Consider the following 57,671-nt stretch of genomic DNA (forward strand, 5'->3'; position numbering starts at 1 on the left):
CTAACAGGCTGCTGAAATACTGCCCGAGGACTCGAAAAATGACAACTTTGAAGGAACCCCACCCCTTGTCAGACCAAAAAAATTGCTTGTAGCCCGTTCTGAGCGGTCGATGATCTTGGCCGCATGCGGACAAGCCAGTATTTCAGCACCCTGCTAAGGCCCTATCAGCAGTACCTTTTCGAGACAGGAAATTCTTTTCTCGCTTTGGGTCGGTTGGCATTTGGCGGCTTGCTTCAGCCCGACATGCAAAACCGCTTCCCTCTCACCTGGTCGGATCGAGCGGCCAAAGTTGATCGCATTAAGCCTTGGACGGCTAACCTACCAACGCCGCTCAGTGAAGGAGGCGTGGGCACATCGAACTTCGACGCTGCGAAAGGCAGGTTTGCAGTTGAGCAGGAAGGTGCCCGCTGTCCAGCGTGCACTTGGCGGGACATCGAATTGACGGCTGCGCTCGGTCTTATGAACGGCAGGACTGCGGTCACGGCCTGGATCGTTGATACCTCGATCGAATGGGATCACCAACTGTTCCGAGGTTTCCTGCGTATTTCGGTCAACGTGACCGACCATTTCGATCCATCGTGACCGACGTGCCGAGGGCTGAAGTCGGCGTCATTTCGGCAACGTGACCACGCGTTTCGGTGATCGTGACCGCCATGCTGATGGCGGTGCTGCGCAGAGGTCAGAGTTTAGGGGTATCGAGGTGGTTGATCAGGTCATCGGCTGCGCCTCCTCCTGGGCTGTCTTTGTTGGCTTGGCGGCGGCCCGTGCGGTCTTGCCCGTGCGACGAGATTCACCCTCCAGGTTGAAGCGCCGGCAGCTTTGCATCAACCGGTCAAGGATGGCGTCGGCGATGGTGGCGTCGCCCAGCCAGGCGTGCCAGTGCTCGATTGGAAGTTGGTGCGTGATGATCGTCGCGCGGTGGCCCACCCGGTCATCAATGACCTCCAGCAGGTCACCCCGGGTGACGCTGTCCATCGGACCCGTTCCCCAATCGTCCAGGATCAACACATCGACCTTGGCAAGCTGTTCGAGCCAACGTCGGAAGGTGCCAGCGCCGTGCAGGATGCGAAGCTCCTCGGCCAGACGCGGCACCCGCAGATACAGCGCCGAGTGCCCCTGGCGACATGCGAACTGGGCCAACGCGCAGGCCAGCCACGTCTTGCCCAGCCCCGTGGCACCGGAGAAGGTGAGCGTCTCGCCCCGCTCGATCCAGGTCGACAGAGCGACACCCATCAGGGCGGATCTATCGATGCCGCGCACGCCCTGGAAGCTGGCGTCCTCCAGCGTGGCAGTGGCGTACTTCAACTGGGCACGCTGCAGCAGCCGAGCCCGCTTGCGGTCGCCTCGGGCATAGTGCGCCCTGCGCTAAACTGGACTCTATAAATCGTGGGGGGTTCGGTGCGGGTTTGTTCAAGATTTCTGCGTCGGCATCAAGAAAGCGTGTCTGGAAGGAGGGCACCTTGGAGGATGAATGCAATTCTTCATCCCCCCGCGTGAGCATTTCTTTCGTCCGCTGACGCATGACAATCGCGAGTTGTGCGCATTGGTGCTTCGGAAACTCCACGAGCGAGTGCATGGCGCCAACGCCGACTACGCCGAAGTACTTAACCGCGAGTTGGTACTCGAAGTAATTCTTCATGTGTTAGCAGACCCTGCGCTGCGGACCATGGTTTTTGAGAATGAGCGGGTGATTGGCGCCGAGGAAGAGCGTAGTTATGCCAGTGATCTTTTGCGCAAGCTTAAAGAGCATGGATGGCTTGAAGACTACCGTGACCCTATCGACCTACGGCCCACCCTCAAGCTCAGTCGCGCAGGCAAGGCCTTCAGCGAAACCTTCGCCGACCTAGACGACTCGCGCGCCAAGACCCGCCAGCGCAACATGCGCTCGGCCCGCAAGGCATTGGCTGCCTTCATCGCCACCCGGGACGCTGACGAACTGCTGGACGCCCACGAGTTCGCCAGCCGCGTGGTGCAGGACCTGCAGGACGATATTGAGTACTTCCGCCACTTGATCCAGAGCCTGACGCGCGAGGCCCTGGCGCAGAAGGTCGCCTGGAACGAGTTCAATGATTTCATCGAGAAGCGCTTCGCGCGCGAGTACGCCGTGCGCCTGGTGGCCGACTCGGCCGAACGCCATCGCGGCCAGATCAACGAAGCATTGGAAGATGTGCGCGCGCTCGACGGCGAGCAACGCGCCGGCTTAGATGCCCACCTGCTGCAGCGTGCACCTTGGCTGGAACAGATGGCGCAGGGCCGCAGCCCGATGCTGTGGCTCGCTGACCGCATCGAGAGTATGGTCGATGCTGCCTGCGGCCTGAAGCTGCCCATGCTGCGCTCGGAGATGAACAACTACGTGCGCCGATTCACCAGCCTGCTGCGGCAAGCGCTGTCCCTGGACTACGGTGCCGAGTCCCCGCTGGGCCGCACCATGGCCTGGCTGAAGGAGCAGCCAGGGCCCGCCCGTGAAGGGCTGCTCGACGTTTTGGCCCGGCGCCTGGCCACTGCCGAGATCCGTCTTCCCGGCGGCGTGCTGCGTTGGACAGTGCGTGATCGTGAATCAGAGGCCGTAGCGCAGGCACCGCTGGTCGTGGACGAAGCCAGCCGCCTGAATGCGCTGCTGCGCAGAGCTGAAGCCGAGGCTTTCGCCTTCAGCGATCAGCAGGTGCTGCAAGGCCTCTTGCCTCACCTACAGGGTGGCCCCATCACGCTGGCGGCATTGCCAGTCGACACCGCCGAGGACGCAGTGCGCGTGTTGCATGCCGTGGGCGCGGCGCGTTCCGCAGAAGGGCGTCGCCTGATACAGGCCCGCAAGATGGCAGGACAGGTGAGCACGACTTACTTCCAAGCCGACGACTACGAGTTGCGCGTCGAACCGCAAGATGAGATGGACGTGACATCCAGCAGGAGGCACTGAACACACCATGCTGCAATCTCTGGCTCAGTACATCGAACAGAGGCTGGCGACCGAAGGCGCTGCCAACGTCAAGCCCGCACGCTTCGCCGAATTGGCCGGGCGGCTGCTGGCCAGCGGTGTGGTGTGGCGCGAGCATTCCCGCCCCGAGGCCGCACTGTACGACGACGCCATCCAATGCGAACAGTTGCTGCGTGAATGGTTCGCCTGCATCGGCTTCGTGCTGGTCCACGACAGCGATGCCCGCCTGCTGCGGCTGTACCCACCCGGCGAAGGCGGGGGTGACGACGAGGAAGACGGGGTGCGCCGCCTGCGCGCCCGACTTTCGCGTGATTTCGTGGCTGCCGTAATCGCCCTGCGTTTTCTCTACACCGAGGCGCTCACCGGACGTCGCTCACTGGTGGACGAACGCCTGGCTATCAGCTTAGAGGAGCTTTCACAAGCGGTGGTGTCGCTGTTGGCGCACAAGCTACCCAATGCGGCCAGCGAGCGCATGGTTCTGTTGCGCGAACTGCGTAAACACCGTGTGCTGCATTTCGTCGAGGGCGACGATGCCGGCGACATGCAGATGGGCCTGGCCGTGCTGCGGCCGGTGATGAGCTTCGTCAGCGACGAGGCACTGGAAGAGGCATTGCGGATTATGGGCCGCCAGACTCCCCCTGCGCCCGCCGTCAGATCAGCCACCGAGGACCGCGCATGAAGATCGCCAAGCTGCTTACCTGGCATTGGGGTTCGCTGGAAGACCGTGAATGGCCCTTCGCTGACGCCGTTCTGTTGACGGGCGAATCGGGTTCGGGCAAGTCCACGCTGCTCGATGCCATCCAGACCGTGCTGACGGCCGCGCACCAGCACGTGGTGCAGTTCAACATTGGCCAGGACGAATCCACGCAGAGTCGGCGTGGCGGCAAGGAGCCACGCACATTGGCCGCCTACGCCCTCGGGCAGCAGGCCGACGGTGTGTTCCTTCGCACCCGCTCGACCAGCTACGCCGGTATCGTTTTCGAAGCTTCCGAACAGGCAGGCGAGCAGGCCGAGCCTTTCACCGCATTGGTGGGCGTGGAAGCTTTCGTGGACGGCCGGCGCGCCGTCCTCCAGGGCACACCCCAATTCTTCATCGTGCGCCGGGCACTGTCGCTGGACTATCTGGCACGCCGGGCGGGCGAGGTGCTCACCGCCTCGCCACTGCCGTTGAAGGAACTGTACGTGCAACTCCAGCACCGCCTGCAGGCCCATGCCGGCAAAGCTGCCGCGGTGGTGCAACGTTTTCCCGACAAGGGCGGCTACCTGCAGCATCTCTATGGCGCGTTGATGGGCAAGACGGCGGTAGGCGAACACGATGCCACGCGCGCAGCCAAGTCACTTGTCAAGGCCATGGCCTACAAGGAACTGGGCAATGTCAACGACTTGGTGCGCGACGAGATCCTGGAACCGCATGATTTCAGCAAAGACCTCGACAAAATGCGTGAGCTGATGCGTTCCATCGCCAGCCTCAAGCTTGAGGCTGAGCGCCTGGCGTTGAATCTGGAGAGGCTCGACACTGCGCAGTCCAGTGCGGACCAGGTCATTGATGAGGCAAGGCGATTCGTCACCACCACCATCGCCCATGCACTGCGCACGCGCAGCGAGGCACGGGATGAACTGACCTCGGTGCAGCGCCAGATCGCCACGCAGGACAGGAAGCAGGCACAGCTGCAAGAGAAACTGGATTCCCTGGAGGCGCAGGAAAAGCAGTTGCGCGGGCAGTTGAGCTTGGTCGAGCAGAAGCTGGCCGGCAGCGATGTGGCGCAAAGAAAGGCCGCACTCGATGACGAAGTACGCCAGCAAGCTGATCAATTCCGCCTGCACTGGGGCCGCGTGCAAGAAGCCGCGCGCGGCATCGGCGCGATGGCCGCGCAACTCAAGCAACTGTTGGCGTTGGATCTGTCGGCCGTCCCGGATCTGGCTTCTGCGGTCGCTGCCCTGCAGCCCGCCGCGTGGCGGGTACTTCAGCCCTGGCCAGCGATGGCTGACACCTACGCGCGCCATGCGGCGCTGGATGTGGTGCTGCCCGCCTTCGAACTGGAAGCCTTCGACGCACAACTGGCCTCCCTACGCCAGGGTATCCACGATGGCGACGCCTCGGTGCAAGGCGCGGTGCTCCAGGCGCTTACCGATGTGGGCGTGCAGTTGAAAGAACTGGGGGAAGAATCCGAGCAACGCGACGCCGAACTGCGCCGTCTGCAGGCCGGCCGAGCGCAGGGGCCGAAGGATGCACATGACGCAGTGGCACTGATCGAGCGTGAGCTTCCCTCGGCCCATCCTCACCTGCTGGCGCAATTGGTGGAGCCACGCCCTGGCACCCGCTGGCAGAACGCCATCGAAGGCTATATGGGAGGTGACCGCTTTGCCATCATCGTGGAAGCTGGGATGGAGGCGCGCTGCACCCGGCTGGTCAAGCAGCATTACCGCGTTCGCTCACCCAAAGTCGTGCAGGGTCGCAAGGCGATGGAGGACACCGAGGGTCGCCAACTGGAGGCCCGGGCTGTGCTGCACGAACTGGTCTGTCAGCACCCTGTGGCCCATGCCTTCCTGCTGGCGCAGTATGGCCGCGTGCGCAAGGTCGAGAGCGAGGAGGAACTGGCGCGGACCTCGCAGGGACTGATGGAGCAGGGCCTGGGCAGCCGGGGCTATGGCATGTTCGCCTGCTATGAGCCGGACGAGAAACTTAGCTTTGGTGAAGCTGCCCGCCAGCGACGCCGACAGTGGTGTGAACAGGAGCTGGTGCGGCTGGTGAAGGAAACGCGCGCCATGGAGGCGCTGCGCCGTTCATTGCAAACCATCACCCGCCTGTTCAACGGCCCTGTGTTCACGCCATTGACGCCGTTAGTGCTCGCCGTACTGGAAAGCCAAGCCCAGCACGCTCATGCCGAGCAGGCGCTCAAGGCGCTGGACTTGTCTGCCATCGATACGCTACTGGCCGAGCAGAAAGACCTCATCGGGCGCATCGATGGAGTGCGGGCGCAGCACAGCGATGAAAAAGAGCAGATGGGCGCCATGAAACTGGCCTTGGGAGGATTGCACAGGCGTGAGGCCGATTTGGAAGTCCGCCTGCCTGATCTCGACATCGCCTGCACCAACGCCACGGTCTGGGCCTCGCGCTTCGCGGGTGCCGTGCCCACCCTGGCTACCGAGCCTCAATTGCTGGGCGAGGCCCAGGCACTAGCGGCCGAGCCAGAAACCAGCTTAGACGCGCTGCGCCACCGTGTACAGAGCCTGCGCGAAGGTCTGCCCCGCACACTGCGCGAACTGGCCCAGGCCGTGGGCACCTACTTGTCCGGCGCGCGAGATGACAGCGAGCGCTTCGCCTGGATCGACCCGCCCCGCAATGTCGATCGCCTGGAAGAACTGCTTCCTCTGGTCGAACGCACCCGCGCCGCTATTGCCGGACAGGCCCAGCGCCAGCGCGCCATCGGCCTTGCGGACAACGCACGCGCCCTGCGCGAGGCAGAAGGTCAGTTCAACCACGTTTTCACCAGCAGCTTCTGCTTCAAGGTGCGCGACGATGTCAAGCAAGGTGCGTTGACACTACAGCGCCTCAATCGCCATCTGCAAGACATCCGCTTCGGCAGCGATACCTTCAGGCTGGAATGGGACTGGGTGCCGCGCTTGCAGAAAGTGCAGGACTTCTTCGAGGCGGTGGAAAGCGCGGTCGAAGGGCTGGAGCATGACCGCGGCTCCATCTTCACCTCCCCGCGACTCACCGATGAGCAGCGTGCTACAGCGGAAGAGATTCGTCGCCTGCTGCTGGCCAATGACCAGGGTGCCAGCGAACGCGCGTTGCGCGAACTGGCCGACTACCGCAACTACCGGCGCTACGACATCCTGCGCACCAGCCTGGTGGGTACCACGCGGTTGTCCACCTGGGGCACAGGCTCGGGCGGCGAACTGGAAACGCCGTTCTACGTGGTGCGCTCGGCCGTGCTGGCCCATGCGCTCGGGCACTTCGGCCGCGACCGCCGCGAGGCACCCGCCTTGCGGCTGATGCTCAGCGACGAGGCATTCTCCAAGATGGACGAAACGCGTTCGCGCAACGTGCTGCAGTTCCTGTCGCAGACACTGGGGCTGCAACTCATCGTGGCCATGCCCACGTCCAAATCGGGCGCGGTTAAACCCGAGTTCGACAAGGAGTTCACTTTCTCCAAGGTGATGGCACGACGCGATGGTCAAGAACTGTTTATCAGCGAAGCGCAGGAAAAAACGCTCAACCGCCCGGCCCTGGCCCGGCTGTGGGGTGCCCACGCCGAGCGGGCCCGCGAGGCCGCACGTGCTCAATGGATTGAGCAACAGGGCCAAGAACAGATCCCAGCTCCGACGGCCGAAGATGCCCGCGCGAGCCTGGATGAATGCAGGCCCTCGCCCTGATCATGGTCACGCCCGAATCATCCTCGCTGCCCGATCCGCCTTCGCCGCATCCCTTCCTGCTGCGCTTGGCCCGGTTGCTGCTCGCCAAGGCTGAGCGCAGCACGGCCCAGGGGCCGGTGCGCCTGCCGCTGGACCGCAAAGCTGCGCCAGATTTGCACGATGCGATGGATGCCGACCAGATCCAGTTGCTGCGGATGCAACTCGATGACCTGTGTGCCACGGGCTGGGTCGCCTTGCTGCTGGAAGCGCCTCGCGCATTCGCCAGCTTCAGCGACCGCAAGCCCCGGCTGGAGCTGTGCGATTTCGACGCCCTGGCGGCGTGGGCCGGATATACCCCACAGGCCCAACGCTGGCGCCAGCAATGGCGCGCGCACTTGGCCGCACACTGGGCGGCGAATCCGCTGGAGGCACCTGCCGATCCGGCCGCCGTGCTCGACCACCTTGCCCGTAGCCCATTGGTCCCTGTGGAAGGATTACCTGTAGAAGAGGCCACCCGGAGCCTCGCCACCTTGACCAACTTGTGCCGGTCAGGCCGAACTATGGCCCTCCGTGAGGCCTCAGCGCGCGTCTTTCAAGGACGCTCCAAGGTGTTGGACCATCGAGAGGAACTACTGAAACTATTGGGTGCGACTTCAGGCCAATTCTTCGAGGCGCCAATCCAGTTGCTGCTGGCGCCGCCCAGTCCAGGGCTTGCGTGCGGCGATGGACGGTTCCCTGCTTTCAAGGATGTGCTGTTTATTGAGAACTTGGTCACTTTTGAGAACATGGCCGACGCACGCGCTTCCGCCTGGGCGAGTAGCCTGTTGGTTTACGCGGCAGGTTTTAGGGGTAGCGCGCGAAGGCTACGTTCACGCATTGGCTGCCGTCTGTATTTGCGAGATCCTGCATGTACGGAGATGCTGCCAGCAATCTGCTCTTGGTTGTTTGACCTCCCGGGGGACTGTCGAGAGAACTCGCAGACAGTGCCTGTGTATTTTTTTGGCGACCTAGATCATTCCGGTATGCAGATACTTGCCAGCCTTCGAGGGGTATTTCCCCAGGCTGGTGCTTGGCGCCCCGGATATGCCCAATTGGCTGGATTGCTGGCCAGCGGCCAGGGGCACTCGCCTGAAATGGCGGCTAAGGCTCAGCAAGCGGACCCCGAACGCACTGGATGCTCGTATGCGGACGGAGACCTACTTCCGTTATTGCGAAGACTAGGGCGCTTTGTCGACCAAGAAGCTTTCGATTGCGCTGAAGACCTTGACAGCTGAACGATAAATTTGAAGCCCACAGTGAGTCTTAAGTGAGGTGAGCCGGGTGGTCGGGCATGACACTCTTGGCTAGGTATTTCACTAAAGTAAAGCGGCGCTAAATCCTCACCGACGAAAGTAGAGTGACGCAGCTGCCTAAGCAGCAATGGCGCATTTTTCTGGAAATCCTTATAAATCAAAGACTTATTGCTGACGAGTTTCTAAGGTTCGTTGGCGTTCCGCAACTGCGGAATGCTGCGCGGCAGCCGCTTGTTGTGGGCGTGGCGCAGGGTGGCGATCAGCTCCTTGCGCAACTCGCCCACGGGCATGGCATAGATGCAGTTGTAGATGGTCTCGTGTGACACGCGGTATTCATGGCCGGAGTGATACAAGCGTGCCAGTGTCAGGGCAATCTGCTCGGGCGACCAGCGCAGCCGCAGCAGATGAACAACCAGAGCCCACAGGATCGAATCGGGGTGCAGCTTGATCGCTGGCCTGCCGCAACGCCTGCGCTGCAGGGACTGGCTCTGGGCATGTGCGTTGCCATAGCCAGAGGAGCAGTCATTGCGTTGCAGTTCCCGGCTGATTGTCGCCGGTGAGCGGTGCAGTTGCCGGGCGATTGCTCGGTTGCTGTGGTTCTGCTGTTTCAGGCTGGCAATGGTGACGCGGTCTTCAGGCTGGAGTTGGTGATAGTGCGAGGAGGCGGTTGGCATCTGCGGACCTTACAGGTTGGCAGATGTTGCACTTCACTTTTGAATCCGCCCAGCATTCCGACGCAGCAGGCCTTGGCAAAGCTCAACGAGTTCGAAGGAAAGACTCAGAACGCACAGCAGAAACTTGATTTCGAGCTGGCGCAGAAGCGTGTTGAACAAAACAAAGCAGCAGAAGAGCAGTTTATAGCACGAAAAACTGCGCCTGTTGGAGCAAAGGATTGGTGTGAGCAAAACGTCAAGTATTTCGATATGGGGATGCAGATTGATGCAACTTACACGTGCAATACCTATGGCGTAGTCGATGAGGTTATCTTGCGCAATGAAGGGTGGGCGATTATAAGCAAGCAATCACGCAAGGTGGGTTACTCACCACAATTACTCACCATGTACGACATTGCAATTGAGAAAGTCCCACATTGATTCTGGCGGGGGACCAGCGCTCTCACTGGCACAATTTTTTGAACCGGTTCTCATTGAGTATCACGAACTGGTTTATCGCTGCTTTCCTGTTGTTGGCTGCCCGATGTGCGAGTTTCGCAAGCGTTAATCAGGCCCGAAACGATTTCTCCCGCCTTAAGAGGGGCGGCTCTTCCCGTCAGTTGCTCTGCAGGATCGCGCGGACGGGGAGGCTCCCCTGGCTTTCCCCAAAGTCGCCAAAGCTCCCGGATTGCTCGCCAATAATCCATTTGAGTCGCCCAAGAAAGTCGTTTTTTCCCCCTCTGGTGCTTCCAAAAACTGATGACTGTAACGAGCCCTACTTGACCTGCGGTGCGGGCTCCACAGGATTCTGCGTGGGCTGCAAATACCTGCATCATTCTGCGCTGTCGCGCTCTATATTTTTTGCACCCCTTGCTAGCCCAGGCGTGTGTGGCCTGCTCTACTTTCTTACGCAACGTCATCGCCGCCCTCCAATATATTCCGCTACGACCTCGACGCGGTTGTGGCCCAGTTCCTTGGAGATCTCTTTTCGGGCGTCCAAATCTTTGCTCTTATCAGCGATTACGCCGCTCGCCGCGGGCGCCGCGTGCCCCGTCTTCTCTTGGTAGCGCTGGCACGCGTATGCCGAGCGCAGGTCGTGCAGGCCACCTGTGGTGTGTTGCCGCACCAAGTCCCGCGCTTCGCGCAACTCTTTGGAGCGCCACTTCTGCCATGATTGGTCAATAGGAATCATCGATCTGTCCCTGCCCTGAGCTTGGGCGGCGCGCTGCAGCGCCTGCACTTGCTCCTGCGAGGCGATGGGCACCTCACGTCTGCGCCCGCCCTTTGTCCCGCTGGTGATGGTTACGCTCTCTTTTTCTCGGGCTTGTGTCAGTGCTGCGCGTGCGTCGAGTAGGGATGCTTCCTTACTGCGCAACCCCAATTCGCGCGCCAACTCCACCACAGCAGCCACACGGTCCCCCAACTTAACGCGCACGGCCTCGACGGCGCTGGCACAAGCCGCGCGGTCAAGCGCCCCGGGCGCGTCTTGGCGGACGGCGCAGCGTTGAGGGATATTGCAGTCCTTCGTCGGAGAAACTGATTGCCATTTTCTCTGAGTGGCAATTGACATTACTGAATTCACGGCCGAAATATAAACTTGTGCGGTGGCGGCCGATAAATCTCTTGTATTTACCTTCTGGGCTAGCTCGCGGCCATATTTTTTAACTAACTCGCGGGTGACGTCTTCCATTTTTTTAACGCCATTAGCTTTGGCCCAAATTGTGAAAGAATGCCATCTGTGGTGATTGGTTCCCGCGGTAGAAAAGGAAACGCTGCGATTTTTGACGGCGTCGTTGAGTGCAAATTTGCCGGCAATACCCATGTCGCGAGAGCCTAATCCAAAGTTTCGAGTCATATTTCCTCCTTTTTTGGTTGCATTCTTAAAAGCAATGAGAGATTGATTTTAAGAATGCACACTGGGAAGTGTGCAGATTGGTTTAGGCTCTATTTCATATGGGCCTAAGTTGCCATATTCTGGCTCAGAAAATAAGTTTGGTACAGTTTTCTGCGCCTCTCCCGGACCTTGAGATGGTAAATGTTATGCACAGGTCGTTTACCCGGCGGAAAATGGGAGACACCAGTTTTGCGCGGTGGTGTAGCGCTTTGACGCTAATAATTAAATAGCTAATTGCAATGCAGGGTGCTTTCTCGTGCTGGGGGTCAATCCATATAGCAAAACGGCCTCGCGCCGCCTGCAAGCAGTCCTAAAAAGCGTGCATTGATGTCATCTGCAGCCCGATTGGCCGCTATGTACTTTTTTGCGATCGCAGATGTCAAGCAACTCATGCAAATGCTGATGCAAGAGCTCTTGTTGCGTTGAGTAAGAAAGATCCTTGAGCAGTGCCCATGTGATTAAAATTGCTGACGCAATTCGCCTCGAGCTCAATCACGAGTCAATTTGTAATATTCATTACGGCAACTAAGCCGTGGCACTTGGCAAGCAAGTGCGCTATTCAGATGCGTGCAGCAAACGCGAAATGCTGCAGCTATTTCAAGATGCTGGTTTTATAAGCTAGCATCTAATTTTAAAAAGCGTCCTAATATAGGAATGCTTTAAGTGGCTAAAAGCCACTATTACTTTAATGTTGACGGGTTCAAATAGAACACGGCGAAGCACTGGGCCCGCTACTAATTATTTATTAATCGCATCAGCGTCTGCGATGGAACCGTCAGCATTACGCACAACGTGTTTTGCACATCTTACTACAAAAATGCAACAGGAAGCAAATCAGAAGTGATGTTGCGCGGAGGCGACAAGTAGATGACTCCCATCCAGAAGGGGCCAGGGTCAGGTTCTCTAGGGAAACCCGCAAAACATACATCCTTCTTTGGTAGATCTCGGCAGGAGCCGCACATGGCATGACGCAAAGCAGCCATGGCTGGGAGCATCGAGAGAACCGCGCAAGCGGGAGTTGGTGGGAGCTTGTGGTTCCCGGGGCGGCACTGATCGAACTCATTGCCCCGTACTGCCCTGGAGGCAAGAATGGCCGCCCACCCGCGAATGCCGTCAGGGTCCGCCGGACCCACATCCTGCACCGACAGGCCGCATGTAAGACAGCAAACTCTTCAGACCTTCGCCCCGATGAGTCTTCTTCTCCTGGAGACGCCCAAGCAAGGCCGTCCCTGAAGTTCGCTGGCGATCAGCAGTCTTGGTAAGTCCGGGTTATACAATCGCAGCCAATTCAGACGCCCAGGGTGCTATTTAAGACCCCCCAGGGCACTTTCTGCGCACCAGCGCACCAGCGCATCAGCGACCGCGTGGTTTGCTATCCGGGCGTACCGAAGGCCGGTGGCGGCCCCCTTGCTCGCCATACCAACACAGAAAGAGTGGAGTGCCCGATGGCATCGTTGCAAATCACTACCGCGCTTTTGGGGATTGGCCTTGCCGCACTGATCCTATATCTAATACGCCGGGATCACCTGTATCTGATGCATGGCTTGTTCTGGGTGGTGGTGGCTGCCGCAGCAGCCATATTGGGTGCATGGCCTGGCTTGATTGACCGACTGGCCTCATGGACTGGGTTCAGCTACCCGCCGGCCCTACTGCTGCTGCTGGCCTGCATGGTCCTGATCATCAAGGCCCTGCACACCGACATGGTCAACACCCGTATCGAGCGCGACGTGCGCCGCATGAATCAACGCTTGGCCTTGCTGGAAGCAGACCTCGACACCGTTCGCTTGGCCCATCCTTCTGATTCCGACATCTCGTGACTGCCCCTTTGCTCCCCGTCATTTTGTGTGGCGGCTCAGGTACGCGCCTGTGGCCGCTCTCACGAGAAAGCTACCCAAAGCAGTTTTTGGCGTTGACGGGGGGGCAAACCATGCTGCAGCAAACGGCCACGCGCTTGCATGGTCTGCACTCTACTATCCCGCAGGCACCCGCTCCGCTTTTGGTGTGCAACGAAGAACATCGTTTTCTGGTGGCCAGCCAGTTGATGGATGCGGGAGTGTCCGGTGCGACTATTCTTTTAGAACCCGCCGCGCGCAACACCGCGCCCGCGCTTACCATTGCGGCGCTGCACGCATGCGCGGGTAGGGAAGACCCTGTCATGCTTGCCATGCCGGCCGACCATGTGATTGCTGATCTAGCAGCTTTCCAATACGCGGTGCAAACCGCCTATGAGGTCGCGCGTCAAGGGAATGTGGTCACCTTTGGAGTGGTAGGCAGCTATCCCGAAACCGGCTATGGCTACATCCGTTATTGTCCAGCGCAGGCGCAGAGCGTGCATTTGGTGGAGGGCTTTACCGAGAAACCCGATGCTGAGCGCGCCCGACAGTATCTGGCGGATGGCAACTACCTATGGAACAGCGGCCTTTTCATGCTGCGCGCCAGTACGTGGCTGCAAGCCATGACCCATTGTCGTCCCGACATGCTGCACGCCTGCGAGGCTGCGATGCAGGCCGCCCGCCATGACCTTGACTTCATACGCCCCGATGCGGCGGCTTTTAACTCAAGCCCTTCGGACTCCATCGATTACGCGGTGATAGAGAAGCTGCCCGCCCACCCCGAATGGGGTTTGAAGCTCTGTGTGGTACCCATGCAGGCAGGCTGGTCTGATGTAGGCGCGTGGGACGCCGTTTGGAAAGTGAGCGAACAGGACGCCTGCGGTAATGCGGTGGTGGGTGATTTGGTGCTGCATCAAAGCTGTACCGACTCTCTGCTCGTGTCCAGCAGTCGCTTGGTTGCTGGCGTGGGGTTACAGAACCTCATTGTGGTCGAAACGCCCGACGCTGTCCTGGTAGTTGACAAGCGCTGTACCCAAGACATCAAACAAATGGTGGCAAGCCTTGCACGTACTAGCCATTCGTTGGCCCACACGCACCGCAAGGTTTGCCGCCCCTGGGGATGGTACGACTGCGTTGATAGAGGTGACCGATTTCAGGTCAAGCGCATTGTGGTCAATCCTGGCGCCAGCTTGAGCTTGCAGATGCACCAACACCGCGCAGAGCACTGGGTGGTGGTCAAGGGGGTGGCTGAAGTCACTCACGGTGATCGCTGCTTTTTGCTTCACGAGAACGAATCGACCTATATACCCGTAGGACACGCTCACCGGCTGCGCAACTCAGGTGGCGAGCCGTTGGAGATCATCGAAATCCAATCAGGTGCCTATTTAGGGGAGGACGATATTGTGCGCCTGGATGATGTGTACGGCCGGACCGAGAAGGTGCAATGACATGAGCGGTGCGCAACTGGTGGCCGAAGCTGCCGATCCCGTTCTGGCGCTGCGGTTTGATGCGCCGCATGTGCCAGGGCGGGGGATTGGCGTGCTTGTCATCAACTACAACACCGCACGTCAAACCTTGCGCTGCCTGGAGTCCATTCAGCAGTCCACCGTGCTACCTGACTGGGTTTTGGTTTTGGACAACGCCTCGTCCGAAGATGATTTTCAGCATTTGCTTCACGGGTGTCGGCCGCCTGAGGGTGGAACCCTGCAGATCTATCGTTCAGATGAGAATCTGGGCTTTGCTAAGGGCAGCAATGTGCTCATTGATCTCCTACTTGAGCAGCCCGCATGCCGGTACATCATGCTGCTCAACAACGACGCTGTGGCGCAGAGAGACATGCTCGCCTCGCTGCGCACTGCATTGGGCGACGCTGGCGAAGAAGTTGGCCTTGCAGGGGGACGCATGCACAAACTGGCGGATCCCACACAGGTGGACACGCTGGGTATTGCTCTCTATGCCAGCCTGATGCCCGCTGACCGTAAAACATTGGAAGACATTTACGTGGGCCCCACAGGTGGCTGCTGCATGCTCACCAGGGCATTGGTCAACCGGTTGAAGTCCGTTTCAGGCTATTGCTTCGATCCCCGTTTTTTTGTTATTGCGAAGACACCGACATGGTTGTACGCGCGGTGCTGCTCGGCTACCGCCCTCTCTATCTAGATCAATTGTTGGCATTGCACGAGGGACAGGCCAGCAGCGGTGGTGGCTACAACTCTTTCATCGCATACCACGGCCTGCGCAATACCCTGTGGATGCACATAAAGCTTATGCCCGCAGGCATGCTGTGGCGCTACGGCCTTGTTTTACTGCTGGCTCATGTGTTGATGGTGGGGCGCCACATCCTGGCGGGGCGGTTTTCGCTCATGTGGCGTGTTTACCGAGATGCATTTGGCCAATTTCCAGAATTCATGGCGGAACGTAAACGCTTTCACCCACACGTTCAATCCCATTCCGGTGCGTTGTCGCGCTACATAACGCCGCGCTTTTACCGCAAAGGCTACGCAGGCTCAGTTGCGCAAGAGCATCCTATTTTTAAATACTTCTTTTCCAGCTCAAAACAATGACTATCTTGGTTACTGGCGGTGCCGGTTTTATCGGTGCCAACTTCGTTCTGGACTGGCTTGCCACCTGCGACGAGCCGGTGGTCAACCTCGACAAACTCACTTACGCTGGCAACCTGCACAACCTGGAAAGCCTGCAGGGCGATGCGCGCCACATCTTCGTGCAGGGCGACATCGGCGACAGCGCACTCGTGCAGCGCCTGCTGGCCGAGCACCGGCCCCGCGCCATCGTCAACTTCGCCGCGGAATCGCACGTGGACCGCTCCATCCACGGCCCCGAAGACTTCATCCAGACCAACGTCGTCGGCACCTTCAGGCTGTTGGAAGCCGCACGGCACTACTGGCAAGCGCTGCCTGCTATCAAAAAAGAAGCGTTCCGCTTCCTGCACGTCTCCACCGACGAGGTCTACGGCACTCTCTCGGCCACCGACCCGGCCTTCACCGAAGACAACACCTACGAGCCCAACAGCCCGTACTCGGCCAGCAAGGCCGCCAGCGACCACCTTGTACGCGCCTGGCACCACACCTACGGCCTGCCGGTGCTCACCACCAACTGCAGCAACAACTACGGCCCCTACCACTTCCCCGAGAAGCTCATTCCGCTGATGATCGTGAACGCCCTGGCGGGCAAGAACCTGCCCGTGTACGGCGACGGCATGCAGATCCGCGACTGGCTCTACGTCAAAGACCACTGCAGCGCCATCCGCCGCGTGCTCCAGGCCGGCCAGCTGGGCGAGACCTACAACGTGGGCGGCTGGAACGAAAAGCCCAACATCGACATAGTGAACACCGTCTGCGCCCTGCTGGACGAGCTGCGCCCCCGCTCTGACGGGCAAAGCTACCGCGCGCAGATCACCTACGTCCAGGACCGCCCTGGCCACGACCGGCGCTATGCCATCGACGCCCGCAAGATTGAGCGCGAGCTGGGCTGGAAACCGGCAGAAACCTTCGACAGCGGCATCCGCAAGACCGTTCAGTGGTACCTGGACCACCCCGAATGGGTGGCCCAGGTGCAATCGGGCGCCTACCGTGAATGGGTGCAGAAGCAATATGACAACGCAACAATGAAGCAAATCGCATGAATAAGCGCAAAGGCATCATCCTGGCCGGCGGCTCTGGCACGCGCCTGCACCCGGCCACCCTGGCCATCAGCAAGCAACTGCTGCCGGTGTACGACAAGCCCATGATCTACTACCCGCTGAGCACCCTCATGCTGGCGGGCATCCGCGACATCCTGGTCATCAGCACCCCGCAAGACACACCACGCTTTGAGCAACTGCTGGGCGACGGCAGCCAATGGGGCCTGAACCTGCAATACGCCGTGCAACCCAGCCCCGACGGCCTGGCGCAGGCCTTCGTGATTGGCGAGCAATTCGTCGGCAACGCCCCCTCGGCCCTGGTGCTGGGCGACAACATCTTCCACGGCCACGACTTCCATGAACTGCTGGGCAACGCCAGCGCCCGCACCGAGGGCGCCAGCGTCTTCGCCTACCACGTGCACGACCCTGAGCGTTACGGCGTTGCCGAATTTGACGCCCAAGGCCGGGTCCTGTCCCTGGAAGAAAAGCCCAAGGCCCCCAAGTCCAACTACGCCGTCACTGGCCTGTACTTCTACGACAACCAGGTCGTAGACCTGGCCAAGGGCCTCAAGCCCTCCGCCCGGGGCGAATACGAAATCACCGACCTGAATCGCCTGTACCTGGAGCAAGGCCAGCTCAACGTCGAAATCATGGGCCGAGGCTACGCCTGGCTGGACACCGGCACCCACGACAGCCTGCTCGAAGCCGGCCAATTCATCGCCACCCTGGAACACCGCCAGGGCCTCAAAATCGCCTGCCCCGAAGAAATCGCCTGGTGCAGCCAATGGATCAACACCGAACAGCTCCAGCGCCTGGCCAAACCCCTGAACAAAAATGGCTATGGGCAATATCTGCTGCGCATCGCGCAAGAAACCATTTACTGAGCAGTGCATGCTGAAATATATCGCCAATTTTGTACATACAACGACCGCATACTTTGGGCCCAAACGTGAACACCTCTGGGCTGTTACGGCTCAGCGCCTGACCATTCATCGGGGCGTACCGCGCGAGCCGTTTTTGCCTGGGACGTATGCAGGAGCAGCGCTGCTTATATTGACAGAGGTAATCGACTGATGCGCCACTTTTCCGCAACTCCGAGAGAAATGCTTGCTACCCTCTGGCGTCATCGTGATCTGATTAATGCCTCCACCAAACGCGAAGTATTAGGTCGTTATCGTGGTTCAAGCCTGGGTCTTTTGTGGTCATTTTTTAACCCTGTTTTCATGTTGATCATCTACACCTTTGTCTTTAGCGTGGTTTTTAAAGCACGCTGGAGCGGAGGTGGTGAATCAAAAACGGAATTTGCACTTGTATTGTTTTCCGGTCTAATCGTCTTTAACTTATTTTCGGAATGCATAAATCGAGCGCCCGGGTTGATTTTGTCTAATGTTAATTACGTTAAAAAAGTTGTTTTTCCACTGGAAATACTGCCTTTTGTTGCTTTTTTATCTGCATTGTTTCATGCTGCTATCAGTCTATGCGTCTGGTTGTCTGCTTATGTTATATTCATCGGTACTCCTCCTATTACTATTTTTTACTTGCCATTAATATTAATTCCTTTTGTTATGTTTATAATGGGCATCAGTTGGGTATTGACCTCGTTAGGCGTTTATCTCCGGGATGCGGGGCAGTTTGTTGGGATTTTGACTGCAGTACTCATGTTTCTCAGCCCCGTTTTTTATCCCATCACATCTCTTCCGGAATCCTACCGCTACCTTCTCTATTTCAACCCGCTTACGCTGGTGATCGAGCAATTCCGCGCGGTGCTGTATTTTGGCAAAGCTCCATATTTTTCATTGCTTGCCGTATACTGGGTCGCGACGTTTTTCGCTGCTTGGTTGGGATTTGCTTGGTTTCAGAAGACTCGTAAAGGTTTTGCAGATGTCCTCTGAAATCGCTGTAAGGGTGGAAAATCTCGGAAAATGCTTTCATATTTATGAAAAGCCCGGGGATAGACTTAAACAGTTCTTGCTTCCACAAGTGCGCAGAGCATTTGGGATAGAAGCAAAGCAGTATTTTCGCGAGTTTTGGGCATTGAAAAATGTCAGTTTTGATATTCAAAGAGGCGAGACGGTTGGGATCATTGGCCGAAACGGAAGTGGAAAATCAACGCTTCTGCAGTTAATCTGCGATACCTTGACTCCAACGACAGGCGAGATTGAGACGCACGGTCGTGTTGCTGCGCTGCTTGAATTGGGTTCAGGCTTCAATCCAGAATTTACAGGTCGCGAAAACGTTTATCTGAATGCGGCGGTGCTTGGTCTCGAGAAGAAGGAGATAGACGGGCGTTTGGCTGACATCATAGATTTTGCAGATATTGGTCAATTTATTGACCAGCCTGTTAAGACATATTCCAGTGGAATGGTCGTACGTTTGGCATTCGCTGTTCAATCGCAGATTGATCCAGACATACTCATCGTGGATGAAGCCTTGTCCGTCGGCGACGCTAAGTTTCAGGCTAAGTGTTTTGACCGTCTTAGGAAGCTCAAAGACCGGGGCACGAGTATTCTTCTTGTGACGCATTCCAGTGAGCAGATCGTGACTCACTGCTCAAAAGCAGTGCTGTTAAACGATGGAGCGGTCTTGGAGATCGGAGAACCCAGGAGGATTGTCAATCGCTACCTCGACGTATTGTTTGGGCGCGAGCGTAAATCTTCATCCGTGTCCAGCAATGTGCCGTTGCCAAAACCGGACCGTGTCGTTCCAGTAGCGTACCCGTTGAGCCATACTGATGACGTGTTTGCTACTCACCCTGGCTACAACCCTCACGAGTACCGTTGGGGTGATGGTTCGGCGCGAATCCTTGATTTCTTTCTTTCGACAAATGGCGAGCCATACCCGTCTGCGATAGACACGGGCCAGAACCTTGTACTGGCAGTGTCTGTAAAGTTTGAGATAAACATGGTCCGTCCGATATTGGGTGTCACTATTAAGACCAAAGAGGGTGTCACGGTCTACGGTGTGAACTCCGAGACACTTGAGGTAGACGCCTTTAAAGTCCTCGGGCAGGCTGGGTCGGTTGTCATCCCCGAGCTGAGGTTTTGCTGCCGATTGGCTCCGGGGGACTATTTCGTGTCGTTAGGTTTGGCCAGTCGAATTGGCGCCGACGTCGTGCCGCATGACCGCCGATACGACGCCATTCATTTGAAGGTATCGCCAGATTCGAGATTTCATGGCTTGGTCGACTTGGAAGCTGATCTGCGTGTGAATTGATTACTATGAAAAATCTCTTAGAACGTGCAGGTTACATATACGAACCACAAAGCGGCATCTGGGCAAGTCCGGGTTTTAAAGGTATCGCTTACAGCGACGGCGACGAAGTGGAGCAGCGGCTGGCCCGAATAATTGCTGAAACGACTGACTTGCGTGTGCTTTCAGACGAATTGAGGCAGCACATCACCGACTGGCCATCGCTCTATCACCTAAGTAGCAGTCGTGCCAATATTCTGCGTCCGTTCGAGCAGCGGTTGCCTGGCGCTGAAGTGCTAGAGATCGGAGCAGGGTGTGGAGCCATCACACGCTATCTGGGAGAAAGCGGTGCACAGGTTCTGGCCTTAGAGGGCTCTGCTCGGCGCGCAGCGATAGCACGCGCACGCGCGCGCGACCTTCCGTTGGTCGAGGTACTGGCTGAGCGATTTGACCAGTTCCGGTTCAACTCGCAGTTTGACATTGTTACGTTGATAGGTGTGCTTGAGTACGCCAACCAGTTCGTATCTGGCCTTGACCCTGTTTTGACAATGTTGCAGCGAGCGCGATCGCTGGTTAAACCTGGTGGCATTCTGATCATCGCTATTGAGAATCAGCTGGGTGTGAAGTATTGGGCTGGAGCGCCAGAGGACCACTTGGGTGTGCCGATGTATGGCATCGAGGGGCGCTACCGCGCGGACCAACCACAGACATACGGGCGCAAACACTTGGCTGAGTTATTGGCTGCCGCAGGTTTCGCGCGAGCTGAATTCCTTTCAGCCTTGCCAGACTACAAACTACCGGTATCAATCTTGGCGCCCAGCGGCTTGGAAAGTGCCGATTTCGATGCCGCTGCGCTTGCCTCAGAAAGTGTGCGTCGCGATCCCCAAATGCCAATCCAGTTGGCCTTTTCACCTGAGCTGGTATGGCCTGTTGTTATGCGCAATGGCCTAGGCGCGGACCTGGCTAATTCTTTCTTGATCGCCGCTAGTGTGGCGGATACATCAGCAATAGACCCTCACGTACTGGCCTACCACTACAGTACCGAGCGCAGAATGGGATACTGCAAGCAAACAGTTTTTCGACGCTCCGCAGATGGAGCAATTGGCGCACATTGCAATCTACTTAATCAAATGGACAACGTTGTCCAAGGGGCTTCGTTGATTATGCGTGTACCACCACACACACCTTACGTACATGGCCATACATTGGCGAGCGAGTTCGTGCATCTGGTGACGCGGGACGGATGGGTACTGGACTCGGTGGGTGCCTTTGTGCGGCGCTACTTGGATATCGTTGGTTCGCTGGTTTACGAGGGTCTTCCCTTTATATCGCCGCAGTCACTTCAGACAGTTCTGCCTGGTAAGTGCTTTGATTTGGTTCCTCAAAACATCATTTGTGACTCGCAGGGTAAATACCATGCCATCGATCTCGAATGGACGTTGGTGCGTGACATGCCTGTGGGCTGGCTGTTGTTTCGAGCAATGCTTCTGCTGGTGCAGTGCGTCACGCGGTTTGGGGTGTCGTCCGAGTTGGGCGCAGTAACGCGACGCGGTTTCTTCATGGCGGTGTTGAAGAATGCTGGTTTTGAAGTCGATGAATACACACTTGAGTCTTTCGCAGCTATGGAAGCAGCGGCTCAGGCTGAAGCCACACAACACCCTATGGGCCAGTTGTTGGACTGGTGGGCTGATTCACTGCTGCACACTGAGCCAGGCATCAATGGAAACGTCGGAGCACAGGCTTTCGAGGACAAGTTGCGGAAGTCTGAGTGGCGACTCCAAGAGTCCGAGGCAAAGTTACAAAAATCTGAGTCGCTACTACTTGAGTCTGAACGTAGCTTGCAGCTGGCCGCCGAGCACTTGCGTGAGCTGGTGGCACAGCGTGACGAGCAACTGACTGCGCTGCAAGGGTCGTTGTATGACATGCGTGCCAGCAAGAGCTGGAAGATCACTGCGCCATTGCGTAAGATACCTAATGCCATTGCGGGCTTGGAACGTCAGACCGAGCTCTTGCGTGACGCCATCAAAATCGGTGGCGGCCTATTGCCCACCCTCCGTACTACCGTGAAGGTCCTGCGCAACGAAGGCTTCAATGGAATTCGCTGGCGTATGTCCAACGTGCAAGTGCTGAGGCGTGGTGCGGCGCCGTTGGAGTTGGCCGCACCTGTTATGCCATCGACAACGCTCCACCTAACACCCTACTACCCCAACCCGCTATGGGACCAGGAGCCGCCAGTTGAGTCGAACGGGCTAGGGCGATTTGCGGTGCACTGCCATTTTGACGAGCAATCTGATGTTGAACAGAGCATGTATTTGCTGTCTGCAATACCCTTCCCTTTCGATCTCTATGTCTCCATGGCGGGCGACCAGGGTAGGCGAGCCCAAACGCAAGCGCGTTGGAAGAATGCGTTACCCCGAGCTGAGAGAATCCAGATCGAACACCTGCCGGCGAGCGCCCAGCCCTTAACGTCGATGGTTGCGTGTTTTGGCCAGTTGCTTACGGAATATCCGTCGTTTGCGCACTTTGCCTTTGGGCTTTCCAATGCGACAGACGCTGCGCAGAGCTTGCTAGGCCCTAAAGACAGCAGCGGTGGTCGGTTGGAACGGCTGCTTGCGTTGATGAATGACGCCGCAGCCCTTGTGCTCGGTGCCGAGAGTGCATCGGACCATGCGAGTGGCTCCTTCCCTGCGGACGCTGCCTGGACTAAACGTGTTGCCCAAGTATGCGGTCTGAGTGCTGACAAGTCAGCTATGCAGTGCTCCGTCAATGGCGCAGCAGCGTTCCTCATGCGTGGTGCGGGGCTTCGAGCAGTGCTCCCCGTCGTGTCGCTACTCGATCTGGATGACCATGGCGTGGAGTGTGAACACCGTATGTCGGATGCACTGGCGTCTCTACTACCGGTGTTTGCGGCGTTACAACCCGGCCGGGTGCTACAGATCCAGCAAGGCGACAGTACTCACGACTTCCGGCAGTACGAAGTGCAGCACGACTACTCTGCGTCCATTCTGCACCGCGATGTGCGGGTCTTATCCTACTATCTCCCGCAATTCCACCCTACGCCAGAGAATGATGAATGGCATGGTAAAGGCTTCACTGAGTGGACTAAGGTTCGTGCCGCAAATCCGCTTTTTGAAGGCCATTACCAACAGCACATACCCCACCCCGATATTGGTTATTACCTGCTGGATTCTCCTGAAATTTTGCGAACGCAGGCCATGCAGATGCAAAAAGCGGGAGTGCATGGCCAGGTTTTCTATCACTACTGGTTCTCAGGTCGCCTGATCCTGGAGAAGCCGGCACAAATGCTGCTGGCACACGCGGATATTGAGATGCCCTTTTGCTTTTGCTGGGCCAACGAAAATTGGACGCGCCGCTGGGACGGCAACGAGCGTGAAATTCTTCTAGGCCAAACCTATTCGGCTGACGATGCACGCGCTTTCATTCGCTATTTGATACCCTTCTTCCGCGACCCCCGCTACATCCGCGTCGGCACGCGCCCGATGTTGATGGTGTACCGCCCATCTTCGATTCCGGACCCTACCGAATATCTCCGGATCTGGACCGAGGAGTGCGTGCAGGCGGGCATCGATGCACCATACGTTGTGGCCGTCCTCACGCGCGGCGCCACTGATCCTGCGGACTTCCAAATGGATGCTGGCGTTGAGCGACCTCTGCACGACTGGACGGATGGCGCAGTCCCTGATCTTCGTCCATCGCTGCAGGCACATTGGCCTATGAATGGCAGTGTGCTGTCGTATGACCAAGTGCGCGACTACTATGTGGCACAGAACGACCGCAAGAGTTTCGACTACTTCCGCTCGAATGTGCCGATGTGGGACAACACCGCGCGATACGGCACAGGAGCATTGCTGCTACATGGCAGCACGCCGCAGAGTTTCCAGCAATGGATGGAGCACTCCATCGCCGATGCCCAAGCAAATTTGCCGGCAGACCGGCGCTTTGTTGTCGTTAATGCCTGGAACGAATGGGCCGAAGGCGCCCATCTGGAGCCGGACACGCGCTATGGCTACAGCTATCTGAACAGCGTGGGGCGCGCGCTAGCGGGCCTGCCCTATGCGCACGAGTTGAATGCGACAGCGCCATTGCCACAGGGGCTTTGCCTGCAGGTGCAATTTTCGCGCGAACTTGTCGAACAACTTAAGGCGGATGCGCTCGTCCGTCGCCGGTTCTTCCACTGCCTTGCGCAGTCGCGGATTCTGCGCAGCCAAGGGTTCTGCGTGGACTATCCGCACGAGAATGAACTGCCGATCCCGCGAGCCGCAGCGGGCAGTTCGGCATGCGACTTTCGCGTCGAGTTTCGGCGCGCCGTTCACTTTGCACCCGATGCCATCGAGCGGATGCTGCAAACCGCACTTGCAACCCGCGCTTCGGTCATTGGCAACGACTATGGAAGATCTCCGAGTTCGTTGCACTTGATGCCGAATGGGGCAGCTTCCAGGCGCGACGCCTCCGAGGCCTCGGTTCTGATTCTTTCTAGCCATGGCGTGGCCTCCGCGCACGGGATCTATCGCATGCGGACGGATGCCTGGTGCTTTGCGTTACCGCCGCATTCGGCCGGCCAGGGGGAATTGCCGACCGTGACGACGATAGTGCGCTTTCACAAAGGCGGGCGCCTGGAAGAACTGCGGTGCGCGCTTTCGTGCATGTATGTCATGCAGGACTGCGTCGTCGTTCCTTTGATTGCGGCGCAAGATTTAGACGAGCAGCAGACCGCTGCACTGATGTGCATGCTGGAAGAGTTCGATTGGCGGCCAGGGCCTGGGCCAAGGGTCGACCACTACGTGTCGCCGAATGGCCGCGGGGATCTACGGTCTCGGATGCTCAACGAGTCCTTGCGCAAGGTGAGCACGCGCTACGCTGCGTTTCTCGACTACGACGATCTGTTGTTTTCAGATGCCTATGCCTTATTGCTCCAGCGGATGCGAATGACCGGCAAGGCGGTCGTTTTTGGGCGTGTCTACTGGACAGACTACCGTGCAAATGCGCGAGTCCTACTGAAACGCCGCCGCACATTCGAGTATGGCGGTAGCCACGAGGAATTCGTTCGACACAACCATGCCCCGTTGCACAGCTTCCTGCTGAATGTCGAAAAAATCGACCGTAAAAAAATCATTTTTTTCGATGAGCAACGCTTTATGGAAGATTATCTTTTGACGCTGCAGATTTTCACTAAGGAAAACGCCGACTGGGAAGGCTTGAAGGAAAATATCTATCTAGGTGACTACGTGCATAGTCTTGACAGGGAACACACACTCGCGCTGTCCAACGATGAAGTACGTGCGGCCTTGCTGAGCGATCCTGAATATCTTATGTGCGAGGAATATATTCAGCGGATTCGAATGAATATTGCTTCTCATGTCGAGTCCTGAAAATTATGTCTGCGGCCCATTGAATATTGCGACGGCTGGCAATGACAAAAAATAGATGAGCAGGAGTAATAAAATGCAGGGTTTGTTTGCAGCCAACCGGATGGATGCCATCTTTTCGAGGATCAAGAGAGTTGATTTCTGGATTCTTCTGGGAATTTTCTTTGTCTTTTATTTTTACAAGTTGGTCAACTATGGCCAAATGATTGACGACGAGAAAGCCGCCCTTAGGGCTGCGCCGATTATTTGGCTGACGCAGGGGCGATGGGGCGCCTATCTGTTTGAGTTGTTGGTGCTTCCAAATCCGCCGATTCCGTTTCTTCCGACCTTTCTGTTCGGTATTTTCATGTGTGCAGGGTATTTGATTGTCATGGCCGCGCACGATGTCGATCGGCTTGAGCCGCTGCATTACCTCACTTTTCCGCTGTTCGTTGCTTTTCCTGTCTGGATTTTTCTCTCCGCTTTTTCATCGAATGTTGCGGCCAGTGGCCTAGCCATGGTTTTTTCAGCCTTGGCTCTGAAGCATTGCAAGAAGCTGATTGAACAGGACTGGCCTCGAAATTTTAAAAAGCTTGCGACGCACGCAATGGCTGCTGCACTATTTTGTGCAGCAGCCATTGGGATTTATCAAACATTTATCTTTGTCGTTGCTGTATTGGCGCTCGGGCTTGTGCTGACATCGGCACAGCGCAATCACTGGACCATCTCGCGGGTCGCGGTGCAGTTGCTGCATGTATTGGCCGTTTTGTTGTTGGGTTTGCTGTTTTATAAAATCATCGATCTTGTCTTCATGCGTGCTCTGCATGTGGAACGCTCCGGATATGTTGAGCAGTTCAGCAACGTCGACCAGCTGCTGGCCAAGCCACGAGAAATGCTTTCCAGCACGTGGGCGAGCCTCAAGGCGATCTACGGAGGTAGCGCCCAGAAATATGGTGTCGAGGTGATCGGATTTCCCCTGTTGATGCTCTCCGGGGTGTTGGGCGTTGTATTTGGGCGGTCGTTTCGCGGATGGCAGAAAGTCTGGGCGTCGATCATCGTGGCGTGCATCGCCTGCATTCCCTTCATGATGGAGTTGATATCGGGGGGGATGCCTTTGCGAACGTTCATCGCGATTCCTTCTGTGTTCTGGTTGTTTTCCATGCTCGGGATGACGGCAGGTGTGCGGTGGCTGGAGGGCTTGGCGGGCATCGCATTGGTGCTGTCGCTGTACGGTGTGATGCACTCCACGAATACCTTGCAGGCGACGCAGGCCTATGTAAGAAGCCATGATCAGATCATGGCGGCAGATATCTACAGACGCATTGCGGAAGTTAGTCCTGATTTCGATCGAACAAAGATCTACATGGTCGATGTGTTCGGGGCGAAAGAGTTCGAATCGCTGTATCCCCGCATAGCATCTTCCACTTGGGGGTATTCTTTTTTTGAGTGGGACGATGGAAATCCTGAGGGGCGGATGCTAGCGCATATGCGAGCGCTCGGTTATGCAAATTTGAGAGTCGTACCCTTCGAGCAGCGCAAGGAAAATCTGAAGAAATTTGAAGAAATGCCAATGTGGCCGGCGACGGGCTCCGTGAAGAATGTGGATGGCACGATTCTTGTTAAATTGGGTCGATACCGTGGCTATCCTTTCAATTTCTGACCGAGCCGCCGAGATCGTAGCGGGAGATGACCCAGGCCTCAGAGAAGATCGAAGCAGGAGCTACATGCGGCACTATCCGAATTTTGATTGGCTGCGTCTTTTCTTTGCCGTGCAGGTTGTGGCGATGCACAGCGGGGCATGGGAGCGCGTGCTGATCAATCCGGTTCCGGCATTTATCGCCGTCAGCGGATTCGTGGTTTTGGGAAGTATCGAGCGACGATCTCTGACGTCTTTTTTTCTGAGCCGTGCATTGCGCGTGTTGCCGCTGCTTTTCGTTTCTTTTCTCGTTATCGGTGCAATTTTTGGTGCGAGTGAAATGCGCCAAACGTTTTTATTTTGGCTTTGGCCGATGGGGCCTGCGCCGCTGAATGCAGTGGTGTGGACGTTGATCTACGAAGAGGTTCTCTATGTGTGCATGGCCATCTTGTTCGTGTTTGGTTTTTATCGGCGGCCACTGCTGATAGCTGTTGCATTTATTGGGTCGCTGTATTTCGCTAGAAATCCGCCACCATTTTTATATCCAGTGACCTATGTTCTGATTTCATCGTTCCTTCTTGGAAGCGTTGCCTACTTGTACCGTCACTGGATTGTTCGACTGCCGTCAATGGTGGCGATTGGATGGTTTGTTTTGGGAATGGCGGGCGTTGCGACCTTGAAATACAGCATGGGCAGTTGGGTGGACGATTTTTTTGTCCATCTGATTGCCATTGCTGGTGCCCTATGCTTTGCCATTGCAGGGCCGCAGCTACCGCGGCTGGCGCTTGATCTTAGCTATTCGCTGTATTTGTTCCATTTGTTGTCCCGCGCATTGTTGATGCACTTCATTCCACTGGGGGTTCCCTTGTTTATGGCGATGCTGGCGACCACGATTCCGGTGTGCGTTGTCGCTTGGTATGGAATAGAGCGCCCATTTTTATCGCTGCGAGATCGGCTATTTTTCCGGAGGTTGCCGGCGCGATATCCGTCGTAGGATTGTTTGATACAACGAAGTTTTGATGGAGAAACAGATGATCAAGATCAATGATCTTTCTGCGTTGACGCAGACCCAGAAGGAAGGGGTCAAGAACGCCGTCGCGCGCGTGGTCGACAGCGGCTGGGTTGTCCTTGGCCCCGAGGTCAGGCATTTCGAATCGGCATTTGCCGACTACCTGGGTGCCAGGCACTGCGCAGGCGTCGCCAACGGCACGGACGCAATCGAGCTGGCCTTGAAGGCGCTGGGTGTGGCAGTGGGCGACCGTGTCGCCACGGTGGCAAATGCGGGCATGTACACCAGCGCCGCCGTGCTCGCGATCGGTGCCGAGCCGGTCTTCATGGACGTAGACCTGGACAGCCGGAACGTCGCGCTTCCAGAAGTCCGGCGGGTGATCGCGCTGGGCGTCAAGGCTGTAGTCGCGACTCACCTGTACGGCCTAGCGGTCGCCGAGATCGAGGCGATTGCGCAGCTGTGCGCGCAGCACGGTGTCGCGCTGCTCGAAGATTGCGCCCAGGCGCACGGCGCCATCGTCAGCGGCCGGCGCGTCGGCACCTTTGGGGATGCGGCCAGCTTCAGTTTCTATCCCACGAAGAACCTGGGTGCCCTAGGCGATGGCGGGGCCGTGGTGACCCAACGCGCGGATGTCGCCGAGCGGGTCGGGCACTTGCGCCAGTACGGCTGGACCGCCAAGTACCAAGTCAGCCTGCCCGGCGGACGCAACAGTCGTCTCGACGAAATGCAGGCGGCGATCCTGATGGTATTCCTGCCGCATCTTGATGCCGCGAATGCGCGGCGGCGACAGATTGCCGCCCGCTATGGCGCCAGCATTCACCATCCCGATGTGCAGCTACCCATGGATGCGGGCGAGTCGTCCGTGGCCCACCTCTACGTGTTGCGAAGTGCGCGGCGCGAAGCCTTGCGCGCGCACCTGCAGGCGCAGGGCATCTCCTCGGACGTGCACTACCCCATTCCTGACCATCGGCAGCCGGTGTTCGGGGACCGGTATGCCGGGCTCCGGCTCGAGAACACCGAGCGCCTGGCCGCGGAGATCCTTACCCTGCCCTGCTACGCTGAGATGCGTGACGAGGATGTCGCCCGTGTCGTGGCGGCGGTGAATGGGTGGCGCGCATGAAATTCTCGGTCGTCATCCCGGTCTACAAGAACGAGGATTCGATTCCGCGCCTGCTCCAGGCCGTAACGGCGATGGCGCGCGAACTGGGCGGCATGCTGGAGGTGGTGTTCGTCGTCGACGGCAGCCCCGACCGCTCGTTCGTCTTGTTGCGCGATGCCTTGGCCGGCCTGGGGTTTCCGGCGCAGTTGCTGGCGCATTCGCGCAACTTCGGCTCGTTTCCGGCGATCCGTACCGGTCTGGCGGTGGCGCGCGGAGACTATTTCGGCGTCATGGCAGCCGATCTGCAGGAGCCGCCGGAGCTGATGGTGGCGTTCTTCCGGGCGCTGCAGGCCGACGAATGCGATGTCGCCATCGGCACCCGCACTCGCCGCAGCGACTCATGGAGTTCGCGTATGGCCTCCGGGCTGTTCTGGGCGCTGTATCGCAGGTTGGTTGTACCTGACATGCCCGAGGGCGGAGTCGATGTGTTCGGATGCAACCGCGTGTTCCGTGACCATCTGCTAAGGTTGCAAGAATCCCGTTCTTCGCTGATCGCTCTGATCTTTTGGCTTGGGTTCCGACGCAAGCTCGTTGGCTATGAACGTTTGGAGCGCCAAGAAGGCGTGTCGAGCTGGACCTTTCGGAAGAAGGTCGACTATATGCTGGACAGTGTTTTCGCATTCACGGACTACCCTATCCGTATGCTCACACGCATAGGGTTTCTAGGCTGCGTTCTCTCCGTGATTCTCTCCGTCGTTATTCTGGTGGGCCATATTACCGGTCGCATAGTTGTGCCAGGCTACGCGCCGACGATGCTGGTAGTGCTATTTTTTGGCGCCGTGAATCTTCTGGGACTGGGGCTGGTCGGAACGTATGCCTGGCGAACCTATGAAAATGGAAAGCACCGCCCGCTGTCTGTTGTAGCACTGGCAATTACAAACGAGAAAGATGCAGATGCTCAATGAGGTTCAGATTCATCCCACGGCTGAGGTCCTGACAGAGAACATCGGTTCCGGGACGACAATTTGGCAAATGGTGGTCGTGCTGAAAGGTGCCGTGATCGGCAAGAACGTCAACATCTGCGCCCAGTGCTTCATCGAAGACGACGTTGTCATCGGCGACCGGGTAACCGTGAAGTCGGGCGTCTATCTCTGGGATGGCGTGCGCTTGGGCGACGATGTGTTTGTCGGCCCGAATGTGACGTTTACGAACGACAAGTTCCCCCGGTCCAAACAGCACCTGGCAGAGGCCTTGGTTACGCGTGTCGAAGCTGGGGCCTCGATTGGTGGTGGGGCGGTGGTACTGCCCGGTTTGATTGTGGGGCGGGGTGCGATGGTGGGGGCAGGGGCCGTTGTGACCAAGTCGGTACCTCCTTATGCCATTGTGACGGGTTCACCCGCAAGAATCATGGGGTATGTGGAGAATACCGCCTCAGCAAAACCAGATGGCCGCCCGAGGGCGCTGGTCGTGCCTGCTGTCGCAAATTCGGTGGAACAAGTAGGTGTCGGCGATGTCGCGTTGCACCGTATGAAGTTCGTACAGGACATGCGGGGTAACTTATCCGTGGGCGAGTTTGAGAAGGACGTCCCCTTCCCCGCCAAGCGCTACTTCCTGGTGTTCAGCGTTCCCAGCGAGAAAACGCGTGGCGAACATGCACATCGCGAGTGCCACCAGTTTCTGATTTGTGTGAAGGGCAGTTGTGCTGTGGTCGTGGACGATGGCAAATCCCGTTGTGAGGTTCTGCTGGATTCGCCTGACCTGGGGCTGCATCTGCCACCCATGACCTGGGGTATCCAGTACAAGTACTCGGCCGATGCAGTGCTGCTTGTCTTCACCTCGCATGACTACGATGCTGCTGATTACATTCGTAGTTATGCTGAATTCGTGGCACTAGTCGACGAGGGGGCAGCCTAGTTGCGCTCGATCCTAGCTCACCACCGATTCGGGCGATGGTTGCGCTTCTTAATAGGAGGAGCGATCAATACGGGTTTCAGCTATCTGCTGTACTTGGCCCTGAACCGCGTCCTGCCTTATCAGTGGGCGTATATGCTGTCGTATGCAGCCGGCATCGTGTTCGCCTATTGGTTCCACGCCAAGTTTGTTTTCGTTGTGCCGCTCTCTTGGCGCAGACTGTTCTCATTCCCGCTGGTGTATGTGGTGCAGTACCTCGGGTCGGCTTTGTTGCTGGAAGGATTGGTCTCCGGGGCTGGCATGAGTGAGATGCTTGCGCCCTTGTGTGTGGCAACGGTAATGTTGCCAATTACCTTTGTGATGAGCAAGCTAGTACTGACTTGGAAGCGCCGGCTACCGTGCGAATGACAGGGTAGGCAGTTCTTGTGTAGAAACTAGCCACTTTTGGCGATGTCGGTAGCTGCGCTGGCGCACCGACCATGTGCAATGCTGAGAAGTGAAGAAACGGCCATGTACCGCAAGGCATTCGCCCACGATCTGAAAATTTTGGAACGGTCTATTTTAGAGGTGTGCATTGCAAGCGGCACTTCGGCAATCCGCTTACCTTCGCGCCTCATCAGCAACAACGTTCCAATGTCTTGGTAGTCCAGCAGCGTGGCCTCTGCAGATGCCGCCACTTGCATGGCGGTGCGGTTATACAGCCGAAATCCCGACACAAAGTCACGCAATCCCAAGCCTGTCAGCCACCTAAACCACTGCCACGCCGCACGTCGCGGTAGGCTGTTGCTGCTCGCAAAGTAGGCTACCGTCATGTCAGCTTGGCTGCCTGTAGCTAGCAGCGCCGGCAGTTCTTCTACTTCGTAGCGACCCTCTGCGTCGATGGTGATGACAGATGCGTAGCCTTGAGCAAGCGCATGACGGATGCCGGTTTGCAAGCTGCCCCAGGTCGTCATCTTTAGAAGGGGGCGCAGCACGCGGGCCCCATGCTGCTCCGCCAAGTGGCAGGTGGCGTCAGTGCTGCGGTTATCAACCACAAGCACTGGAGCGTTGACCAAGGCGCGTATGCGCTGAAGCAGAGGGGCGATGTCTGCGGCATTGTTATGGGCGGCAATCACCACCATCAAGCCGCGTGTGGCGGGCTCTGTATTTCTGCCTGGTGCCATGCTTCTGTAGTGGCGGGCAGTGGCGCGTTCGCAGGGCCCAATGCTGAAATGCTGGTGCAGCGCCTTTTGCCCTGCCTTGCCCAGGCGTTCCCGCAGCGGCGCGTCGTGCTGGAGGCGGGCAATGGCACTGCGCCATGCGTCCACGTCTTCAAAGGGCACATGCAGGCCGCAGCGCGCGTGCGATACCACCCACGGCATGCCTGATCCGGGCAGGTCAGTCACCAGGCAGGGGCGGGCGTGCTGCATGGCCTCCAGCAGCACGATGCCGAAGGCCTCAGTGCGTTCGCGCGATGCGAGGCAGAACAGATCGCAGGCGCTCAGCAGTGAATGCTTCTCGGCGTCGTCAACGGCGCCCACCAGTCGCACGGCAGCAGGCATGCCGGGGGGCGTGGTGCTGCGTATCAACGCCTGCAGTTCTTCGCGCAATTCGCCCTCGCCGGCGACGAGCAGCTCCACGCCGGGCAGGGTGGACACTGCGTTGATCAGGGTTTCGAAACCTTTGTAGTAGGTCAGGCGGCCAATGGAGAGCAGCCGCAGTTTGGTGCCTGAGTGCCACTGCAATGCTCTGGGCGGAGGAGCGGCCGCCGGCGTGCAACGCAGCTCAATACCCAACGGCACCACTTCGCACTTGCTGCGCCAGGAGCGCAGAGCGGCGCTGGCCTCAAGATATGGTGGTGACGTGGCAAAGATTTGCTCTGAACGCTCCAGCAGTGCCTGCTCGAAGGGCCGGTAGAGCATGTATCCCAGTGCGACAGACCATTTGATGCTGGACACCACCACATCCGAGTGCCAATGCACTACCCAGGGCACTTTGCGCGCGCCGGGCAGTGTGAGGGCCCACAGCGCGGAGTTGTTGGGCATGTGCAAGTGCAGCACATCGGGTTTCAGCCGGTCGATGGCGTTGCCCAGCGCTTGCCTAAAGCCGACCGCCATGGGGGCATAGACCAAGTTGAACTGTACCGGCACACGCTGTACCCAGATGGGATCGTCAGGCTGCGGATCGCCATGCACCAGCGCGTGGGCGTCAATGCCCTGGCGGCGCTGCTCTTGAATGAGGTCGGCCAGAAAGACTTCCATGCCTCCGCGGTAGGGCGGATAAAACTTGCCGACGTGCAGAACGCGCATGGTGGTGGGTTCCCGCTCTGGCTCAGGATTTGCGGGGTTTGGCGGCCGCAATCTGATCGCGCACACTGCGGTACTGCGGGTTGCGCGGATCCAGGCGAATGGCCTGATCCAGGTCTTTCAGGCTCTGGGCTTGATTTCCCGCTCGATCGTGCGCGATGCCGCGGCCGTAAAAGGCCGCAGGATTGGGACTGCGCGCCAGGAGTTGGTCAAACAGGTGGATGGCGCGTGTGGTTTCGCCCTTGCCAATCAGTGCCATGCCCAGTCCCAACTCCAGCCGTGGGTTGCTTGGGCTTTGCTGCAGAAGCAGGTTGAAGTCTTCGATGGCAGTGTCGAATTGGTTGGCGCCAATGGCGGATTCGGCGCGGCGCAGCCGTAGCAGTTGCTGCATTTTCTTGCTGCCATCGATGGCGTCTGAGGGCGTTTTCAGGGCAGCGTCGAAGCTTTGGAATGCTTGCGAAAACTGGCCCAGCGCAAACGCTGATTCACCGCGGTGGTAGTGTAGGGATTGGCCGGTGAAGCCTTTGGCCTGGGCTGCCTCGAACGCTTGCAGCGCTTGGGCGTGCTTCTGTTGCTGCTGCAGCGCGACACCGGTGTTGAATCGGGCATTGCCATTGCCATCCCCCAATGCATCGGCCGTGGCAAAGTCGCGTTCGGCCTGGGTCAGCAATCCCTTTTCCAGATGGTGAGCGCCCAGGTTCAGGAAGGCGCGGCTGCGGCCTACTGCGTTGGCGGGGGCGTTGCGGTCGATCTTTTCAGCAGCATCTCCCCACGCCGTGCCTGCATCTGTCAACGAGGACACGCGCTCCAATGCCAATGCGCCAAAAACCAGTCCAAGAACGGCTCCCAGCACGTAAATGCTGCGTGGCTTGAAGCCTGTCAGGACAATGGCCGCCAGCCCTGGTAGAGCGATGGCCCACAAGTAGCTGCGGTACAGCACGAACGGGTCTTGCACCCAAACCGTGGAAAACTCCGTGAAGTACCACAGCACTGGAAAAAGCAGCAGCAACCCGGCCAACCCCCAGAGGTTGCTGCGGCGCAGCACCAGCCAGATGGAGCCCAGCAGCAATGCCACGTAGCCGATAGCCCCCACCAGATGCCAGAGGGAACCGAACCCGAGCGGAAATGCAGGGCGCAGATCAATCGACATCCACTGGATATTGGGGAAGATCCAAAGGAGGCCGTAGGCAAAGAACAGCGCGGACTCGTTCAGGATGCTGAGCGGGTACATCTGCTGCATCATTCCGGGGCGCAGGGACTCCAGTTGCTGGGCGAGCGCGATGGATTGCGGGTCGAATAGGCGACCGAGCACATTTCCATAGAGCTGCCAGAGCACGGCAACGGCTCCAGTCAGCACCACCAGGGCCACTCCGCCCACGGCCGCGGCCCGCTTCCAGCCTGGGCGGCAAACGTAGATGTACAGAGGAACGGTCATGGCGGCCGTCATCACGGCATGCTCCTTGGAGAGCACGGCCAGCACATAACTTATCAGTGCGCCGACAAACCGCGCGGCGCTGCCTGTTTGCAGCCCACGCACGAACATCCAAAGGGCCAGCACCGCGAACAGTGTGGCCATGACGATGGAGCGTTGCGCCAGATAGGCCACCGCATACACCGCAACGGGATTGAGCGCAAACAGCGCGACACCCACCTGCAGCGCGGCCAATCGTGAGCGTTGGAAGTGACTTTGTTCTTCAAACTCCTTGGGAAAACGCGCGGTACTCAACAGCGTGTGGAGGAATGCATAGAGCGCTGCGGCCACGCCCAGATGCAGCATCACATTCACGAGGCGCTGCTTCCACCATCCATCACCCGCGAGGCTCTGAAGCCAGACAAAGCTCCCGTAGGACAGCATGCGCTGCTTGAACTGCAGCAGACTGCCGTATTCGCCAAAAATCGTACCGTCGCTGAGCCGTAAATCGTCAAAAAGCAGTTCGTTCTGGATGCCTGGCAGGTAAATGCCCAATACTGCCAGCACGAGCACTATTGCAAATAGATAAGTTACTTTGCGCGATATAGCCATAGGGTGGGTGTTCCATGGAGACTGCCAATATCCGGCGCCCCAGACGGGGCTCTTGAAATCCGCCGCAGGGGAGTCTAAGCCATGAGTGATCACGCACCGGGCTGTGGGGTGCATCAGGCCCAAGGGAGGTCGATGCTGCCGCTTTCTGTGGTCAGGCTGGGCCCTCCCCAATAGTCAGCCGCGTGTCCGACACATAGCGGTGCGGCGGCACCTCAAGGTTGGTGGGCGCGGGCTTGTTCTTGAACACGCGGCCCGCCAGGTCAAAGGTGGAGCCGTGGCAGGGGCAGAAGAATCCGCCCTTCCAGTCGTTGCCCACGCTCGGGTTGGCGGTGCCGACGGGCACGGCGCTCGGCGAGCAGCCCAGGTGCGTGCAGATGCCCACTGTCACGAACACCTCGGGCCGGATCGAGCGTTGCGCGTTGCGCGCGTATTCGGGCTGCTGGTCTTTGCGTGAGGCCGGGTCGGCCAGTGCGTTGTCGTGTAACGCCAGCGTGGCCAGCATCTCGGGGGTGCGGCGCATGATCCACACGGGTTTGCCCCGCCATTCCACGGTTTTCACGCCGCCGGGTGGCAGGTCGCTGATGTCCACCTCCACGCTGGCGCCCATGGCCCGGGCGCGTTCGCTGGGTGCAAAGCTGGAGACCAGGGGCACGGCCACGCCGGCAGCGGCCACGCAGCCGGCGGCTGCGGTGAGCAGCACCATCTGGCGGCGTTCGTCGTCGTGGGTGGCGGGGAGGGGGCAACTGGCGGCTGCGGCGGTTGGGACGGTCATGGCGGGGTTCCTGGATGGGTTGCGCTGGAAGGGCGGGAAAGGGCACTGATCGGCCCTCGCTGCCCGAACTCTGGAAGCGGCACCGGCGCGTGCGGCGCCCTTGTGGCTGCTTCTGCAAGGCAAGCTGCGTGCCACCGCTGCGTTCTCGAAGAGAACCATCGAAATTCGATGGTTTCTTCGCTTCAGCCCAGGGGGATGGCGGTCTGTTGGACCGTCAGTCCTCCGTCGGGTCGCCTTTGTGGGCCGCCACGTGCGTGCCATAAAAATGCCATTTCTCTGCCGTTTGCTGCCAACATGGCATAGATCAAGCCGGTGGCGACACCGCTGCGGCATCCTGCGGGTTGCCGTACCTCATCACCCACCCCGCCATGATTCACAGCCCTTCTGCGCCTCCCGAGCTGGTGTCCTTTCTCGATGGTCTGGCAGAGCCCCATATCCTGCTCGACGACAGCTATCGCATCCTGGCTGCGAATGTGGCCTACCAGCGCCAGTTCGGCACGGCGGAAACCGTGGTGGGGCGCACCTGCCATGCGGTATCGCACCATTTCAGCGTGCCTTGCGATCAGGCGGGAGAGTCGTGCCCGCTGGCGCAGGCGCGCAGTTCGGGGCAGCGCGAGCGGGTGCTGCATCTGCACCACACGCCGCAGGGTGAGGAATATGTGCAGATCGATCTGGCGCCTGTGCTGGGGGCTGGTGGGCGCCCCGTGTTCTTTGTCGAAAAGATGGTGCCCTTGCCAGTGGCAGCGCAGACCCAGCGCTCCGCACACGGTTTGATTGGGCGCTCACCCGCGTTCCAGCGGATGATGGGTTTGGTGGCGCGGGTGGCCCCTTCGCGCGCGGCGGTACTGCTGTTGGGTGAATCGGGCACGGGCAAGGAGCTCGTGGCCCGTGCGGTGCATCAGGGCAGCACGCGGGCGCGGCGGTCGCTGGTGCCGGCGGACTGCGCGAGCATGCCCGAGGCGTTGTTCGAGTCCGAACTCTTCGGGCATGAGAAGGGGGCCTTCACTGGGGCCACGCAGGCGCGCCCCGGGCTGGTGGAGGCCGCCAACGGCGGCACGCTGTTTCTCGACGAGGTGGGCGATATCCCGCTGCCGCTGCAGGTGAAGCTGCTGCGCCTGCTCGAGACTGGCACCTATCGCCGCGTCGGCAGCACCGAGCTGCGGCACGCCGACCTGCGCGTGGTGTCGGCCACGCACCGCCACCTGCCCCGCATGGTGGCGGAGGGCCGTTTCCGCGAAGACCTCTACTACCGTCTCGGCACCTTCCCCATCCACCTGCCACCGCTGCGGGAGCGGCAAGGGGACATCGCACTGCTGGCGAGCGCGTTGCTGGAGCGCGTGGTGCAACCGCCGCGTGTGCTGCTCCTGTCGGACGCCGCGCTGGCCTTGCTGGAGGCGCAGCCTTACCCCGGCAACGTGCGTGAGCTGCGCAACCTGCTCGAGCGCACAGCTCTGTTGTGCGATGGCGATGCCATCGAAGCAGACCATGTCCGCCAAGCCGTGGCGTGCGGGCTGCCGCCGCCCGCCAGTGCACCGTGGCAAGGCGTGGCGGCCGCCGAAAGCCCCATGGCGGGGGGCGCTGCCATGGGCCGCGCGCTGGATGCCGACGCGTTGCGCCGTGCACTTGCCGCTCACCGAGGCAACCGGGCGGCATTGGCGCAGCAGCTGGGTCTTAGCGAACGCTCGCTGTACCGCCGCATCCGGGCATTGCGGTCGCTGGACTGAAAAATCAGCCTCAAAAGGCCTGTAGTGCTTATCTGGCTTGCGTTGATAGCTATTAAAAATGCAGTGCACAGCGGGTGGCTGGTGGCGGATCAACGGAGGGGCGCTACCGAGCCTGTCGGGTGAGAGCCCGGTGGAGCGATCGCGTGGAAAGGCTGCCGCAGGTTGCGGGCGCGGTGGGCCCTTGCGCCAAGCCCCGGGGCGGGTGCCTCCAGAACGCGGCATGTCGCTGCGCGCCAGCGGGCCCAAGACCGCCACTGTGTTGCCTGCTGCGCGTAGCGCCGCAGCGGGCCGATGGTGTCCGTACGGGCTGCGCTGCGGGTGAGTGGTACTTGCAGCGTGCTGCGGTCTGGACTGGCCCAACCCATCGAATGCCCGGCGGCCCGTTGCATGGGCTCAGTGCTCCTTCACTGCCGCCCATCGCTGCCCGTTCACACTTTGGGTAGGTGCTGCGGGTGTGCACTTTTGCTATTGAAAAAAGAGCTGGATGTGCACGTCAGATAAGCGCATGGTCGCTGTTTGTTGCGTTTTCTTGTTTCGCATGCGTGGCAGGAGCTGGAACTGGAACGGGGTGGACGCAATGGCAATGGCAGAGGTGGCGGCGGCGGTCGGGCTCACTGCGCATGGCGGCCATACCCGGCACCACCCAGCGCCTGGAGCACCGCAAGGCGAAGTCTCACTGCCCTTGTCGCGCCACCACCGCTTCCAGCCCCAGCGCGCGGACCGATACCGCTGCCGCCTCGGCATCGTCACGGCGTTCGAAAGGGCCCACGCGCACCCGCACCCGGCGTCTCTGGGCCGCGAAAAACTCCTGGCGAAAGGCCGGGAGGCCCTCGTTCAGCAGCCGTGCCTGGGCCTTGCGGGCATTGGCCTCGTCCGCGAACACGCCCACGTTGATGTAGTACCCGGGCGCGGTGCCCACGGTCGTGGCGGCGGTGTTGTCGGCCAGGGGCGGTGCGGCGGTGTCCGTGGCGGGAGCAGACGATACAGCGGGGGAGGCGGGCGGCATGGTCTCCGCAGAGGTTGCGGCTGCTTGCGCCGCAGCGTTGGGGGGGGCAGTCTCAGGGGGCTGCCGGCCGGGGCGGGGAGGCTTCGGCGCGTGACGCGTTGGGCGCAGGTGCTGTCGAATGGCGTGCGGGCGCTGCTGTGCTGGGCCCAAGCGTTCGTTCTTGGGCCAGCGCTTGCAGCTTTGCCGGCTCGCGGGCCGGAAGCTGCTGGACTGGCGAGATATCGGCCGCTTTGGATGTCTTGCCGGTCGATGGACGGTGCCCGGGTGCCGGGGACGGGGACGGGGGCACAGGTATCGGTGTTGCGGGAACGCCGGCTGCGGAGGCCGCAGCGGCCGACGGATTCGGTGCGTGGGCCATGGGCGCTGCGCGAGGTGCGGATGGCGGCAGCGGCATTGGAGTGGACGCAGGGGCCGGTGCGGGGGCTGAGGCAGCGCTGAACGCGGGGACAGTGGAGATGGGGGCAGCGCCCAAAAGGCGGGGCAGAAGCGGCTTGTGCGGGCGCTGGCTGGGCGCTGGCCGGTGGTTGAGGCGGCGCGGCATGCGGGCCAGCGCCTCGCACATCCTGGGGGGCACCTGCACCTGCACCTGCACCTGCACCTGCCGCTTTGCCCGTGCTGCCCAGCTTCTGCGCCACCGGGCTTGCGTCGTGCACGCCGTTCGCGGGGTTGGCGAAATAGGCGCCAGCAGCGGCGAGCAGCAGGGCCACATGGGCAGCAGTGAGCCACCCCAGTCGTCGCCATGAACTGGCCTGTCGGGCCAGCAGTGCGCAGGCTTCGTTCAGGGTGTGCGTAGCGGTCAGCGCCCGTGCGATCTTTTTGTGGGCATCGGTGTGCAGCAGGGCATTGCCGTAGAGGCCGGGCACGGCGCAACCCAGCAGCACCAGGGCCGACAACAGGCCCCATTCCACACCCCGCGGCCAGTGCAGCATGGGCCGCCCCACACCAAACACCAGCAGCGCCACGCCTTCGGCAACGGCCACGTACACCAGCGCCGGGCCCCAGAGCTGGCGGAACACCATCCAGCCCAGGGTGCACAGGCCTGCAGCCCAGTTCCAGCCCGTGGTGGTACGCCCGGCCTCGTCAAAGCGCGCAAAGATGGGAAGGTAGTAGGACGCGTTGACGGGGCCCAGCACCGCGCGGTACAGCGCGGTGATGGCGCTGTCGGAGCGGGAATCGGAGGGCCGCGGGGCGCTGGCCTGTGCAGGGTCCGGGGTGGGGAGCATGGCCGATTCTGGCATGCAGCGTGCGGTTCGCGGCACCCCCGTCAAGAGGGGGGCGGCGCGTTGCCCCCAGTCTTCCTTTGGAGACGGTTGACTCCACCGCGAAGCTGCCGCCAGTGGCGCTGGGAGTGTGCGAAAGGCCGTGGTCGTGTTCGAGGGGGCGATGCGGATGGTGAGCGCAGGGCGTGGGTGCTCGCGCTGAAGCGTGCCACTGCCCTTTTTTCTGGCCTGCGGGTGGTCCACGCAACGGCGCGACGGATGCTGCTCCGTCCGGATGGGGCCGGGCGCCGAACCGGCGATGCCCGGCGCGTCTGCCGTGAAGGACGTGGGAACCCTCAGTGCCGGCCCATGAGCCGGGCCACGAGTGCGCTGGTGGTGGAAACCTCCAATTTGCGCATCAGGCGGGCGCGGTGGGCGTCCACGGTGCGGGCGCTGATGGCCAGATCCCGGGCGATCTGCTTGCTGGTCTTTCCGGTCATCAGAAACTGGGCCACTTCGCGCTCGCGGGCCGTGAGGCTGGTCGTGACGGCGCGTGCGGCGGAAATGTCTTCGAACACCCACACGGCTGCGGCAAAAGGGTCGTTGCGGTCGATGGCCTGCCCCGACACATGGCACCAGAAGAGGCTGCCGTCGCACTTGCGCATCACGCGCTCGTCGGCGTAGGTGCCCTTGTCGCGCATGGCGACCAGGGCGCGCTCGCCCACATGTTCGTATTCATCGCTGGAGGGGTAGAGACCTTCCAGCGACTGCCCTGCCAGCGCGTCGGCGCTGTAGCCGAACATGGCGCAGAAGGCCCGGTTGTAGGCATGCACCACGCGCTGGCGCGACACCAGCAGCCCGACGGGCGCCATGTGGAACGCCAGCTGGAGGTCGGGGTGGGGGTCGGCTGGAAAAGAGGGTTCTGCCATGCGAGGAGGTGCAGACAAGGGGTTTCCCTAGTGTATTTCAGCGACTGTCGGCGCCCGCCGTTCCTGCCTACATTGCGGTCATTGCAAGGAGAACTTCACATGGGTGTTTCGATCGTGGGCTGGGCCCATCTGCCTTTCGGCCGCCTGGACGGCCTGAGCCTCGAAGATCTGATCGCGGGGGCTGGCCGAGAGGCCATGGCCCACGCGGGCGTACCGGCGGCCGAGGTCGATGGCGTGTGGCTGGGCAACCTGAACGGCGGTTTCACGCCCGATATCTTTGCCTCGTCGCTTGCATTGCAGTGCGACGATGCCCTGCGCTGGAAGCCCGCCGTGCGGCTGGAAAACGCCTGTGCGTCCGGGTCGGCGGCGGTGTACGGAGCCTGCGATGCCATCGAGGCGGGCCGCGCGCGCGTGGCGCTGGTCATTGGCGCCGAGAAGATGACGGCCGTGACGGGCAGCGAAGTCACCCGCATCCTGGGCGACTGCGGCTATTCGGGCGAGGCCGGTCATCCGCCGGGCGGGTTTCCGGGCATCTTCGCCTCCATCGCGCAGGACTATTTCGCCCAGCATGGCGACCATTCGGCCACTCTGGCGCGCATCGCGGCCAAGAACCACGCCAATGGCGTGCTCAACCCCTGGGCCCACATGCGCAAGGACCTGGGGTTCGAGTTCTGCAACACCGTGTCCGAGCGCAATCCCCTGATCGCCGGGCCGCTGCGCAAGACCGATTGTTCGCTGGTGTCGGATGGCGCTGCGGCGCTGGTGCTCGCGAGCGACGATGCTGCGGCGGATTTTGCGCGGGCCGTGCGTTTTCGGGCCCGCGCCCAAGTCAACGATTTTCTGCCGATGGCGCGCAGGCGTGTGGTGGAATTCGAGGGGCCGCGCCGCGCCTGGCAGCAGGCACTGCAGCAGGCGCGTTGCAGCGTGGCCGACCTCTCGCTGGCCGAGGTGCACGACTGCTTCACCATCGCCGAGCTGCTCACCTACGAGGCCATGGGCCTGGCGCCCGCGGGCCAGGGCCACCGCCTGCTGGAAGACGGCACTGTGCTGCGCAGCGGCCGCCTGCCCGTCAACGCGTCGGGCGGGCTCAAGGCCAAGGGCCATCCGATTGGTGCCACCGGCGTATCGATGCATGTGGTGTCGGCCATGCAGCTCATGGGCGAGGCGGGCGATCTGCAGGTGCCGGGCGCCACGCTGGCGGGGGTGTTCAACATGGGCGGATCGGCTGTTGCCAACTACGTGAGCATTCTGGAGCGCGCCCGATGAACATCGCCCACCTGCTGCGCCGCAGTGCCTTGCTGTACACCCACCAGCCCGCGCTGCTGCACGGCGACCAGGTGCTGTGGAGCTACGCCACGCTGGCCGCCCGCACCGCCGCGCTGGCCTCCCACCTGCGCACGCAATGCGGCGTGACCCCCGGCGACCGCGTGGCCATCTATGCCGCCAATGCGCCCGAGTACCTGGAGGCCCTGCACGCCATCCTGTGGGCGGGGGCCGTGTCGGTGCCGGTCAACTACAAGCTGCATGCCAAAGAGCTGGCCTACGTGCTGGTCGACTCGGGTGCGCGCGTGGTGCTGACCTCTGAAGCGCTGGCACCCGCCGTGCGCGAGGCCGGTGCGCCGCAGGATGCGGTGCTGGTTTTCGGCTCTGATGCGTACCGCACTGCGGTCGCCCATGCACCCATGGACGTGTGCGACCGCGCGCCGCACGACGTGGCCTCGCTGTTCTACACCTCGGGCACCACCGGCCGCCCCAAAGGCGTGATGCAGACCCATCGCAACCTGCTGGCCATGACGGCCTGCTATTTCACGGATGTGGACGACATCCTGCCCGGCGACGCGATGGTCTACGCAGCGCCCATGTCGCACGGCGCGGGCCTCTACAACTACGCGCAGGTGCTGCGCGGCGGGCGGCATGTGGTGCCGTTGTCGGGCGGGTTCGAGCCTGCCGAGTTGGTGCAGCTCGCGGCCAGCGTGGGCCAGCTCACGGTGTTTGCGGCGCCCACCATGGTGCACCGCCTGGTGGACCATGTGCGCACCACGGGCGCCAATGTGTCGGGCTTCAAGACCATCGTATACGGTGGCGGCCCCATGTATGCCGACGACCTGCGCAACGCCTTGGGCGTGATGGGCAACCGCTTCGTGCAGATCTACGGCCAGGGCGAAAGCCCCATGACCATCACCGCCCTGTCGCGCGCCCAGCTGGCCGACCGCGATCACCCCCGCTGGGCCGAGCGCATGGTGTCCGTCGGCGTGGCGCAGTCGCTGGTGGAAGTGCGTGTGGTCGATGCCACGGGTCAGCCCGTGCCCGCCGGCGAGACCGGCGAGGTGGTGGTGCGCGGCGATACCGTGATGCCCGGCTACTGGAACAACCCCACCGCCACCGCGCAGACCTTGCGAGACGGCTGGCTCTACACCGGCGACATGGGTGCGCTGGACAGCGATGGTTTCCTCACGCTCAAGGACCGTTCCAAGGACGTGATCATCTCCGGCGGCAGCAACATCTACCCGCGCGAGGTGGAAGAGGTGCTGTTGCTCCACCCCCGGGTGCGCGAGGTCGCCGTGGTGGGCCAACGCGATGCGGAGTGGGGCGAGGTGGTGATCGCCTTCCTCGTGGCGGGCAATGGCGGAGCGGTGGCTGTTGCAGAGCTGGATGCGCTGTGCCTGGAGCACATTGCGCGGTTCAAGCGGCCCAAGGAGTACCGGTGGGTGGAGGCGCTGCCGAAGAACAGTTATGGGAAGGTGTTGAAGACGGAGTTGCGGGAGCTGACGAAATGAGTGCTACCCCTTGTTGCATGCGGTGGCTTCAGTCGGCCTTCGGGATCGGGGCGGGTGCGTAGAGACTTTCCTCTGCGGCCATGCTCTGCTCGCCCAGCGGTGTCATCGCAACGACGGACTCCACGCGCGCGTATAGGCTTGCGCTCGGCACGCTTGTGATCGATCTGGCCAACCCATCACAAGCTCTCGGCACAGGCTGAACGGGCTGGCTCGGCATCAATCCTGTGCTGGCGCACCGAGCGGGAACAACGGCCGGAAAGGCCGTGCCTCTTCAACGACGCGGATGACCGAAGGGCGCGCGAGCAAGCGCGCGCGATAGGCGCGCACCAGCGGAAAGTCATCAGGGATCTGGTGTATCCAGTCCGCATAGAACAGCGCGGGTGCGGCCGCGCAGTCAGCCAGCGTGAAGTCCGTACCCGCCGCCCAGTTTCTTCTTGCCAGATCACCTTCGAGCCAGGCATAGGCCAACTCCAGCTTTTGCTTCGACAACGCCGAGCTTTCTTGGCGCTTGACCTGGTCACCCGTCAGGGCTGCGTTGACTGCGTGCTGTACCCAGTTCATCACATGCAGATCGAAAAAGCGGTCACGGAACCGCACGTCCAAGGCGTGCGCTGGATCGTCTGGCAACAGGCGCACCGGGCCGGGGTGTGCTATCTGAAGGTGCTCAATGATGATGCTGGACTCGACGACATTGCGCTCGCCGTCAACCAACAGCGGAAACTTCCTCAGGGGCCACCGTTGCAGCAGATCGTTGAAGTGTTGGGGAGTGTCTGGCCCGATGACTCGAAGCTCGAAAGGGGTGTCGTTTTCGTACAGCGCGATGAGCACCTTCTGCGTGTACGAAGAAAAAGGGTGGCCGTAAAGCGCAAGCAGCATGATCAGATCCTCTGGTTTTTAGCGACTTGTGTTTTGCAAGTGGTTTGAACCTACTATCATGACTTGCAAATTGCAAGTATTCCAACTCAGGAGAACGACGGTGGCGCAGATGGGGCGTTCGGGTTGCCCGATCAATCTGACACTTGAACAGCTTGGCGATCGCTGGAGCCTGATCGTGATCCGTGACGTCATGTTCGGAAACAGGCGCAGCTATGGAGAGCTTCTAGCCAACAGCGAGGAAGGTATAGCCTCCAACATCCTCGCAGACCGCTTGAAGCGCCTCACCGCGTCAGGGCTGCTGAAGCGGTCTTCCAATCCAGAGCACCGACAAAAGGGAATCTACAGCCTGACGGAAGCATCCATCCAGTTGGTTCCCCTGCTCGTGCAGATGGCGGCCTGGGGACGCCGGCACACATGTCCCAGTGCCGAGTTGTCGGTGCGTGCGCAATTGCTGGAAGAGGGTGGCGTTGCGCTTTGGAGTGCTTTCATGGACGAATTGCGGCACATGCACCTCGGAGCGCCGCGTCCAGCGAGATCGGTATTTGCTGAACTGCAGGTGGCATACGAAGCGGCGATGCTGCGTTCGGTCAAGAGCCGTCGATGACGGCGGAAAGCGGCAGACACGCGGGGAATCACGCACCTCGAGAAGTTCTGGATGGAGCCGTCAGGGTTCTCCTCCAGCATCAAATGGTATTGCTTCAAGAAATGTTCGAGCGCTTCGGTTTTCGTCTTTCCATCCCGGCAACCGATCAATTGGCGTCTGGCCACCCCTGTCGCTATCGGCCCGGATCCACGCTGCCGCCTTCCCCGTAAACCAGGTTACTACAAGGGTAAGGAACCCCACTTACCATCCTGCATCTTTGCTCGCTGGACCTCCCCCATGACCACCACCCTCAAGATCGATTTCGTCTCCGATGTCTCCTGCCCCTGGTGCATCATCGGCCTCAAGGCGCTGGAGCAGGCGGCGGACCGGCTGCTGGGCGAAGTCGCGCTGGACCTGCACTTTCAGCCCTTCGAGCTGAACCCGCAGATGGTGCCCGAGGGCCAGGACATTGGTGAGCACCTGCAAGAGAAATACGGAGCCACGCCCGAGCAGAGCCAGAAGAACCGCGAGGCCATCGCGGCACGCGGTGCGGAACTGGGCTTCACCTTCAGCATGGACAAGCGCAGCCGCATCTACAACACCTTTGATGCGCATCGGCTGCTGCACTGGGCTGAAGAGCAGGGCCTGCAGCCGCAACTCAAGCACGCGCTGTTCAAGGCGTATTTCACCGATGGACAAGACCCCAGCAACCATGAGGTGCTGGTGCGCGTGGCGGGTGAGGTGGGCCTGGATGTGGCAGAAGCCCGTGGGCTGCTGGCATCAGACCGCTACGCCGACGAGGTGCGCGAGCGTGAGCAGTTCTATCTGCAAAACGGTATCCATTCGGTGCCCGCAATCATCGTCAATGAGCGCCACCTGATCCAGGGCGGGCAGCCGGTGGAAGTGTTCGAGCAGGCGCTGCGGCAGATCGCTGCGCAGGGCAGCGCTGGCTGAACCTCCGGGGCTGCGACCGCCGCAGCCGGCAGCACACGGGGGCTCGCAGAGCCGAAGACTGCTGCATGGGGCGGGGCGGTGCCTGCGCCGTGCACGCAAGAGCGGTGCCCTGCGGGCGCTGGGGCAGCATGCCGTTGCTTCTTTTTTTGTAGCGGGCCGCGCCCGCCCCATAAGCGCATGAGGCGGTTTTGAATAGAAAAAGGGGCCGAAGCCCCTTTTTGTTTCTCCACCGCGCTGCCGTTGTAGCCTTCGCGGCCAGGGCCTGCGTCATTTGCGCAGGGGGATCTGGACGGCGCGGTCTACCGGCACGGCCGTGACGCTGTTCTGGGGCGAGCCGTCGATCAGCTTTTCCGAATAGGTGAGGTAGACCAGCGTGTTGCGTGCCGGGTCCACCATGCGCACGATGCGCAGGCGCTTGAAGAGGATGGACATGCGCTCGCTGAACACCTCTTCCTGCTTCTTGAGCGGTTCGGGGAAGCTGATCGGCCCCACCTGGCGGCAGGCGATAGAGGCTTCGGCGCGGTCTTCGGCCAGGCCGAGCGTGCCCTTGATGCCGCCCACCCGGGCCCGTGAGACATAGCAGGTCACGCCCTGCACGCCGGGGTCGTCGTAGGCCTCCACGATGATGTCGTGGTCGCGGCCGATCCACTGGAAGGCGGTGTCCACGGTGCCGATCTTTTCGCCCGAGGCTGCCAGCGCAGCGCAGGGCAGCAGCGCGCAGGCCAGCAACCCGCCCGCCGCAGCCGCACGCCGAAGCGCGATCGTCATGCCGTCGCCCCGGCTTCGGCGCAGCGCCGGGCCAGGTGTGCCAGGGCCTCTTCCACCTGGTCCACCAGCACCAGGCAGAGGTCGCCCGACTTCAGGCGGTCGAGTGCGGCGTCGATGGCAATGAACTCGCCCCGGATCTCTTCGATGTGCTGCGTGCGCGTGGCGCCAGCCAGGCCTTCGCGCAGCAGGGCCATCACTTCACCGTCGCCGCGGCCCCGCTGGGCGGCGTCCTGGTACAGGATGACGTCGTCGAAGACTTCGCCGAGGATCACGGTCTGCTCGCGGATGTCTTCGTCGCGCCGGTCACCGGCGCCGCTGATCACCACGCTGCGGCGGTTGGCTGGCAGGGCCTCGACGGCCTGCACCAGGGCGCGCATGGCGTCAGGGTTGTGGCCATAGTCGGCGATCACCGTGGCGCCCTTGAAGTCCATGAGGTTGAAGCGGCCGGGGGCGTTGTCGCTGTCGTTCACAAAGCCCGACAGGCCGCGGCGGATGGTCTGCCAGGGCAGGCCGGCGCCCCAGGCGGCAGCCACCGAGGCCATGACGTTTTCGACCTGGAAACCGATCTTGCCGTTGCGCGTGATGGGCACGTCGCGCAGGTGGATGGTTTCACGCCACGACCCTTCGGCCGCGACGATCGAGTCGCCATCCACATATACGGTGCGGTGGCCTTGCGCGCGGTGCGTGGCCATCACGGGGTGGTGGCGGTCGCTGGCGAAGTAGATGATCTTGCCCGGGCAGGCCGAGGCCATGGCGGCGACGATGGGATCGGTGGCGTTGAGCACGGCGTAGCCCGTGGGGGTCACGTTCTGCACGATCACGCGCTTGAGCACCGCCAGGTCTTCCACCGTGGTGATGTAGTTCAGGCCCAGGTGGTCGCCCGCGCCGATATTGGTGACCACGGCCACTTGGCAACGGTCGAAACCCAGACCTTCGCGCAGGATGCCGCCCCGTGCGGTTTCGAAAACGGCGGCATCCACCTCGGGGTGCAGCAGTACGTTGCGGGCGCTCTTGGGACCGCTGCAGTCACCGCTGTCGATCTGGCGGCCGTTTACGTACACGCCGTCGGTGTTGGTCATGCCCACGCGCATGCCTTGGGCAGTGAACAGGTGGGCAATGAGGCGCGCGGTGGTGGTCTTGCCGTTGGTGCCGGTGACGGCCACCACGGGGATGCGGCCATCGTCGCCATGGGCGAACAGCCGATCCACCATGGCCTGGCCCACATTGCGGGGCTTGCCGTAGCTGGGTGCCAGGTGCATGCGCAGACCGGGGGCGGCGTTCACCTCGACGAAGCCGCCGCCTTGCTCTTCGAGCGGGCGCAGCACGGTTTCGGCCACCATGTCCACGCCGCAGATGTGCAGGCCCACCATCTGCGCGGCGGCGACGGCACGCGCCGCCACGGCGGGGTGCACGTCATCGGTTACGTCGGTGGCGGTGCCGCCGGTGGACAGGTTGGCGTTGTTGCGCAGGATGACACGCTGGCCCTTGGGCGGAACGGAATCGGGTGTCAGGTTCTGCATGGCCAGGCGGGCCACGGCGATGTCATCCAGGCGGATTTTGGTGAGCGACGTGGCATGGCCTTCGCCACGGCGCGGGTCCTGGTTCACGATGTTCACCAGCTCGCGCACGGTGCGTTCGCCGTCGCCCAGCACTTGCGGGGGCTCGCGCCGCGCGGCGGCCACGAGTTGGTCGCCCACCACGAGCAGGCGGAAATCATGGCCGGGCAGGAAGCGCTCGACCATGACGGTGCCGTACTCGGCGGCGTTGCGATAGGCCTCTTCGAGCTGGGCGCGGTCGGTGATGTTCACGGTCACGCCCTTGCCCTGGTTGCCGTCCTGCGGCTTGACCACCACGGGCAGGCCCACCTTGAGTGCGACTTCCCAGGCTTCCTCCACGGTATCGACTGGCTTGCCCAGCGGCACCGGCACGCCGGCGGCGTGCAGCAGGCGCTTGGTGAGATCCTTGTCCTGGCCGATGGATTCGGCCACAGCGCTGGTGGAGTCGATCTCGGCGGCCTGGATGCGGCGCTGCTTGGAGCCCCAGCCAAACTGCACCAGGCTGCCGCGGGTGAGGCGACGGTAGGGAATGCCTCGGGCCACGGCGGCATCGACGATCGAGCCGGTGCTGGGCCCCAGGCGCTCGTCTTCGTCAAGCTCGCGCAGGTTGGCAACGGCCGCGTCAGCGTCGAATTCGCCCTGGCCCAGCGCGGCGTTGATGAGGCGCTGTGCGTCCTCGAAGGCCTGCCGGCCCACGGCTTCCTCGCTGTATTCGACAACCACTTGGTACACGCCGGGATCGATCGTGGCGGTGGTGCGTGCAAAAGTCACCGGGCAGCCCGCCTGGGCCTGCAGTGCAAGTGCCGCGGTCTGCAACACATGGGCCAGCGAGATGTCGCCGCTGCCGCCTTCAGGGTGCAACACGCCGATAGCCGGGAAAAAGGCCCGCAGCCGGGCTTCGAAACCGGGCATCCGGGCGATGGCCCGTTCGGATTCGGCGCAGGCCACCACGGCCTCGATGGCCATGTGGCGGCTCCAGAGGTTGGGGCCGCGCAGGGCCCGGGTGCGGGATACATCCATGGAAGTGTCTTTCAGTGGTCCATCAGGGCTGGCGCGCCCCGGTCATTTCAGGTGCGATGGAATCAACAACGGGCAAGCATCAATGCGGGAGGGTGCTCACCGCAGGCAATTCGGGCTCGAAGGTCTTGATGCCCGCACCGATGAGGTCGGGCGCGATGTCCAGCGCCCAGGCCGCACCCACCGCCGCCAGCAGGGCGTCGGTGTCGGGCACGATGGCATTGCGCCCGAACGTGAGTTCGGACAGCGTACCCAGCACGTGCTCGGCACTGCCGGTGGCGAGCACCACGCTCTGGTTGCGCAGCACCACGGCGCGGCCGTGGTCGCGGGCCCGGTGCTCTACGATGGCCGGCAGGCTGGCGTCCTGCGCATACAGCACCACGTCGCCGTCGCACAGCGGGGCAAGCTCGGCCACTTGCGGGTCGGCGGCGTTGAGCACGGCGGCGCCGTCGTCCAGCACCACATCCACCTGCGTGCGCATCACCTTGGTCATTTGCTCGCGGTCCTGGATGTCGAACTCGCCCAGGGTTTCGGCGCCTTCCATGTCGGTCACAACACCCACCTGGCAGCGGTCGTAGGCCAAGCCGTCGCGCAGAATGGTGCGGGCATCGTTTTCGATGACGGCGGCCTGCACCATCTGGTTCATCAGCAGGCGGTGGGCCGCTTCCCAGTGGGCGCTGTCGGCGGCCTCGACGCAGCGGCGGTCCAGAAAGAGCCCCTCGCGGCAGGCCAGCCCCGTGTGGCGCCCGCCCAGATGCAGCAACCAAGCCACCAGCCGCGCGATGGTGGAGGTGCCGCGCGTGCCGGCCACGCCTACCACGGGGATGCGGCCCACGGCTTCGTCGTCTTCGTGCTCTTCGGTGGGGAACAGGTGTTCGACGATGGCCTGGCCCACGGGCCGAGGTGCACCGACGGCGGGCTTGAGGTGCATGAGCAGGCCCGGGCCGGCGTTCACTTCCACGATGGCGCCGCCCTGTTCCTGCAGGGGCTTGGAAATATCGACCGCGACCATGTCGATGCCTGCAATGTCCAGGCCCACCACCTTGGCGGCGAGCTGGGCGATGTAGGCGACCTCGGGGTGCACGTCGTCCGTGCAGTCCACCGCCACGTTGCCGTTGCGCTGCACCACGATGACCCGGCCGGCAGTGGGCACGGAGTCGGCATTCAGCTCCTGGCGCTTGAGTTCAAGCTGCACCTTGGTGTCGGTGGCCAAGTCGATGATCTCGAGCGGATATTCCTCCTCGTAGCCGCGGCGCGGGTCGGAGTTGAGCTGGGTGTCGATGAGTTCCTTGACGGTGGAGCGGCCGTTGCCGGTGATGCTCACCACTTCGCCGCGCGCGGCCGCCACCAACTTGCCGCCCACCACCAGCAGGCGGTGCTCGTCGCCGGGGATGAAGCGCTCAACCATCACGTCACTGCCCTCGGGATAGGCCACGTGGTAGGCGGCCTCGATGTCTTCCTTCTTGTGCAGGTCCAGCGTGACGCCGCGGCCGTGGTTGCCGTCGGAGGGCTTGACCACCACGGGCAGGCCGATGTCTTGCGCGGCTTCCCAGGCTTCTTCGGGGCTGTTGACCACCTGGCCTTCAGGAATCGGCACGCCGCATGACTTGAGCAGGCTCTTGGTGAGGTCCTTGTCCGATGCAATGCCCTCGGCGATGGCACTGGTGAACTCGCTCTCGGCCGTCCAGATGCGGCGCTGGCTGGCTCCGTAGCCCAACTGCACCAGGTTGCCATCGTTGAGGCGGATGTGCGGAATACCACGGTCGGTGGCCGCCGTGACGATGCAGGCGGTGCTCGGGCCCAGGTAGCGGTCGTCCACTTCGGTGCGCACCATGGCCACTGCGGCCTGCACGTCGAAGGGCTCGTCATTGATCGCCGCCATCAGCAGGCGGTGGCCTTGCGCCAGTGCCATGCGCGCCACCTGTTCGTCGCGGGCGCGGAACACCATGCGGTAGACGCCGCGCACCGACGTGCTGCGCGTCTGGCCGAAACCGGTGGGCATGCCCGACAGGTTCAGCAGTTCGATGACGACGTGCTCCAGCACGTGGCCGCACCAGGTGCCCTCTTGCAGCCGCTGCAGGAAACCGCCGCGCTCGCCCACGCCGCAATGGTGCTCCACCAGAGCGGGCAGCCAGGCGGTGAGCCGGTCATTCAGGCCCGGCAGGGTGTTGGAGGGGTGGTCTTCCAGCGCGCCGAGGTCGAGCCAGACTTCCAGGGCCGGGCGGTAGGTCCAGATATTGGGGCCGCGCAGGTAATTGATGCGGAGCAGTTGGATATCGTCGATTTTTGCCATGGATCGGAGCGGTTCAAGGGTACCGGAGAGGCCGGACAGGAAATGCGGAGTGCCATTGTGCGCCCGGTTGGGCGCGAAGTTTGCCAGTCAAGGCGCCGGTTGGTGCACAGTTTGTACTGGCGTTTCGGGTTTCGGTGAAAATTCCGGATACCGCGATGTGCGTGGCTTTGTGTCGCCGGCCGCGGAAAATCCAAACATATGCAACATCACCATTCTGTGGACGCCTCCGGTGTCTTTTCTGGCCCTCAGGGGGGCGATCTGCGGGCCATGCTCGCTTCCCACGAGAACGTTCTGGCCGCGTTACAGGTTGACCTGAGCGCCGATCTGCGCTTTGCGCCGGGCTGGGTGGTGGTGACCGCGGAGCGCGTGCTCGCCTGGAATCCGGGGGGCACCGCGTGGCGTGAATGGCCGCTGGCCGCCGGGCTGGCGCTGCGCCTGCAGGACCACGGCGGGGTGGGGACGCTGGAGCTGCATGCTCCAGATTCCCGGTTGGCCTTGTGGCGCTTCACCCTTGCAAACCATGCGCAGGCCCTGCGCCTGGTGCAGCGCTTCGAGCAGGCCGTGGCCCGAAGCCTGACCGCCGGCGCTGCGCAGGAAGAGGCCGAGGAGCCCACCTGCCCGCTGTGCCACGCCCCGCTTCCGCCCGACACGGAGGAGTGCCCCGCCTGCGCGCGCGCCCAGCCCCCGCAGACGTCCACCTGGGTGTTGCTGCGTCTGTGGCGCTTTGCACGTCCCTACCGCAAGCAGCTGGCGACCGGCTTCGGGCTCACGCTGGCATCGACTGCCGCAACCTTGGTGCCGCCGTACCTCACCATCCCGCTCATGGATGACATCCTGATCCCGTTCCAGAACGGGCAGAAGATCGAGCCTGGGCTGGTGCTGCTCTACCTGGGCGGCCTGCTGCTGTCGGCCCTGGCGGCCTGGGGCCTCTCCTGGGCGCGTACCTACATCCTCGCGCTGGTGTCCGAGCGCATCGGCGCCGACCTGCGCACCACCACCTACGAGCACCTGCTGCGCCTGTCGCTCGACTATTTCGGCGGCAAGCGCACGGGCGACCTGATGGCGCGCATCGGATCGGAAACCGACCGCATCAACGTGTTTCTCTCGCTGCACGCCCTCGACTTCGTGACCGACGTGCTGATGATCTGCATGACGGCGGCCATCCTGTTCTCGATCAACCCCTGGCTGGCGCTGGTCACGCTGGTGCCGCTGCCCTTCATCGGCTGGATGATCCACATCGTGCGCGACCGCCTGCGTACCGGCTTCGAGAAGATCGACCGCGTATGGAGCGAGGTGACCAACGTGCTGGCCGACACCATCCCTGGCATCCGCGTTGTGAAGGCCTTTGCCCAGGAAAAGCGCGAGGCCCAGCGTTTTCGCGACGCCAACCAGCACAACCTGGAAGTGAACGACAAGCTCAACAAGACCTGGAGCCTGTTCACCCCCACGGTCTCGCTGTTGACCGAAATCGGGCTGCTGGTGGTGTGGGCGTTCGGCATCTGGCTGGTCTCGCACAGTCAAATCACGGTCGGTGTGCTGACGGCGTTCATTGCCTACATCGGGCGCTTTTATGGGCGGCTCGATTCGATGAGCCGCATCGTTTCGGTCACGCAGAAGGCCGCCGCCGGTGCCAAGCGCATCTTCGACATCCTCGACCATGTGAGCAACGTTCCAGATCCGGTGCAGCCCGTGAAACTGCCCCGCGTCGAAGGGGCCATCCAGATGCGCAACGTGGGCTTCCGCTATGGCAGCCGGGCGGTCATCAAGCACCTCGATCTGGACATCCGCCCGGGCGAGATGATCGGGCTGGTGGGTCACAGCGGCTCGGGCAAGAGCACGCTGGTCAACCTGATCAGCCGCTTCTATGACGTGAGCGACGGCTCGATCCAGGTCGACGGCGTGGACATCCGCCGCTTTGCGGTGGCCGATTACCGGCGCCACATCGGGCTGGTGCTGCAGGAGCCCTTCCTTTTCTTCGGCACGATCGCCGAGAACATTGCCTACGGCAAGCCCGACGCCACGCGGGAAGAGATCATTGCGGCGGCCCGCGCCGCCCATGCCCATGAATTCATCCTGCGATTGCAGCACGGCTATGACTCGCTCGTGGGCGAGCGGGGCCAGGGCCTGTCGGGTGGCGAGCGACAGCGCATCAGCATCGCGCGTGCGCTGCTGATCGACCCGCGCATCCTGATCCTTGACGAGGCCACATCGGCCGTGGACACCGAGACGGAAAAGGAAATCCAGCGGGCACTCGACAACCTCGTGCAGGGGCGCACCACCATCGCCATCGCCCACCGGCTGTCCACCTTGCGCAAGGCCGACCGGCTGGTGGTGATGGACCGCGGCGAGGTGGTCGAGGTGGGGCCGCACGACGCGCTCATGGAAAAACAGGGCGCCTACTGGCGGCTCTACGAGGCCCAGGCCCGGCGCGCTGAAGAGGATGCGCAGGCGGCGGGTGTCATCATCGACAGCTCGCTGATGCACTCCGCGCATCCCGCGGGCAATTCCTGAACCGGCTGGAGACTGACCATGACGACCTCGACTGTTTCCCTGCAGCTCCACCGCAATGCCCACGGCCGCCTGGTATTGACCGAGCTGGACGGCACCGCGCACGAAGGGGTGACGCCCGTGCGCGCCTTTCCGATCGCGGCGCCGGCCGAAGGCCTGTCCCTCATCGGCCCCGACGGCCACGAACTGGTCTGGGTCGACCGGCTCGATCAGCTCGACCCCCAGGCGCGCGGCCTGATCGAGGAAGAGTTGGCCGTGCGCGAATTCGTGCCGACGGTGACGGCTATCGTCGCCGTTTCAAGCTTCTCCACGCCCAGCACCTGGAGCGTCGAAACCGACAAGGGCCCTGCACAGTTCGTGCTGAAGGCCGAGGAAGACATTCGGCGCCTGGGCGGGCGCACGCGCCTGCTGATTGCGGCCGGTGACGGCATGCAGTTCCGGATTCCCGACACCACAGTGCTTGATCGCCCCTCGCGACGCCTGCTCGAGCGCTTTCTCTGAATCCTGGCCTCGCTGTTCCGCAGCTGGCTCCAGCGCACACCCGGCAGTTCGCAGGGCGTCGTGCATACCGCCCGTGATAGAGCAATGGGTTAGCCAGTCCGGGCGCACCTCCGGCGGGGTGGTGCCTTTGCGGGGCAGGCCGCGCGCAGGCATGCGCCTTTGCACGCATGGAAAGGCGAGCGCAATCAGCAATCGGAGCTGGCCGCCGTAGCGAGAACTCTGCCAAAGCTGGCGCGAGTGGCGGCTGCTGGCGCAGCCTGCCCAGCGCCTTCGCACCTCGCACGGTCTCAGGCTCAGGCTCAGGCTCAGGCTCAAAAAAGATAGGGGAAAACCCCTATTTTTCGTATAAAGGCAAAAAAGGCCTTAATTTCCCCTTCTTTTTGCCGTTATGAACGTACGAAGACGCTGTAAAGCCATCTCGCTTTTTCCATTCATGAAGGGCCACTGCCATGCAAATGCCACCTGTCGATCGATCGCCAACCTGGCGTCCTCAGGGCGCTGATTTGTATTCCACTGGTGCTTCGGGCGCTCCTGCGGTGCGTCCCATCAACGCTCCCAACCCGGTGGAATCCATGGATCGCCTGGGCGAGGGAGCCATCGTGCGCGAGCCGGACAAGCCTTCCGCGCCGGAATCCCCCAATCGCGACTGGACCGAAGTCAAGAAAAAGGACACGGCCGAGGCGCCACCCGAGCCGCCCAAGGAGCCCATCTCCAAGCAGCTGCTCGAATTCATCCAGTCGATGTGGCGCGCCAGCGGCAGCGCCATTGAACTGGCACAGGACATCAACAAGATGACCCTGCAGGAACGGCTGGCGCAACAGGCCAAGAACGAACCGCTGACCTACTCCGACCCCAAGGTCAAGCGCACCTCGGGGCTGTAAAGCCGCCAGCGCCCGCACTGCAGCGGCAGACCGGCCTCCAACGCCGATTCTTGGGCGTGCCATCTCTTACCGCCGCAGCCGGCTTGGCTTGCGTGCCTGCGCAGATGGTCAGTTGCCTTGTTGCTATTGAACGAGTAGCTAAAGGCGCCTGATCCACAAGCGCAGCGGGCATATTTCACTCAGAACGTTGGTCTTTGGAAGGCCCTGCGCCCGGCGCACGGGATGCGAGGTCGTGTTCCGCGGCCCGGCTGCGCTCGCGTTCGGCGCGGTATTTGGCTGCAAAGGCGCGCACTTCGGCGTAGGAAACGTAGTTGTCGTGGTCGGTGTCGGCTTCGTCAAAGGCGGCGGACAGGCGGGGGAAAAGCACGACCTCGCTGCGGCTGAGCTTGCCGTCGCCGTTGAAGTCGAGCATCTTGAACTCGCGCATGGCCTTGAGCTCGCCCTTGGTGGGTGTCTGGGTGTCGGAAGCCGCGGCGGAAGGCGGCTGGGGCTGCGTTGCCGGTGGCTGGGCAAGCGCCATGCTGCAGCCCAGTGCGGCCAGCAGCGCCAGTGGAAATTTCATGCGCAAAGCTCCTTGGGTCGAACGCGATGCCTTGCAGATGGGGGCGAGAGCGGCGCACGCAACGCTGCGGGCGGGGATTTCACGCTCTGTTGCACTCTGCGGCGGACATGGGGCGCCATCCACGGAGTGCGGCGTGGGCCTGCGCGGGCCTGCTCAGGGCACGGGCGCCACGCCCACCGCCAGATTGGCGATGCCGCTGCTCACGTGGCCGGCGGGTACGTGGCGGGCTGCCGAGGTGACGTGGCCCGTCTGGTCGTCAAAGAAGAAATCGGGCTCGAATTCGCGCAGAAACTCGCCCTTGGGCATGCCCCCGAGGAACATCGCCTCGTCCACCGCGATCTGCCAGCTCATCAGCGTCTGGATGGCCCGTTCGTGGGCGGGGGCGCCGCGTGCCGTGACGAGCGCGGTGCGGATACGCATGGATGGCGCTCCGCTTTGCTGCAGCCGGTGCAGCGCCGACAGGAACGGTTTGAAGGGGCCGGGCGGCAGGGGCAGCAGGGCCTTTTCGACCTCGTGGGCCTGGAAGGCGTCGAGCCCGGCGGACTGAAAGACGCGCTCGGCTTCATCGGAGAACAGCACTGCGTCGCCGTCGAAGGCAATGCGCACTTCATGCGGATGGGCGGCGCTGGCCTGGGCCGACTGGGTGGCCACCTGGGCCGCCGGGAAACCCATGGCCAGGGCCTCGTTCACGTCGGCGGCGTTGGCCGAGAGGAACAGATGCGCACCCAGCGGGCGCAGATAGCGAAAAGGGGCCGCTCCCTGCGTGAAGACGCCGCGCTGCACCGAATCGAGCCCATGCGCCTTGGCCGAGCGGAACACGCGCATGCCACTGACCGGGTCGTTGCGCGAGAGCACCACCACTTCCACGCGCTGCTGCGCGGGCTCGTTGAAGGCGAGCAGCTTCTTGACCAGCGAGAACGCTACGCCGGGGCGGGCCGGAACGTCCAGCCGGTCGAGCTGCAGCTGCATGTAGCCTTGCGGATGATCGGGATCGAAGAGGCGGTTTTCCTCTTCGAAGTCGAACAGGGCGCGCGACGAGATCGCCACCACCAGTTTGTCGCTCAGCGTCATTGCCATGGTGCTTTTCCCGCAAGGACCGCCAGCGCGCTGCGCTTCATGCCGGAGGCCGTCATTTCACGAACTGGTTGAGCTGGATGATGGGCAGCAGCACCGCCAGCACGATCAGCATCACGACCAGGCCCATGGCCACGATGAGCAGCGGCTCGAGAATCGTGGCCAGCTGCATCGCGCGGCGCTGCACCTCGGTGGACAGCTGCGTGGCGGCGCGCTGCAGCATCACGGGCAACTGGCCGGTCTGCTCACCCAGGCGCGCAAACATCGACAGCAGGCCCGGGAAGCGCTTTTTCTGCGCCAGCGCAGAGGCCAGGGGAGCGCCTTCACGCACCAGCACCAGTGCATCAAGGGCGTCCGCGCGCATGGCGCGGTTGTTGAGCGTTTCGGCGGCTGCCTGCAGGGCCTTCAGGATGGGCACCCCCGCGCTGGCCAGCATGGCGAGCGTGCTGGCAAAGCGCGCCGCGTTGTAGCCGCGTGCCAGCTTGCCCACCAGGGGCAGGTTGAGCCAGGCGGCATCAAATTTTTGGTGAAAATGCTCGAACGTCAACGCCCATCGGGCACTGGCAGCTAT

42 protein-coding genes and 2 pseudogenes (1 of these 44 running past the window's edge) are annotated in these 57,671 nt (G+C 61.4%); 29 read left to right on the plus strand and 15 right to left on the minus strand.

Going from position 1 to position 57,671, the window contains the following annotated elements:
- The first annotated feature begins 123 nt into the window (after positions 1-123).
- Entirely contained in the window at positions 124-582 is a 459-nt protein-coding gene (locus ACDELDRAFT_RS02145; protein WP_040327788.1) for a hypothetical protein, read from the plus strand.
- Between the two features lie 126 nt (positions 583-708).
- On the opposite strand, the pseudogene ACDELDRAFT_RS02150 reads toward ACDELDRAFT_RS02145, so the two are convergent.
- Positions 709-1,344: pseudogene (locus tag ACDELDRAFT_RS02150) on the minus strand (ATP-binding protein); the annotation flags it as partial.
- Between the two features lie 127 nt (positions 1,345-1,471).
- On the opposite strand from ACDELDRAFT_RS02150, the gene ACDELDRAFT_RS02155 reads away from it, so the two are divergent.
- Genes ACDELDRAFT_RS02155 through ACDELDRAFT_RS02170 form a run of 4 tightly spaced genes read left to right on the plus strand, consistent with a single transcriptional unit; the run spans position 1,472 to position 8,565 of the window.
- A complete protein-coding gene (locus ACDELDRAFT_RS02155) occupies positions 1,472-2,914 on the plus strand; it encodes a Wadjet anti-phage system protein JetA family protein (protein WP_005793108.1) in 1,443 nt (480 codons plus the stop codon).
- 7 nt (positions 2,915-2,921) lie between these two features.
- Complete coding sequence (locus ACDELDRAFT_RS02160) at positions 2,922-3,611, plus strand: DUF4194 domain-containing protein (RefSeq protein ID WP_005793109.1); 690 nt, start codon at positions 2,922-2,924, stop codon at positions 3,609-3,611.
- Entirely contained in the window at positions 3,608-7,312 is a 3,705-nt protein-coding gene (locus tag ACDELDRAFT_RS02165) for an ATP-binding protein (protein ID WP_005793110.1), read from the plus strand. The genes ACDELDRAFT_RS02160 and ACDELDRAFT_RS02165 overlap by 4 nt, the downstream gene beginning before the upstream one ends.
- Positions 7,294-8,565 carry a hypothetical protein gene (locus ACDELDRAFT_RS02170; RefSeq protein ID WP_005793111.1) on the plus strand — a complete coding sequence of 424 codons (1,272 nt, stop codon included), beginning with the start codon at positions 7,294-7,296 and terminating at the stop codon, positions 8,563-8,565. Before ACDELDRAFT_RS02165 ends, ACDELDRAFT_RS02170 begins: the two co-directional genes overlap by 19 nt.
- Before the next feature lie 203 nt (positions 8,566-8,768).
- On the opposite strand, the pseudogene ACDELDRAFT_RS02175 reads toward ACDELDRAFT_RS02170, so the two are convergent.
- Positions 8,769-9,257, minus strand: a pseudogene (locus ACDELDRAFT_RS02175) (IS30 family transposase); the annotation flags it as partial.
- Between the two features lie 72 nt (positions 9,258-9,329).
- Here ACDELDRAFT_RS02175 and ACDELDRAFT_RS24900 point away from each other — a divergent pair.
- Positions 9,330-9,677, plus strand: coding sequence for a hypothetical protein (locus ACDELDRAFT_RS24900; RefSeq protein ID WP_040327791.1), 348 nt, complete (start codon positions 9,330-9,332; stop codon positions 9,675-9,677).
- Between the two features lie 475 nt (positions 9,678-10,152).
- Here ACDELDRAFT_RS24900 and ACDELDRAFT_RS02185 read toward each other — a convergent pair whose 3' ends face one another.
- On the minus strand, positions 10,153-11,091 hold the full coding sequence (locus ACDELDRAFT_RS02185) for an integrase domain-containing protein (protein WP_005793113.1): 939 nt from the start codon (positions 11,089-11,091) through the stop codon (positions 10,153-10,155).
- Between the two features lie 1,484 nt (positions 11,092-12,575).
- Between ACDELDRAFT_RS02185 and ACDELDRAFT_RS02190 the strand changes: the two genes are divergently transcribed.
- The 15 genes from ACDELDRAFT_RS02190 (at position 12,576) to ACDELDRAFT_RS02260 (ending at position 31,220) form a co-directional block, all read left to right on the plus strand.
- Positions 12,576-12,947, plus strand: coding sequence for a DUF2304 domain-containing protein (locus ACDELDRAFT_RS02190; protein WP_005793114.1), 372 nt, complete (start codon positions 12,576-12,578; stop codon positions 12,945-12,947).
- Positions 12,944-14,410: a mannose-1-phosphate guanylyltransferase/mannose-6-phosphate isomerase gene (locus tag ACDELDRAFT_RS02195; protein WP_081470065.1), complete on the plus strand. Its 1,467-nt coding sequence runs from the start codon at positions 12,944-12,946 to the stop codon at positions 14,408-14,410. The genes ACDELDRAFT_RS02190 and ACDELDRAFT_RS02195 overlap by 4 nt, the downstream gene beginning before the upstream one ends.
- A gap of 1 nt (position 14,411) precedes the next feature.
- Positions 14,412-15,122 (plus strand): glycosyltransferase, encoded by a 711-nt coding sequence (locus ACDELDRAFT_RS25525; RefSeq protein ID WP_005793116.1) that lies wholly within the window; start codon positions 14,412-14,414, stop codon positions 15,120-15,122.
- A complete protein-coding gene (locus tag ACDELDRAFT_RS25530; RefSeq protein ID WP_005793117.1) occupies positions 15,077-15,526 on the plus strand; it encodes a hypothetical protein in 450 nt (149 codons plus the stop codon). The genes ACDELDRAFT_RS25525 and ACDELDRAFT_RS25530 overlap by 46 nt, the downstream gene beginning before the upstream one ends.
- On the plus strand, positions 15,523-16,605 hold the full coding sequence (rfbB, locus tag ACDELDRAFT_RS02210) for a dTDP-glucose 4,6-dehydratase (protein WP_005793118.1): 1,083 nt from the start codon (positions 15,523-15,525) through the stop codon (positions 16,603-16,605). The genes ACDELDRAFT_RS25530 and rfbB overlap by 4 nt, the downstream gene beginning before the upstream one ends.
- Complete coding sequence (gene rfbA / locus ACDELDRAFT_RS02215; protein WP_005793119.1) at positions 16,602-17,486, plus strand: glucose-1-phosphate thymidylyltransferase RfbA; 885 nt, start codon at positions 16,602-16,604, stop codon at positions 17,484-17,486. The genes rfbB and rfbA overlap by 4 nt, the downstream gene beginning before the upstream one ends.
- Positions 17,487-17,675: 189 nt before the next feature.
- Positions 17,676-18,494, plus strand: coding sequence for an ABC transporter permease (locus tag ACDELDRAFT_RS02220; RefSeq protein WP_005793120.1), 819 nt, complete (start codon positions 17,676-17,678; stop codon positions 18,492-18,494).
- Positions 18,484-19,815, plus strand: coding sequence for an ABC transporter ATP-binding protein (locus tag ACDELDRAFT_RS02225; protein WP_005793121.1), 1,332 nt, complete (start codon positions 18,484-18,486; stop codon positions 19,813-19,815). The genes ACDELDRAFT_RS02220 and ACDELDRAFT_RS02225 overlap by 11 nt, the downstream gene beginning before the upstream one ends.
- 5 nt (positions 19,816-19,820) lie before the next feature.
- Positions 19,821-25,181 (plus strand): glycoside hydrolase family 99-like domain-containing protein, encoded by a 5,361-nt coding sequence (locus ACDELDRAFT_RS02230; protein ID WP_005793122.1) that lies wholly within the window; start codon positions 19,821-19,823, stop codon positions 25,179-25,181.
- A 73-nt stretch (positions 25,182-25,254) separates the two neighbouring features.
- Positions 25,255-26,817, plus strand: a complete 1,563-nt coding sequence (locus ACDELDRAFT_RS02235; protein ID WP_005793123.1) for a glucosyltransferase domain-containing protein — start codon at positions 25,255-25,257, stop codon at positions 26,815-26,817.
- Between the two features lie 64 nt (positions 26,818-26,881).
- A complete protein-coding gene (locus ACDELDRAFT_RS02240) occupies positions 26,882-27,787 on the plus strand; it encodes an acyltransferase family protein (protein WP_005793124.1) in 906 nt (301 codons plus the stop codon).
- 37 nt (positions 27,788-27,824) lie between these two features.
- Positions 27,825-28,922 (plus strand): DegT/DnrJ/EryC1/StrS family aminotransferase, encoded by a 1,098-nt coding sequence (locus ACDELDRAFT_RS02245; RefSeq protein ID WP_005793125.1) that lies wholly within the window; start codon positions 27,825-27,827, stop codon positions 28,920-28,922.
- Positions 28,919-29,866 carry a glycosyltransferase family 2 protein gene (locus tag ACDELDRAFT_RS02250; RefSeq protein WP_005793126.1) on the plus strand — a complete coding sequence of 316 codons (948 nt, stop codon included), beginning with the start codon at positions 28,919-28,921 and terminating at the stop codon, positions 29,864-29,866. The genes ACDELDRAFT_RS02245 and ACDELDRAFT_RS02250 overlap by 4 nt, the downstream gene beginning before the upstream one ends.
- Positions 29,856-30,815 (plus strand): WxcM-like domain-containing protein, encoded by a 960-nt coding sequence (locus tag ACDELDRAFT_RS02255; protein WP_005793127.1) that lies wholly within the window; start codon positions 29,856-29,858, stop codon positions 30,813-30,815. Before ACDELDRAFT_RS02250 ends, ACDELDRAFT_RS02255 begins: the two co-directional genes overlap by 11 nt.
- Before the next feature lie 39 nt (positions 30,816-30,854).
- Positions 30,855-31,220: a GtrA family protein gene (locus tag ACDELDRAFT_RS02260; RefSeq protein WP_005793128.1), complete on the plus strand. Its 366-nt coding sequence runs from the start codon at positions 30,855-30,857 to the stop codon at positions 31,218-31,220.
- 26 nt (positions 31,221-31,246) lie between these two features.
- Here the strand turns inward: ACDELDRAFT_RS02260 and ACDELDRAFT_RS02265 are convergent, their stop codons facing one another.
- The 3 genes from ACDELDRAFT_RS02265 to petA form a co-directional block, all read right to left on the minus strand.
- Positions 31,247-33,100, minus strand: a complete 1,854-nt coding sequence (locus ACDELDRAFT_RS02265; protein ID WP_005793129.1) for a glycosyltransferase — start codon at positions 33,098-33,100, stop codon at positions 31,247-31,249.
- Between the two features lie 22 nt (positions 33,101-33,122).
- A complete protein-coding gene (locus ACDELDRAFT_RS02270) occupies positions 33,123-35,120 on the minus strand; it encodes a tetratricopeptide repeat protein (protein ID WP_005793130.1) in 1,998 nt (665 codons plus the stop codon).
- Between the two features lie 151 nt (positions 35,121-35,271).
- Entirely contained in the window at positions 35,272-35,892 is a 621-nt protein-coding gene (petA, locus tag ACDELDRAFT_RS02275) for a ubiquinol-cytochrome c reductase iron-sulfur subunit (RefSeq protein WP_005793131.1), read from the minus strand.
- A 368-nt stretch (positions 35,893-36,260) separates the two neighbouring features.
- Here petA and ACDELDRAFT_RS02280 point away from each other — a divergent pair, with 368 nt between their 5' ends.
- Positions 36,261-37,616: a sigma-54 interaction domain-containing protein gene (locus ACDELDRAFT_RS02280; RefSeq protein WP_005793132.1), complete on the plus strand. Its 1,356-nt coding sequence runs from the start codon at positions 36,261-36,263 to the stop codon at positions 37,614-37,616.
- A 673-nt stretch (positions 37,617-38,289) separates the two neighbouring features.
- On the opposite strand, the gene ACDELDRAFT_RS02285 is transcribed toward ACDELDRAFT_RS02280, so the two are convergent.
- Positions 38,290-38,622, minus strand: coding sequence for an SPOR domain-containing protein (locus ACDELDRAFT_RS02285; protein ID WP_005793134.1), 333 nt, complete (start codon positions 38,620-38,622; stop codon positions 38,290-38,292).
- 1,555 nt (positions 38,623-40,177) lie between these two features.
- Positions 40,178-40,768 (minus strand): PAS and helix-turn-helix domain-containing protein, encoded by a 591-nt coding sequence (locus ACDELDRAFT_RS02300; protein ID WP_232504696.1) that lies wholly within the window; start codon positions 40,766-40,768, stop codon positions 40,178-40,180.
- Positions 40,769-40,849: 81 nt separating this feature from the next.
- Between ACDELDRAFT_RS02300 and ACDELDRAFT_RS02305 the strand changes: the two genes are divergently transcribed.
- Positions 40,850-42,016, plus strand: a complete 1,167-nt coding sequence (locus ACDELDRAFT_RS02305; protein WP_005793137.1) for an acetyl-CoA acetyltransferase — start codon at positions 40,850-40,852, stop codon at positions 42,014-42,016.
- Positions 42,013-43,527, plus strand: coding sequence for an AMP-binding protein (locus tag ACDELDRAFT_RS02310; RefSeq protein ID WP_005793138.1), 1,515 nt, complete (start codon positions 42,013-42,015; stop codon positions 43,525-43,527). The genes ACDELDRAFT_RS02305 and ACDELDRAFT_RS02310 overlap by 4 nt, the downstream gene beginning before the upstream one ends.
- Positions 43,528-43,743: 216 nt before the next feature.
- On the opposite strand, the gene ACDELDRAFT_RS02320 is transcribed toward ACDELDRAFT_RS02310, so the two are convergent.
- Complete coding sequence (locus ACDELDRAFT_RS02320) at positions 43,744-44,403, minus strand: glutathione S-transferase family protein (RefSeq protein WP_005793139.1); 660 nt, start codon at positions 44,401-44,403, stop codon at positions 43,744-43,746.
- Positions 44,404-44,461: 58 nt separating this feature from the next.
- Here ACDELDRAFT_RS02320 and ACDELDRAFT_RS02325 point away from each other — a divergent pair, with 58 nt between their 5' ends.
- Positions 44,462-45,007 (plus strand): winged helix-turn-helix transcriptional regulator, encoded by a 546-nt coding sequence (locus tag ACDELDRAFT_RS02325; protein ID WP_050784111.1) that lies wholly within the window; start codon positions 44,462-44,464, stop codon positions 45,005-45,007.
- 276 nt (positions 45,008-45,283) lie between these two features.
- Positions 45,284-45,940, plus strand: a complete 657-nt coding sequence (locus ACDELDRAFT_RS02330) for a DsbA family oxidoreductase (RefSeq protein ID WP_005793141.1) — start codon at positions 45,284-45,286, stop codon at positions 45,938-45,940.
- 267 nt (positions 45,941-46,207) lie between these two features.
- Here ACDELDRAFT_RS02330 and ACDELDRAFT_RS02335 read toward each other — a convergent pair whose 3' ends face one another.
- The 3 genes from ACDELDRAFT_RS02335 to ACDELDRAFT_RS02345 all read right to left on the minus strand — a co-directional run bounded on the left by ACDELDRAFT_RS02335 (position 46,208) and on the right by ACDELDRAFT_RS02345 (position 51,574).
- Positions 46,208-46,708: a CreA family protein gene (locus tag ACDELDRAFT_RS02335; RefSeq protein ID WP_005793142.1), complete on the minus strand. Its 501-nt coding sequence runs from the start codon at positions 46,706-46,708 to the stop codon at positions 46,208-46,210.
- Positions 46,705-49,284, minus strand: a complete 2,580-nt coding sequence (gene cphA, locus ACDELDRAFT_RS02340) for a cyanophycin synthetase (protein WP_005793143.1) — start codon at positions 49,282-49,284, stop codon at positions 46,705-46,707. The genes ACDELDRAFT_RS02335 and cphA overlap by 4 nt, the downstream gene beginning before the upstream one ends.
- A 79-nt stretch (positions 49,285-49,363) precedes the next feature.
- Entirely contained in the window at positions 49,364-51,574 is a 2,211-nt protein-coding gene (locus ACDELDRAFT_RS02345) for a cyanophycin synthetase (protein WP_005793144.1), read from the minus strand.
- Between the two features lie 198 nt (positions 51,575-51,772).
- On the opposite strand from ACDELDRAFT_RS02345, the gene ACDELDRAFT_RS02350 reads away from it, so the two are divergent.
- The 3 genes from ACDELDRAFT_RS02350 to ACDELDRAFT_RS02360 all read left to right on the plus strand — a co-directional run bounded on the left by ACDELDRAFT_RS02350 (position 51,773) and on the right by ACDELDRAFT_RS02360 (position 55,464).
- Entirely contained in the window at positions 51,773-54,085 is a 2,313-nt protein-coding gene (locus ACDELDRAFT_RS02350; protein WP_005793145.1) for a cyanophycin metabolism-associated ABC transporter, read from the plus strand.
- A gap of 18 nt (positions 54,086-54,103) precedes the next feature.
- Positions 54,104-54,583 (plus strand): cyanophycin metabolism-associated DUF1854 family protein, encoded by a 480-nt coding sequence (locus ACDELDRAFT_RS02355; RefSeq protein WP_005793146.1) that lies wholly within the window; start codon positions 54,104-54,106, stop codon positions 54,581-54,583.
- Between the two features lie 449 nt (positions 54,584-55,032).
- Positions 55,033-55,464 carry a hypothetical protein gene (locus ACDELDRAFT_RS02360; RefSeq protein ID WP_005793147.1) on the plus strand — a complete coding sequence of 144 codons (432 nt, stop codon included), beginning with the start codon at positions 55,033-55,035 and terminating at the stop codon, positions 55,462-55,464.
- Between the two features lie 175 nt (positions 55,465-55,639).
- Here ACDELDRAFT_RS02360 and ACDELDRAFT_RS02365 read toward each other — a convergent pair whose 3' ends face one another.
- The 3 genes from ACDELDRAFT_RS02365 to ACDELDRAFT_RS02375 all read right to left on the minus strand — a co-directional run.
- Positions 55,640-56,026 (minus strand): EF-hand domain-containing protein, encoded by a 387-nt coding sequence (locus tag ACDELDRAFT_RS02365; RefSeq protein WP_005793148.1) that lies wholly within the window; start codon positions 56,024-56,026, stop codon positions 55,640-55,642.
- 153 nt (positions 56,027-56,179) lie between these two features.
- On the minus strand, positions 56,180-57,103 hold the full coding sequence (locus ACDELDRAFT_RS02370; protein ID WP_005793149.1) for a 5'-nucleotidase: 924 nt from the start codon (positions 57,101-57,103) through the stop codon (positions 56,180-56,182).
- A gap of 52 nt (positions 57,104-57,155) precedes the next feature.
- The coding region annotated (locus ACDELDRAFT_RS02375; protein WP_005793150.1) for a type II secretion system F family protein crosses the window boundary (this coding region is incomplete at its 5' end): on the minus strand, positions 57,156-57,671 show 516 of its 952 nt. Its footprint extends 436 nt past the window's final position.

The sequence above is a fragment of the Acidovorax delafieldii 2AN genome, from assembly GCF_000175235.1.
Lineage (GTDB): Bacteria > Pseudomonadota > Gammaproteobacteria > Burkholderiales > Burkholderiaceae_C > Acidovorax > Acidovorax delafieldii_B.

What these genes read in the sequence shown, in the direction of transcription:
- ACDELDRAFT_RS02360 (WP_005793147.1), top strand. Translation starts at nt 55,033, where the DNA reads ATGCAAATGCCACCTGTCGATCGATCGCCAACCTGGCGTCCTCAGGGC.
- ACDELDRAFT_RS02190 (WP_005793114.1), top strand. Translation starts at nt 12,576, where the DNA reads ATGGCATCGTTGCAAATCACTACCGCGCTTTTGGGGATTGGCCTTGCC.
- rfbB (WP_005793118.1), top strand. Translation starts at nt 15,523, where the DNA reads ATGACTATCTTGGTTACTGGCGGTGCCGGTTTTATCGGTGCCAACTTC.
- ACDELDRAFT_RS02185 (WP_005793113.1), bottom strand. Translation starts at nt 11,091, where the DNA reads ATGACTCGAAACTTTGGATTAGGCTCTCGCGACATGGGTATTGCCGGC.
- rfbA (WP_005793119.1), top strand. Translation starts at nt 16,602, where the DNA reads ATGAATAAGCGCAAAGGCATCATCCTGGCCGGCGGCTCTGGCACGCGC.
- ACDELDRAFT_RS02225 (WP_005793121.1), top strand. Translation starts at nt 18,484, where the DNA reads ATGTCCTCTGAAATCGCTGTAAGGGTGGAAAATCTCGGAAAATGCTTT.
- ACDELDRAFT_RS02330 (WP_005793141.1), top strand. Translation starts at nt 45,284, where the DNA reads ATGACCACCACCCTCAAGATCGATTTCGTCTCCGATGTCTCCTGCCCC.
- ACDELDRAFT_RS02285 (WP_005793134.1), bottom strand. Translation starts at nt 38,622, where the DNA reads ATGCCGCCCGCCTCCCCCGCTGTATCGTCTGCTCCCGCCACGGACACC.
- ACDELDRAFT_RS02365 (WP_005793148.1), bottom strand. Translation starts at nt 56,026, where the DNA reads ATGAAATTTCCACTGGCGCTGCTGGCCGCACTGGGCTGCAGCATGGCG.
- ACDELDRAFT_RS02345 (WP_005793144.1), bottom strand. Translation starts at nt 51,574, where the DNA reads ATGGCAAAAATCGACGATATCCAACTGCTCCGCATCAATTACCTGCGC.
- ACDELDRAFT_RS02235 (WP_005793123.1), top strand. Translation starts at nt 25,255, where the DNA reads ATGCAGGGTTTGTTTGCAGCCAACCGGATGGATGCCATCTTTTCGAGG.
- ACDELDRAFT_RS02320 (WP_005793139.1), bottom strand. Translation starts at nt 44,403, where the DNA reads ATGCTGCTTGCGCTTTACGGCCACCCTTTTTCTTCGTACACGCAGAAG.
- ACDELDRAFT_RS02245 (WP_005793125.1), top strand. Translation starts at nt 27,825, where the DNA reads ATGATCAAGATCAATGATCTTTCTGCGTTGACGCAGACCCAGAAGGAA.
- ACDELDRAFT_RS02170 (WP_005793111.1), top strand. Translation starts at nt 7,294, where the DNA reads ATGCAGGCCCTCGCCCTGATCATGGTCACGCCCGAATCATCCTCGCTG.
- ACDELDRAFT_RS02310 (WP_005793138.1), top strand. Translation starts at nt 42,013, where the DNA reads ATGAACATCGCCCACCTGCTGCGCCGCAGTGCCTTGCTGTACACCCAC.
- ACDELDRAFT_RS02370 (WP_005793149.1), bottom strand. Translation starts at nt 57,103, where the DNA reads ATGGCAATGACGCTGAGCGACAAACTGGTGGTGGCGATCTCGTCGCGC.
- ACDELDRAFT_RS02160 (WP_005793109.1), top strand. Translation starts at nt 2,922, where the DNA reads ATGCTGCAATCTCTGGCTCAGTACATCGAACAGAGGCTGGCGACCGAA.
- ACDELDRAFT_RS02265 (WP_005793129.1), bottom strand. Translation starts at nt 33,100, where the DNA reads ATGCGCGTTCTGCACGTCGGCAAGTTTTATCCGCCCTACCGCGGAGGC.
- ACDELDRAFT_RS02280 (WP_005793132.1), top strand. Translation starts at nt 36,261, where the DNA reads ATGATTCACAGCCCTTCTGCGCCTCCCGAGCTGGTGTCCTTTCTCGAT.
- ACDELDRAFT_RS02220 (WP_005793120.1), top strand. Translation starts at nt 17,676, where the DNA reads ATGCGCCACTTTTCCGCAACTCCGAGAGAAATGCTTGCTACCCTCTGG.
- petA (WP_005793131.1), bottom strand. Translation starts at nt 35,892, where the DNA reads ATGACCGTCCCAACCGCCGCAGCCGCCAGTTGCCCCCTCCCCGCCACC.
- cphA (WP_005793143.1), bottom strand. Translation starts at nt 49,284, where the DNA reads ATGGATGTATCCCGCACCCGGGCCCTGCGCGGCCCCAACCTCTGGAGC.
- ACDELDRAFT_RS02145 (WP_040327788.1), top strand. Translation starts at nt 124, where the DNA reads ATGCGGACAAGCCAGTATTTCAGCACCCTGCTAAGGCCCTATCAGCAG.
- ACDELDRAFT_RS02165 (WP_005793110.1), top strand. Translation starts at nt 3,608, where the DNA reads ATGAAGATCGCCAAGCTGCTTACCTGGCATTGGGGTTCGCTGGAAGAC.
- ACDELDRAFT_RS02270 (WP_005793130.1), bottom strand. Translation starts at nt 35,120, where the DNA reads ATGGCTATATCGCGCAAAGTAACTTATCTATTTGCAATAGTGCTCGTG.
- ACDELDRAFT_RS02325 (WP_050784111.1), top strand. Translation starts at nt 44,462, where the DNA reads ATGACTTGCAAATTGCAAGTATTCCAACTCAGGAGAACGACGGTGGCG.
- ACDELDRAFT_RS02155 (WP_005793108.1), top strand. Translation starts at nt 1,472, where the DNA reads ATGCAATTCTTCATCCCCCCGCGTGAGCATTTCTTTCGTCCGCTGACG.
- ACDELDRAFT_RS25530 (WP_005793117.1), top strand. Translation starts at nt 15,077, where the DNA reads ATGGTTGTACGCGCGGTGCTGCTCGGCTACCGCCCTCTCTATCTAGAT.
- ACDELDRAFT_RS02240 (WP_005793124.1), top strand. Translation starts at nt 26,882, where the DNA reads ATGCGGCACTATCCGAATTTTGATTGGCTGCGTCTTTTCTTTGCCGTG.
- ACDELDRAFT_RS02350 (WP_005793145.1), top strand. Translation starts at nt 51,773, where the DNA reads ATGCAACATCACCATTCTGTGGACGCCTCCGGTGTCTTTTCTGGCCCT.
- ACDELDRAFT_RS25525 (WP_005793116.1), top strand. Translation starts at nt 14,412, where the DNA reads ATGAGCGGTGCGCAACTGGTGGCCGAAGCTGCCGATCCCGTTCTGGCG.
- ACDELDRAFT_RS02230 (WP_005793122.1), top strand. Translation starts at nt 19,821, where the DNA reads ATGAAAAATCTCTTAGAACGTGCAGGTTACATATACGAACCACAAAGC.
- ACDELDRAFT_RS02335 (WP_005793142.1), bottom strand. Translation starts at nt 46,708, where the DNA reads ATGACGATCGCGCTTCGGCGTGCGGCTGCGGCGGGCGGGTTGCTGGCC.
- ACDELDRAFT_RS02355 (WP_005793146.1), top strand. Translation starts at nt 54,104, where the DNA reads ATGACGACCTCGACTGTTTCCCTGCAGCTCCACCGCAATGCCCACGGC.
- ACDELDRAFT_RS02255 (WP_005793127.1), top strand. Translation starts at nt 29,856, where the DNA reads ATGCTCAATGAGGTTCAGATTCATCCCACGGCTGAGGTCCTGACAGAG.
- ACDELDRAFT_RS02305 (WP_005793137.1), top strand. Translation starts at nt 40,850, where the DNA reads ATGGGTGTTTCGATCGTGGGCTGGGCCCATCTGCCTTTCGGCCGCCTG.
- ACDELDRAFT_RS02250 (WP_005793126.1), top strand. Translation starts at nt 28,919, where the DNA reads ATGAAATTCTCGGTCGTCATCCCGGTCTACAAGAACGAGGATTCGATT.